Consider the following 56735-nt stretch of genomic DNA (forward strand, 5'->3'; position numbering starts at 1 on the left):
TTACGATCGGGCGCGCCATCGGTTGCGAAGATCGCCACTCCGACCGAGAACACCAAAGCCGATATCGCGACGCTTCCGATGAAGATCCCCCGGCGGCTGAATAGACCTTCCCTATGACGGCGAAAGGGTTGCTCGACGAAGCGCCATGTCAAGGCTGACAGCACAAAGGCCAGCACGACAAGGCTGGCGATGGTCAGCGGTGTTGGCGCCGGAACACTCCGGATCTTGGCAAAGACCAACAACGGGTAGTGCCACAGGTAAAGGCTGTAGCTGATCAGGCCGATCCAGACCATGATCCGCGACGACAACAGCGCCCCTATCGGGTCTCGTTGGCTGGCGAAAAGAATGACCAGAACGGTTCCCAAAACGGGCACGACCGTCAGGAATGACGGGTGCGGCGTGTACCGGTCGAACATCACGTAGGACACCAGCAGCCCGACCATGCCCAGCAGCGGCAGCACCGTCGAGAACCGCCCCTTGTCCTGCCGCGGAACGAAGGCGCATATCGCGCCGGCCAAAAGCTCCCACGCGCGGGTATAGATCAGGTAGAACCCTGCCCTGGGTTCGTTTTCCGATGTCCACTGCGCCAGCAACAGACTGGCCAAAAGCATCACCGACAGGCCAATGATGCAGGTCCGGGTCCCTCTTCGAAACAGAAACAGCAGCAGCAGCGGAAACAGCAGGTAGAACTGCTCTTCCACCGCAAGGCTCCAGGTGTGGAGGAGCGGATGCATGTCGAATTCATCCGCGAAATAGTCCTTGTTCCGGAAGAAGAAGACGTTCGACAGGAATACCGGGACGGATGACAGGCTTCGCGAATAGACCCTGAGATCGGCCGGCAGCATCCAGATCCACGCCAGGCAGGTTGTCACGGCCAGAACCACGAAAAGGGCCGGAAGAATCCGCCTGGCTCGCCTTTCGTAGAAATCGACGATGGACAACCGTCCGCGTTGAATATCCCCGATCAGAAGCGAGGTGATCAAGTAGCCGCTGATGACGAAAAAGACATCAACACCCAGAAACCCGCCGGACAGCCATGACAATCCGGCGTGGTAGAAGACCACTGGCAACACAGCTATTGCCCGAAGGCCGTCAATTTCCCTTCTGTAGGCGATGCTCAAAACGGCCAACCTCAAGATGCTGGCTGAAATGCTAGCGCCCGTCCCGGTTGCCATCAACGATGTTTGTCAGTCAGCCCGCTCTGAATGAAAATGTGTGGTTTTGCGAACAGGGATTTGCCTGTTCGCTCCGCACATCGTGCATGGGTCCACGCCATGACTCCCGAGGTTAGGCTCGCATCGGATCCCAAGCGCGCCGGGTCAAAAACGCTCGGCCCGCAGAACCTGGCAGTCGGTGACGCTTACAACCCCGATATGGCGATCAAGCACGGGAAGGATCGCGCTCAGCAGCCCGTCCAAGCGATCGGGGCGAATGATGCAGATGACCTGAACCATCCCGCTGGCGCGGCTGACCTGGCCAGAACGGCTCCATTCACCCGATCGTCCCGATCCGCCGAGCACCGGCAGGATCGTGAACCCGGTCACACCTTGATCGACCAGAGCATCCGTCAGACGGGATTTCACGATGGCTTCGATGGTGATCTCGACCCGTTTGGCCTCATGTGTCTGCATCGTCTTATCCTCCGGTAACGGCCCGGGCGACCGAGACGTAGATCGGCAGGCCCAGCGCCAGGTTGAATGGGAATGTGACGCCCAAAGACAGGGTCAGATAGATGGACGGGTTCGCCTCGGGCACGGCCACGCGCATCGCCGCAGGAACCGCGATGTACGAGGCGGAGGCGCCCAACACCATCAGCAACACCGCTCCACCGGTGGACAGACCCAACAGGAGCGCGGCCACCAACCCGGCACCAGCCCCGATCAGCGGCATCAGCACGCCGAAGCCAAGCAGACCCATCGTGATCAGCCCGCGCCCGGCACGCAACCCGCGCCCCGCGACGATACCCATGTCCAGCAGGAACAGGCACAGGACCCCCTTGAACGGTGCGACCACGAAGCTGCTGATTTCGGCCAGACCGTCCTCGCCCGTGATCCAGCCGATTGCAAACGACCCGACAAGCAGAACGATCGAACCATTGAGAGCGATCTCGCGCCAGAGGTCCGTGTCCATCCGGCGGGCTCCGCCGCCGCGGGAGATCAGCCACAGAGCGGACAGGATCGCCGGAGCTTCCATCGCGGCCGCAACAGCCACCATATAGCCCTCGTACATCAGGCCCTGACTTTCCAGCACCGACGTACCGGCCACAAATGTGACGATCGAGATTGAGCCGTAATGCGCTGCGACCGCTCCGGCGTTGACATGGTCCAGGTTTGTCAGCACCCGCAACAGGCCAAACGCCACCAGCGGCAGCAGTGCGGACAGAATGACACCTACAATAAGGGACAAGCCAAGCGTGGCGTCGATCCCGTGTGCGGCAACACTGACGCCACCCTTGAAGCCGATCGCAAACAGCAGATAGATCGACATCGCCTTGGCGATGGCCTCGGGAATGGTCAGGTCAGATCGGGCCAATGCCGCTGACAGACCAAGCACAAAACTGAGAATGATCGGCGAGACCAGATTGTCGGCCGCCAGAGACAACAGGTTTTCCATACAGTCACCGCACCCTAATTGAACTAGCGTTCAATTAGGGTGCGTTTCTCCGATTTAAAGACTAAACCGGCAGGAATTTTTTTCCTGACGGATCATAATACTCCAGACCACCTTCGCCGATATCGGTCCACAAGCCGTGCAGCGATATCGAGCCGTTCTGTACGGCCTCGGCCACGAACGGGAAGGTCATCAGGTTTTCGAGCGACGCGACAACCGCCTGACGCTCGAACTGGCGCGCCTGTTCCGCGGGATCTTCGACATCGGAGACCAGATCGAATTTCGGTTTGAGGATGTCCATCCAGCGTCCGACAAAGCTCTCTTTGGCTTCCAGTTGCGGCGCATCGCCCTTGCACATGTCGATACAGCCCTGCACCCCGCCGCATTGCGAATGTCCCAGCACGATCAGATGCGCCACTTTCAATGCCGTCACCGCATATTCGATGGTTGCGCTGGTACCGTGGCGCTCGCCATCCGGTTCGTAGGGCGGCACCAGGTTGGCAATATTGCGGTGGATAAAAAACTCGCCCTGGTCGGCCCCGAAAATCGAGGTGACATGGACCCGGCTGTCACAGCAGGAAATCACCATCGCACGCGGACGCTGCCCCTCGGTCGCCAGCCGGCGGTACCAGGCCTGGTTCTCGGAATAGGACGTGGCTTTCCAACCGTGGTACCGTTTGACCAGATAGCTCGGCAGAGGTTTGGCGTGGTGCATCGCGTTTTCCCAAATTTGCGGTTCGACCGCCGATCTAACGCAAGTTCGAACAAAATTCGAGACATTATCCCGATTGGCCGAAAGGAATTGCAAAGGCCTTTTGTGACAGGTTCGCAGATGCCGTGGGGGCAGAAAGATTGGGGTGAATGAGGTGGACAAGATCGTCTCGCTTGAACAGAAGGAGTCCGTGCGCCTGGATCCGGACCGGTTGAACGGGCTGTATCGGCAATTGGGTGACACGAACGCGGTCGACGTTCTGTGCCGAACGGTCGAGGAGCTGGCAGTACGCCTGTCGAATTGTGAACGGCTCTGGCGTCAACGTGACTGGGCGGGGCTTCGCAAATGCGCCAAGTCTCTGGTCGCAATATCCGAACAGGTCGGCATGACGGCGCTGGCCCGGGTCGCCGGCGACGTGGCCCGGACGGTAGATGCCGGCGATGCAGTGGCGACCGGAGCCACGCTCAGCCGACTGATCCGGGTGGGCGAGCGGTCGCTGACCGCCGTTTGGGATCAACAGGATCTTTCGATATGACGGGTTGCGGGCGAACAACAGGCGGCTAGTGTAGGCGGCACCAGAACAGTCCGAGGCGCCCATGTCCCTGTCTTTTGCACCTTCCGATGCCCCTGCCATTGATCTGCATGTTCTTGCGCAGGACGGGCTCGAGCCTTGGCTGAAGTCTCAGCCCGATGAGACACAGGCCTGGGTAGCCGCGAGCGGATTCACCGGCGCAATCGGGCAGGTTCTGCTGGTTCCCGGACCGACGGGCGCGCCGCAATTCGCGCTGGCAGGCTATGGAACCGACACCCGGCGCGCTCGGGTACGCTTTCCGCTTGCCGCCGCCGCCGAGGTTCTGCCCGAAGGCACTTACCGGATTGCGTCCGGTTTGCCGGCAGACAAAGCCGAAACCGAAGCCCTGGGCTGGTTGCTGACCGGGTACAGTTTCGACCGATATGCCGAACAGTCCGGCGCAAAGGCCCGATTGGTCGCGCCGGACGTTGTGAATGCTCCGCGGATTGAGATCATGGCCAATGCCGAAGCGCTCACCCGTGACCTGGTCAACACTCCAACGGCCGACATGGGACCTCAGGCCCTGCAAGACGCCGTTGAAACGCTGGCGCAGGAGTACGGGGCTCGTTGTGCCGTCACCATTGGCGACAGCTTGCTGGAACAGAACTTTCCCATGATCCACGCGGTGGGTCGGGCCGCTGAACAGGCTCCGCGCCTGATTGAGATGACCTGGGGCACAAGCGGTCCGAAGCTGACGTTGGTCGGCAAGGGCGTCTGCTTTGACACCGGCGGACTGAACCTGAAGCCGGGTGCCTCGATGGGGTTGATGAAAAAGGACATGGGCGGCGCGGCGAACGTTCTGGGGCTGGCGCGCATGATCATGGCGCTGGACCTGCCGCTGCAGTTGCGGGTGCTGATCCCGGCTGTGGAAAACGCGGTGGCCGGCAACGCGTTCCGGCCGGGTGACATCCTGACCTCGCGCAAGGGCCTGACGGTCGAGATCAACAACACCGATGCCGAAGGGCGGCTGGTGCTGGCCGACGCGCTGGCGCTGGCAGATGAGGGCGCGCCGGATCTGGTGATCTCAATGGCGACGCTGACCGGCGCGGCGCGGGTGGCGGTGGGGGCGGATCTGGCCCCGTTCTACACCGATGACGATGCCGCCGCGCAGGCCTTGGCGCAGGCCGCTGTTCAGGCGGCTGACCCGGTCTGGCGGATGCCGTTCCACACGCCCTATGAGCCGTTGATCGAGCCGGGCATCGCCGATCTCGACAACGCGCCGGCGGGCGGGTTCGCCGGGTCGATCACCGCGGCGTTGTTCCTACGGCGGTTCGTGGAAAATAGCCGGTACATGCATTTCGACATCTACTCCTGGCAAAAGGCCAAAGAGCCCGGCCGCAGCAAAGGCGGGTTGGGGCAAGGGCCGCGCGCCCTGCTGACCGCCCTGCCCGGGATGCTGGGCCTGTGAACCGCGCGTGCGTCATCCGCCCCGTCGTGGACCTGCTGCGCAGCCCCAAGGGCCCGCGCGACCGGCAGCTGCTGTATGGCGACGGCCTGGACGTCACCGAACAATCCGGCGGCTGGTGCCGAGTGGCTTCCGACAAGGATGGGTATCAAGGCTGGCTGCGCGCGGACCAGTTGGGCCCTGACGCCCCGGCCACGCATTGGATCTGGGCCCCGGCGACCCATGCCTATGCGCAACCCGACATCAAAAGCCCCGACCGGGTCAGCCTGAGCTTTGGCAGCCGGGTCGTGGTGCTGTCGCAGCAGGACCGCTTTGTCGAGACCGAGCTTGGGTTCATCCCCGCAGTGCATGTCAAACCGGTCGGAACCCTACTGAACGACCCGGTGGCCGTGGCCGAACTGTTTCTGGGCACCCCCTATCTTTGGGGCGGCAACAGCCGGTGGGGGCTGGATTGTTCAGGCCTGATTCAGGCGGGGCTGCTGGCCTGTGGCGTGGCCTGCCCCGGCGACAGCAGCGATCAGGAGCGGGAGCTGGGCACCGCATTGCCCCAAGGCACCCCGGCGCAGCGTGGCGATCTGTTGTTCTGGAAAGGCCATGTGGCTTGGGTGTCCGGCGACAACATGCTGCTGCATGCCAATGCCCATCACATGGCCGTGGTATTTGAACCGATGGATCAGGCCATTGCCCGGATCGAAGCCCAGGGCGACGGGCCGGTCACGGCGCACAAGCGGCTCTAATCCGGGTCGACCGAGCGGATCAGCTTGCGTTCCAGTACCCGCAGGACGGCGCGCAGGTCGTGCCCGCGTTTCAGGATGCGCCCGTCCATGCCCACCACCGAATACATCCCCTGCTTTGAACGCAGCCGGGGGTGTTTTTCAACACGATAAATCGGGTGCTCGGCCGTACGTCGGAAGATCGAGAATATGGCAACGTCGCGCAGATTTGATATTCCGTAGTCACGCCATTCTCCGGCGGCGACCATCCGTCCATAGACGGAAAGAATCTGTGACATCTCTTGCCGGTTGAAGGCCACCGGCATCTGGACCGGGCTTGCAGGGTTCCGGCTGGGAGGCTGCATGTTCATGACTTCAGCCTTGCCGGAAAATGCGATCAGATCAAGCCTGTCACGACATGGTGTGGTATTTTTGAACCGCCCGTCAGTGCCGGCGCCCGACCTGGCGGCAGATCAGGATCACCGGCAGCAGGCCCACGGCCAAGATCACCAGCGACGGAACGGCAGCGCCCTCCAACCGTTCGTCCGAGGCCAGCCGGTAGGCCTGAACCGCCAGCGTGTCAAAGTTGAAGGGCCGCATGATCAGCGTGGCCGGCAGTTCCTTCATCACGTCCACGAATACGATCAGCAGCGCCGTCAGCAGCGAGGGCGTGAGGATCGGCAGATGCACCCGACGCAACGTGCCCAATGGCGTCTGCCCCAGCGAGCGGGCAGCGGCATCCATATTTGCATGAACGGTGCTCTGACCGCTTTCATAAGCGCTGAGCGCGGCCGCGAGGAAGCGCACCATGTAGGCCGCCACCAACAACCAGATCGAGCCGGTGACCAGCAACCCGGTCGACACGCCGAAGGTCTGCCGCATCCAGGCGTCCAGCGCATTGTCGAACCCGGCAAAAGGCACGATCAGCCCCACCGCGATCACGCCGCCTGGCACGGCATAGCCCAACCGCGCCGCATAAGCCGCCATGGCCGAACCGCGCCCGGGTCTCAGCCGTTGGAAGAAACCGACGCAGACCGCCGCGCAGACGGTGATCACCGCCGCCGTTCCTGCCAGAGTCAGAGAGTTCCGAATGAACCCGAGATAGCGGGCCGAAAGCAGGTTCTGCTCGGACTCCAATCCCATCTGAGTCAGCACGATCACCGGAAGTAGAAAGCCGAACAAAACCGGAATGGCGCATAAAACCCATGCCGCCACAGCCTGCCAGCCGCTCAGCTGTGCAGCGGGCAATGCCGCGTGGCGTTTGCCGGGTTGGTAGTATTTGGCCTTGCCGCGCTGGGTGCGCTCGGTCACGGCCATCACCAGCGCAAAGGCCAGAAGGCACAGCGCCAGCTGCGCCGCCGCCGCGCGGTCGGCCATCGAAAACCAGCTGGTGTAGATGCCGGTGGCAAAGGTCTGAACCCCGAAATAGGCGACCGTACCGAAATCAGCGATGGTCTCCATCACCGCCAGTAGAACACCGCCGGCAATCGCGGGCCGCGCCATCGGCAGCGATACCCGCCAAAAGGCCGACCACGGGCTGCTGCCCAGCGCCCGCGCCGCCAGAAAAGCGGTGGCACTTTGCTGCAGAAAGGCCGCGCGCGCCAACAGATAGACATAGGGGTACAGCACCAGGATCAGCATCACCGCCGCGCCCTCGGTCGAGCGGATCTCGGGGAACCAATAGTCGCGCGGGCCCCAGCCGGTCACCTGGCGCAGCGTGGTCTGAACGATGCCGGGATGATCGAGGATGAAGGTATAGGCATAGGCCAGCACATAGGCCGGAAAGGCCAGCGGCAGCACCAATGCCACCTCGAACAGGCGGACGCCGGGAAAACGGGTCATGGTGACCAGCCACGCGGCCCCGACCCCGATGGCGAAAGTCCCCACCGAAACCAATGAGACCAGGATCAGCGTGGTGGCCGCATAGCCGGGCAGGACCGTGTCCAGCAGATGCCGGATCGTGTCAGTGCCCCCGGTGACGGCCGCCAGCACCACGGCGACCATCGGCAACAGGCAGGCTGCTGCAACCAGATAGGCCAGGGCCCCGACGAACCGGGTGCCCAAGGCCCCACGGTTGCGCGATCCATGTTCTGAGAATTCGATCTGGGCCATGGCCTCGGGTCGGCAAAGGTTGCGGTTCCCCTTTAATCGACCAAAAAACTCGGAAACGCCAGTGGGCAGGCACAGGATTCTGCGGCGCATTTGGCCGCAGAACCCCGGGCCGGATCAGTCGTAGACGCGCTGATCCTCGATCACCAGCCCGTCCTTGGGCAGCGTGCCGGGTGGCACCACCTGAACGGTGCCCTTCAGCTTGAGAACCTCGACCACCGACTTGGCATAGGTGCCGTCATCGCCGCCGGGGCTTTCGATCTGCACGGTCATCGTGTCCATCTCGCCCTGCCGGGCAGCGATGACGCGGGCCTTGACGATCTCGTCATGCTTGGCGACCAGCGCGGCCACCTGTTCGGGGCGCACGAACATGCCCTTGATCTTGGTGGTCTGATCGGCGCGCCCCATCCAGCCCTTGATGCGGAGGTTGGTGCGGCCACAGGGCGACTGCCCGGGCAGCACCGCCGACAGATCACCGGTGGCAAAGCGGATCAGCGGATAGTCGGGGTTGAGGGAGGTCACCACGACCTCGCCGACCTCGCCTTCCGCCACCGGTGTTCCGGTGCCGGGGGTCACGATTTCGACGATGACATGCTCGTCGATGATCATGCCCTCCATCGCGGCGCTTTCATAGGCGATGTTACCCAGATCGGCCGTGGCATAGCATTGCAGGCAGGAAATACCGCGATCGGCATAGGCCTGGCGCAGGCTGGGGAACAGTGCCCCGCCGCCCACGACCGCCTTCGAGAAGTTCAGAGCGACGCCCATCTCGTCGGCCTTGTCCAGGATCACCTTCAGGTAATCGGGCGTGCCGGCATAGGCGGTGCAGCCCACGTCGCGCGCGGCGGTGACCTGAAGTTCGGTCTGGCCGGTGCCCGCGGGCAGCACGGCGGCGCCCACGGCACGCGCGCCGTTTTCAAAGATCATGCCCGCGGGTGTCAGGTGATAGCCAAAACAGTTCTGCACGATATCGCCCAGGCCCACGCCCGCCGCATGCAGGAACCGGCCCATGCGCCACCAGTCGTGATCGACCCCGCCGGGTTCATAGATCGGCCCCGGCGACTGGAACACATGGGCAAAGCCATGCGCAGGTTTGACGATAAAGCCACCAAAGGGCGGGTGCTGACCCTGCGCCTTGGTCAGGTCGGACTTGCGCAGAACCGGCAGCCCGGGCAGATCGGCGATGGTCTGGACCGCATCCAGATCGACATCGGCGAAATGGGCCGCGAATCCGGGCGCGGATTTCGCCCGCGCCAGCTGTTCGCGCAGACCGGCCGATTGCTCGGCGGCGCGCTGATCGGCCGAACGGGTTTCCAGAGCATCGTAGAATGTCATCGCCAGATCCTCCATCTGCTCACAGCCACCTTTTGCGGCGACGATAGGACCGCACATCGCGGAAACTCTTGCGGCCTTCGTCGGACATGCCGAGGTAGAATTCCTTGACGTCCGGGTTCTCGCGCAGTTCGGCGGCGGGGCCGTCCATCACCACGCGCCCAGATTCCAGGATGTATCCGTAATGGGCAAAGCGCAGCGCCACGTTGGTGTTCTGTTCGGCCAGCAGGAAGGACACGCCTTCCTGTTCGTTCAGGTCCTTCACGATGGTGAAGATCTCCTCGACCAGCTGCGGTGCGAGGCCCATCGAGGGCTCGTCCAGCAGGATCGTCTCGGGGCGGCTCATCAGCGCGCGGCCCATGGCGACCATCTGCTGTTCCCCACCCGAGGTATAGCCTGCCTGTGACCGACGCCGCTCTTTCAGGCGGGGGAAATAGTTGTAGACCAGTTCAAGATCCTGCTGGATGGCGGCCTTGCCGTCCTTGCGGGTATAGGCCCCGGTCAGCAGGTTTTCCTCGACGGTCAAATGTTCGAAACAGTGGCGGCCTTCCATCACCTGGATGACGCCCTTCTGCACCAGGTCGGCCGGGTCGCGCTCGTGCACGTTCTGGCCGCGATACTTGATCGAGCCCTTGGTGACCTCGCCGCGTTCGGAATGCAGCAGGTTCGACACCGCCTTGAGCGTCGTCGTCTTGCCGGCCCCGTTGCCGCCCAGCAGCGCGGTGATCCCGCCCTTGGGCACGGTCAGGCTGACGCCTTTCAGCACGAGGATCACATGGTTGTAGATCACCTCGATATTGTTGACCTCAAGCAGGGTTTCCGCCTGCACGTCAGTGGTTTGTGCCGCATCCAGCATCAGCGCGTGTCCTCATGCCTGCCCCATTTCGGGGCTTGTCCGGTTCGGGACGGCGGTCAGCCGCCGTCCCGATGTTCGTGCCGCTTAGTTGCAGCCCGGTTCGATGTTGTTTTCAGCCGCGTATGCGCTCGAGTCTTCCTCGATCAGCGGGCCGATCACGTCCGTATCGGTAGCCTTGAACTCCGAGATCAGAGTCCAGGTCTTGCTGTCTGCATCCCACTGGGTCACGCCCACAAGGGCATCCCCGCCGTGGTTATCACAGCTGACCGAGAAGGTCGGACCAAAGTTCGGCAGGCCCAGTTCGGCCATCTTCGCTTCGGTCATCTCAAGCGCTTCCATACCGTCGCGCATGTCGCCCGAGGTGATGTCAGCCTTGCCCGAGATTTCCTGTGCCTTCTTGGCGGCCTCAGCGGCCAGCATCGCAGCATAGAGACCGCGGTTGTACAGGACCGTACCGACCTGATCGCCAGCACCGGCGGCCTTGCCAGCGTCGATGACGTATTTCTGCAGGTCGTCATACAGCGGATAGTCCGAGCCGACGTTGTGGAAGGTCAGCGCCTTGTAACCATCCGCGGCCGCACCGGCGGGCATCACGTCATGCTCAGCGCCCGACCACCAGATGCCGATGAAGTTTTCCATCGGGAACCGGATGTTCGCGGCTTCCTGGATGGCCACCTGGTTCATCACGCCCCAGCCCCACATCAGGACATAGTCGGGACGATCGCGGCGGATCTGCAGCCACTGCGATTTCTGCTCCTGGCCCGGGTGATCGACCGGCAGGGCCACCAGTTCGTAGCCGTGCTTCTTGGACAGCTCTTCCAGCGTACGGATCGGCTCCTTGCCGTAGGCCGAGTTGTGGTAGACCAGCGCGATCTTCTTGCCGCTCAGATCACCGCCATTTTCCTCGAGCAGATAGTTGATCGCACCCGACGCACCGTCCCAGTAGTTGGCCGGATAGTTGAACGTGTGGCTGAACACCTTGCCGTTCTTGGCCGAGGTGCGGCCATATCCCATCGTGTGCATCGGGATGTCGTCAGCGGTGGTTTTCGGGATCAGCTGATAGGTGATGCCGGTCGACAGCGGCTGATACACCAGTGCACCTTCGCCCTTGGTCGATTCATAACATTCGACACCCTTCTCGGTGTTGTAACCGGTTTCGCACTCGATGACGTTGGCCGGAACACCACCGATGCCGCCGTCCCGCTCATTGAGCAGAGTGAAATAGTCCGCGTAGCCATCCGCGAAGGGGATGCCGCCCGCGGCGTAAGGCCCGGTGCGGTAGCTGAGCGACGGGAACACGAGGTCGGCCATTGCCGGACCCGCGGCCATCAGCGCACCCAGCGCCATGGTTGCCAGTTTCTTGTTCATCGGGTGTCTCCTCCCTTGGTTTGTCCGATGTTGGTTCGGGCTTTGCGCCCCCTTCTTGATTGGGCCGGTCCCTAGTGCGGGAAAGGCCAGAGTCTCAGTTTCTCCTTGGCGACGCGCCACAGCTGCGCCAGACCGTGCGGTTCTAGGATCAGGAACAGGATGATCAGCCCGCCCACGATCACCAGCTGCAGATGCGCCACGATGTCGGTGGGCCAGCCCAGCATGTCCGCGCCCACGACCTTGAGCACCACCGGCAGCAGGACCAGGAAGGCCGCGCCGGCAAAGGATCCGAAGATCGAGCCCAGCCCGCCGATGATGACCATGAACAGCACCAGGAAGGATTTCTGGATGCCGAAGACCTCGCCCACCTCGACCGCGCCCAGGTAGATGGCGAAGAATAGCGCGCCTGACACGCCCACGAAGAACGAGCTGACGGCAAAGGCGCTGAGCTTGGCGCGCAGCGGGTTCACACCGATGATTTCCGCGGCGATGTCCATGTCGCGGATTGCCATCCAGGTGCGCCCGGTGGTGCCGCGGGTCAGGTTGCGGGCGATGATCGCACAGGCGGTCAGGAAGATCAGGCAGAACAGGTAGGTCGCCCAGGCCGGCGCGTTGGGGCCGGTGATGATGATGCCAAATACGTCACGCTCGGGCGCGTTGATCTGCCCCGAGGCCGAATAGTTGTAGAACCACGGCACCCGGTTGAAGAGCCACACCAGGAAGAACTGCGCCGCCAGCGTCGCCACCGCCAGGTAGAACCCCTTGATCCGCAGGCTGGGCAGGCCGAACAGCACGCCCACGATGGCGGTGATGCCGCCGGCCAGGATCACATGGATGAACATCGACACGTCGGGAAAGGCGGTCATCAGCTTGTAGCAGGCGTAGGCCCCAACGGCCATGAAACCGCCGGTGCCAAGGCTGACCTGCCCGCAATAACCCACAAGGATGTTCAGCCCGATCGCCGCGATCGCGTAGATCAGGAAGGGCAGCAGCAGCGCGTTGGCCCAATAGTCGTTGATGATGAACGGGATGATCCCGAACGCCACCGCCAGCACCACATAGTAGCGATACCGGTCGAACTTGATCGGGAAAGTCTGGTTGTCGTCCCTGTAGGAGGTCTTGAAGTCTCCGGCCTCACGATAGAACATGTCTTACTTTCCCCATTGTTCCTGCGCCCGGTTGCGGGCTTCGGCGTCCAGTTGGCTGGACCGTTTGGCATATCCGCTCGCCTCCGAGGCGCGCACCAGTTTCATGTAGGCCAGAACGCCCATCACCAGCCCGGCAAAGGCCAAAAGCGCGGCCACGGTCAGCTGATTGGCGGTCAGATCGTTTGAGGTAAGGGCGATGTACCCAAAGGCCCAGAACCCCGCCCACGCAATCACGTTGATGATGGCGATCAGCTTGGTCATGGCCTACACCCTCTCGATGATCTTCTCGCCGAACAAGCCCTGCGGCCGGAACACAAGGAAGATCAGCGCCAGCACATAGGCAAACCAGTTCTCGGTCGCGCCGCCCACCAGCGGACCCACAGCGAACTCGAACAGCTTTTCGCCCACACCGATGATCAGCCCGCCGACGATGGCGCCGGGGATCGAGGTGAACCCGCCCAGCATCAGAACCGGCAACGCCTTGAGCGCGATCAGCGACAGCGAGAACTGCACGCCCGACTTGGTGCCCCACATGATGCCCGCAACCAGCGCCACGAATCCGGCCACCGACCAGACCATGATCCAGATGAAGTTCAGCGAGATACCGACCGACAGCGCGGCCTGGTGGTCGTCGGCCACAGCCCGCATGGCGCGGCCCTGCTTGGTGTACTGGCTGAAGGCCACCAGCGCAGCCACCAGAAGCGCCGCGATGACCGTCGCCACGATGTCGAGATTGTCGATGAAGAAACCGTAGCCAAAGATGTTGTAGGTGGTCTCGTCGATCCACAGGTTGATGCCCTGCGGCAGACCCACGTCCAGCGTCTTGATCTCGGATCCCCACATCAGGTCGGCCACGCCTTCCAGGAAATAGGCCAGACCGATGGTGGCCATGAACAGGATGATGGGCTCCTGCCCCACAAGGTGGCGCATGACAAAGCGCTGCACCGCCCAGGCCAGCAGGACCATCACACCCATCGTCAGAATGATCGCCAGCAGGGCCGGAACGTTCCAACCGAAATAGTGAATATGCGTGCCGAAGGTGGCGTTGATCAGATGGGCAAACGGCACCTGCCCGTTCATGATCCCCACCAGCGTCATCGCCGCGAACAGGGCCATAACCCCCTGGGCGTAATTGAAAATCCCCGACGCCTTGTAGATCAGCACAAAGCCCAGCGCGACCAACGCATAAAGCACCCCGGCCATGAGGCCGTTCAGAAAGACCTCCATCGCGAAAATCAACTGATCAGGCATCTGCGCCTCCCCTCAATTCTGTACGGTGCTCAGTCATGGCTGACCCCCAGATAGGCGTCGATGACTTCCTGGTTGTTGCGCACCTCGTCGGGCGTGCCGTCCCCGATCTTCTTGCCGTAATCCATCACGACCACACGGTCGCTCAGGTCCATCACCACGCCCATGTCATGCTCGATCAGGGCGATGGTCGTGCCGAATTCGTCGTTCACGTCCAGGATAAAGCGGCTCATGTCCTCTTTTTCCTCGACGTTCATGCCGGCCATCGGCTCGTCCAGCAGCAGCAGCTTGGGTTCGGCGGCCAACGCACGGGCCAGTTCGACGCGTTTCTTCAGGCCATAGGGCAGGCGCGCCACCGGCGTCTTGCGGATGTGCTGGATTTCCAGAAAGTCGATGATCTTCTCGACCGCCTCGCGGTTTTCCACCTCTTCCGCCTCGGCCTTGCCGCGCCAGATCGCCTGCTGCAGGATGTTGGTCTTCATGAAATTCAGGCGGCCGGTCATCACGTTGTCCAGAACGCTCATGCCCTCGAACAGGGCGATGTTCTGAAAGGTCCGGGCGATGCCCTGGCGGGCCACTTCATAGGGTTTCATCTGCGGGCGTTTCGCCCCGTGGAACCAGACCTCGCCTTCCTGCGGAATGTAGAAGCCGGAAATCACGTTCAGCATCGAGGACTTGCCCGCGCCGTTGGGCCCGATGATCGCGCGGATCTCGCCCTGGCGGATGTCGAACGAGATATCCTTAATCGCCACCACGCCGCCGAATCGCAGGGTGATGTTCTTCATCTCCATCACCACGCCGCCGATCTTGCGGCCATCCTCGGTGACATATCCGTCGTCGGATGCATCCAGCATCGTCTACTCCTCAAACTGCGGGTGAACGGGACGGCGGGCGGGGCGATGGCCGCAGGCCGAGCGGCGCACGACCGGCCTCATTCCGCGGCCACCTTCTGATGCGACACCGGCACGACGGGCACGTCGACGATCTGCAGCGTGGCGCTGATCGATCCCTTGCGCCCGTCCTCATAGGTCACCTCGGTCGTGGTCGATACCGCCTCGGACCCGTCATAGAGCGCGGCGATGATGTCGGCGTATTTGTCCTCGACGAACTTGCGGCGCACTTTTCGGGTGCGGGTGATCTCACCATCATCGGGGTCCAGTTCCTTGTGCAGCACTACGAACCGGTGCACCTGGCAACCCGAAAGCATCTCGTCGGCGGCAACCGACTTGTTGACCTCTTCCACATGGCTGCGGATCGTCTCCAGTACCCGCGGATGGCCCGCCAGTTCCTGGTACGACGCGTAGGCGATGTTGTTGCGCTCGGCCCAGTTGCCCACCGCCGTCAGATCGATGTTGATGAAGGCCACGCAGCGATCGCGTCCATTGCCGAACAGCACCGCTTCGAGGATGTCGGGATAGAACTTAAGCTTGTTCTCGACATATTTCGGCGCGAACATCGAGCCGTCGGCCATCTTGCCCACGTCCTTGGCGCGGTCGATGATCCGCAGATGGCCGCTGCTTTCCTCGATGAACCCCGCGTCGCCCGTGGCCACCCAGCCCTCGGGGTCCTTGGTCGAGGCGGTGGATTCGGGGTTCTTGAAGTATTCAACGAACACGCCGGGCGAGCGATAGAAGATCTCGCCATTCTCCGCGATCTTCAGCTCGACATCGGGCGCAGGCACACCGACGGTGTCGGCGCGCACCTCGCCATCGGGCTGGACGGTGATGAACACCGTCGCCTCGGTCTGACCATAAAGCTGCTTCAGGTTGATCCCCAGAGAACGGTAGAAATCGAAAATCTCAGGCCCGATCGCCTCGCCCGCGGTATACCCGACACGGAACCGGCCATAGCCCAGCGTGTCTTTGAGCGGTCCGTAAACCAGGACATTTCCGATCGCGTATTTCAGGCGATCCATGAAGCCGACGGAGTGGCCGTCCAGGATGCGCCCGCCGACCTTCTTGGCGTGATCCATGAAATAGCGGAACATCCGCTGCTTTATCGGGCTGGCATCCTCCATCCGGATCATCACGTTGGTCAGCTGGGTCTCAAACACGCGCGGCGGGGCGAAGAAATAGGTCGGACCGATCTCACGCAGGTCGGTCATCATCGTGTCAGCGCTTTCGGGGCAGTTCACGCAGAACCCGCACCAATAGGCCTGACCGATCGAGAAGATGAAATCGCCCACCCAGGCCATCGGCAGATAGGACAGGATGTCCTCGTTCCGGGTCAGGTGGTCGAACTCGGCCGAGTTCTTCGCGCTTTCGATCACGTTGCGGTTCGACAGAACCACGCCCTTGGGCTTGCCCGTGGTGCCCGAGGTATAGAGCATCACGCAGGTGTCGTCATAGGTGATTTCGGCGATGCGGCGGTCCAACTCGGCGTCGAGCCGGTGATGCCCGGCGCGCCCCTCGGCCATGATGTCGCTCAGCGCGTTCATCTGGCTGTGGTCGTATTTCCGCATGCCGCGCTTGTCGGTATACAGGATGTGCTTGATCTGGTTCAGGTTGCCCTGGATCTCGATGACCTTGTCGACCTGCTCCTGATCGCCGCAGACCACGTATTTCGCGCCGCAATGGTCCAGCACATAGGCCATCTCTTCAGCGACCGAGTCCTGGTACAGCGGCACCGGCACCGCGCCCACCATCTGGGCCGCGACCATCGACCAGTAATGCGCCGGGCGGTTGCGCCCGATCACGGCGATATGGTCGCCCTTTTCAACGCCAATTTCCAGAAATCCCAGCGCCAACGCGCGGATCTCGGCGGCCGTTTCCGCCCAGGTCCAGCATTGCCAGATCCCGAATTCCTTTTCGCGGTAGGCCGGGGCATCCCCGAACTGCGTCGCATTGCGGTTTAGCAGCGCCGGAAGGGAGTGCATCCCCTCGGCGCCCGACTGCGTCTGAGCCAATTCTATCTCTCCTCCCCATCCGGCCCCGGTTTGGGCCGGAACGACGTCGCCGGGTCAGACCCGCGCGCCGCTGCCCCGATTAAGGACAAGGAGGACGATCAGCGTCAACTTTTTCGTGAAGTTTTCCGGAATCTTACGAATTGTTACAACCAATCCCGCAAGATCGGGATCAGCGGAACATCTGCCGCCGGCATCGGGTAGTTCCGCAAGTCATTCGCGCGCACCCATTTCAGCGCCTGACCCTCTTTAGACTGCGGGATGCCCTCCCATTTGCGGCAGGCGAACAGTGGCATAAGCAGGTGGAAATCGTCATAGCTGTGGCTGGCAAAGGTCAGCGGCGCCAGGCACGAGGCCCAAGTGTCGATGCCCAGTTCCTCGTGCAATTCGCGGATCAGGGCGGCCTCGGGGGTTTCGCCCGGCTCGATCTTGCCGCCGGGAAATTCCCACAGCCCAGCCATGGCCTTGCCTTCCGGGCGCTGCGCCAGCAGAACCCGCCCATCCACGTCGATCAAGGCGACGGCAGAGACGAGAACCGTTTTCATGGTCGCAATCCCGGACGCAAAACCGGGCTCCACTTCTGCTGGAATAGCTCTGATTTCACGACCGGTAATCCGCGTTGATCTCGATGTACCCGTGGGTCAGATCGCAGGTCCAGACGGTGGCCTTGCCCTCGCCCAGCCCCAGATCGACCGCGATCACCAGTTCCTGGCCTTTCATGTAGGCGGCGGCGTCTTCCTCGCGATAACTGGGGCTGACCCAACCTTTTTCGGCCACAAGAATATCGCCGAAAGAAATGCTGAGTGTGTCGCGATCGGCCGCCGCGCCGGATTTGCCGATCGCCATGACGACACGGCCCCAATTCGGGTCCTCGCCCGCGATGGCGGTCTTGACCAGCGGTGAATTGGCGATGGCCAGCCCGTGGACCTTGGCATCCGCGTCCGAGGCCGCGCCGGTCACGCGGATCTCGACGAACTTCGTGGCGCCCTCGCCGTCCTTCACCACCTGATGCGCCAGATCCAGCATCACCGATTCCAGCGCCCGCGCGAAATCGGCATTGCCGGTGGCCTCCACGCCCGAAGCGCCGGTCGCGCACAGCAGCAGGCTGTCCGAGGTCGAGGTGTCGCTGTCCACGGTGATGCAGTTGAAAGTCCGGTCGGTCTGCTCGGACAGCATCCGTTGCAGCGCAGGTTGGTCGATCTTCGCATCGGTGAAGATATAGACCAGCATCGTCGCCATGTCGGGCGCGATCATGCCCGACCCTTTGGCAATCCCCGCAATAGAGACTGTTTTGCCGTCAACCTCGACCTGCGCACTGGCGCCTTTGGGGAAGGTGTCGGTGGTCATGATCGCCCGCGCGGCCTCTTCCAACGCGTCGGCGCGCAGGCCGTCGGTCAGTTCGTCCAGCCGGGCCACGATCCGGTCATGCGGCAGCGGCTCGCCGATCACCCCGGTGGACGAGGTGAACACGCGGTTCTGCGCCACACCGGTCGCCTGCGCCACGGCTTCGGTGATCTGCTCGACCGAGGCCCGCCCGTACTGCCCGGTAAAGGCGTTGGCATTGCCCGAGTTCACCAGGATCGCCGCCGGCCCGTCGCTGGGCCCGCCGATCTTGTCCTGGCAATCCAGCACCGGCGCCGCACGGGTGGCCGAGCGGGTGAACACCCCCGCCATCGCGGTGCCCGGATCGAGCACCGCCAGCATCACGTCGGTGCGGCCCTGATACCGCACCCCGGCGGCGACGGTGGCGAACCGCACACCGTCGATGACCGGCAGATCAGGGAAGGCCGCGGGGGCCAGCGGAGACACCTTGGTGATCTTGGCCACGCCGGGTTACTCCTGAACCAGGTCCAGCTTGCGGACCACGTCCGGGGTCAGGCCCTCGACCTCGGGGCGCTCGACGCTTCCCGCCTGCGTCAGCTCGTCGATCTTGGCCTGAATGGCCTCTTGCCGGACGGATTGAGCCAGTTCATCCCGCACCGCCGCAAACTCGGGCGCTTCGGATTTGCGTTTGTCGTTCAGGATCACCACATGCCATCCGAACTGGGTCTGCACCGGGTCCGAGACCTGACCTTTTTCCAGCCCGATCACGGCCTGTTCGAACTCGGGTACCATCTGGCCCTTGCCGAACCAGCCCAGCGCGCCGCCATTGGGGCCGGACGGACCGGTGGATTTCTCTTTGGCCAGCTCGGCAAAATCGGCGCCGTCGTCCAGTTGCGCCTTGATCTCTTTGGCCTCGTCCTCGGTCGCGACAAGGATGTGGCTAGCGTTGAACTCGTCCTCGCCTTGGAACTCGGCGAACTGCGCGTCATAGGCGGCCTGGATCGCGTCGTCCGTCACTTGAGTATCGGTGATCTGGTTCACCGTCTGCACCGCTTTCAGCGAGCGCTCTTCGTTGGTCAGCATCAGCGCGTTCAGGCGGGTCAGCTCGTCCTGCTCCTGGCTGAGCAATTGTTGCTGGATCAGCTGCTCGACGATGAACTGGTACAGGACCTCGTCTTCCAACTGCTGATATTGCGGCGGCAGGCCAGCCGCAGTGGCAATCACGTGACCCAAAGTGATCTCGTCGCCGTTGACGCGCGCCACAACCGTATCGGCAGAGGGTTCGGTTTCAGCGGCGACAGGCAGGGCCATCATGGCCGCAAGAGCCAGCGATGGCAGAAAAGTGAGACCTTTGGGCATGAATTCATCCTATATTCTGGCCGCGACAGGGCGTGGCGTTGACACTCTGGAACCTGCCGCTTACATCGCTTGCAGCCTTTGACAGGACCATCTTTTCCTCCCAGCTATCTATGGGTTGCGCGCAAGGTGGGCAAGCCTGTCGCAACCAAGACAAGAAAAGATCCGCTGGAGTGAACATGCTGGGACTCGGTACGCTTGCCAAAAAGGTGTTCGGAACACCGAACGACCGCAAGATCAAGGCAACCCGCCCGCTGGTCGAAAAGATCAACGCGCTGGAGCCGGAGTTCGAAAAACTCTCGGATGACGATCTGAAAACCAAGACCGAAGAGCTGCGCAAGCGGGCCAATGAGGGCGAGAGCCTGGACGACCTGCTGCCCGAGGCCTTCGCCAACGTTCGTGAAGGCGCCAAGCGCGCGCTGGGTCTGCGGGCCTTTGACGTGCAGCTCATGGGCGGCATCTTCCTGCATCAGGGCAATATCGCCGAGATGAAGACCGGCGAAGGCAAGACCCTGGTCGCCACCTTCCCCGCCTATCTGAACGCACTGACCGGAAAGGGCGTGCATATCGTCACGGTCAACGAATACCTGGCAAAGCGTGACGCCGAATGGATGAGCAACGTGTTCGGCGCGTTGGGTATGACCACCGGCGTGATCTGGTCGGGCCAGCCCGATGCCGAGAAAAAAGCGGCCTATGCCCGTGACATCACCTATGCCACCAACAACGAGCTGGGCTTCGACTATCTGCGCGACAACATGAAGGCGGATCTGAACGAGGTCTACCAAAAGCACCACAATTTCGCGATCGTGGACGAGGTCGACTCGATTCTGATCGACGAGGCACGGACCCCTCTGATCATCTCGGGTCCATCTCAGGACCGGTCCGATCTCTACACGGCCATCGACGGTCTGATCCCGTCCCTGCAGGACGATCACTATACGATCGACGAGAAGTCGCGCAGCGTGACCTTCACCGATGAAGGCAACGAGTTCCTCGAAGAGCAGCTGCACGCCAGTGGCCTGCTGCCCGAAGGCCAGTCCCTGTACGACCCCGAAAGCACCACGGTGGTGCACCACGTCAATCAGGGCCTGCGTGCGCACAAGCTGTTCCAGCGCGACAAGGACTACATCGTGCGCGACGGCAACGTCGTCCTGATCGACGAATTCACCGGGCGCATGATGCCGGGTCGCCGGCTGTCCGAAGGCCTGCACCAGGCGATCGAAGCCAAGGAAGGCGCGCCGATCCAGCCCGAAAACGTGACTTTGGCCAGCGTGACTTTCCAGAACTATTTCCGCCTCTATGACAAGCTGGCCGGCATGACCGGTACCGCCCTGACCGAGGCCGAGGAATTCGCCGAAATCTATGGCCTGGGCGTAGTCGAAGTGCCGACCAACAAGCCGATCGCCCGTGCCGACGAGGACGATCAGGTCTATCGCACCGCGGCCGAGAAATACGCGGCCATGATCGAAGAGATCAAGAAGGCCAACGCCAAAGGCCAGCCGGTTCTGGTGGGCACGACCTCGATCGAGAAGTCCGAGATGCTCAGCGAGATGCTGACCAAGGAAGGCATCAAGCACAATGTCCTGAACGCCCGCCAGCACGAGCAGGAAGCCCAGATCGTGGCCGAGGCCGGGCGTCTGGGCGCGGTGACCATCGCCACCAACATGGCCGGCCGCGGCACCGACATCCAGCTGGGCGGCAACGTGGAAATGAGCGTCATGCAGGCGCTGGCCGAGAACCCCGATACCGACCCGGCCGAACTGCGCGCCCGGGAGGAGGCGCGCCACGCCGAGGAAAAGCAGAAGGTTCTGGAGGCCGGCGGCCTGTTCGTTCTGGCTTCGGAACGGCATGAAAGCCGCCGCATCGACAACCAGCTGCGCGGCCGTTCGGGCCGTCAGGGCGACCCGGGCCGCACCGTGTTCTTCCTGAGCCTTGAAGACGACCTGATGCGCATCTTCGGCTCGGAACGGCTGGACAAGGTTCTGACCACTCTGGGCATGAAAGAAGGCGAAGCGATCGTCCATCCCTGGGTGAACAAATCGCTCGAACGCGCGCAGGCCAAGGTCGAAGGCCGCAACTTCGACATGCGCAAGAACGTTCTCAAGTTCGACGACGTGATGAACGATCAGCGCAAGGTGATCTTCAGCCAGCGCCGCGAAATCATGTCGACCGACGATCTGTCCGAAATCGTTTCGGACATGCGCGAACAGGTCATCGACGATCTGATCGACCAGTACATGCCGCCCAAAACCTACGCCGACCAGTGGGACACCGACGGGCTGCACGCGGCCCTCAAGGAAAAGCTGAACATTGATGTTCCGGTTCAGGAATGGGCGGCCGAGGATGGGGTCGACGACGACGTGGTTCGCGAGCGCCTGATCAAGGCCACCGACGAGATGATGGCCCAGAAGGCCGCCGCCTTCGGCCCCGAGAACATGCGCAACATCGAAAAGCAGGTGCTGCTGCAGACCATCGACAGCAAATGGCGCGAGCACTTGCTGACCTTGGAACATCTGCGCTCGGTCGTGGGCTTTCGCGGCTACGCCCAGCGCGATCCGCTGAACGAATACAAGACCGAAAGCTTCCAGCTGTTCGAGAACATGCTCGACAGTCTGCGCGAAACGGTCACCCAGCAACTGGCCCGCGTCCGCCCGCTGACCGAAGAAGAGCAGCGCGAGATGCTGGCACAGATGCAGGCGCAGCAGGCCCAGATCAAGAAAGCCGCCGAACAGGCCGAGGCGGTGGCCGAGGCTCAGGCCTCGGGCGATGCGCGGCCCGGCTTTGTCGAGGACGACCCGTCAACCTGGGGTAACCCGTCGCGCAACGATCCCTGCCCCTGCGGGTCCGGCAAGAAATTCAAGCACTGCCATGGTCGGCTTGCCTGATCCGGTCAGATTCCCGACATAATGAGTCCGCGTCGCGGCCACATATTAGCCGCGATTGTTAAGCACTCTCCGACTCGCTCCTTCAACTGGGGAGGGTGTCTTGTTTGTAATACGGAACTACGTGACCACAGGTGGCACGGTCGCATGCGCCTTGGCCATCGGCTACCTGATGCAGAACGGACCGGCCTCGCAGCCGGACGTGCAGGAAACACGCCAGGCGATGATCCAGCCGTCTGGTGAAGGCACCGTGATTGCCGGGCTGGAAGGAATCGTGCTGACCTCGGCAACGCCGACCGCGTCCACGGCCCCCGAACCCTCGGCCAAGGTTCCGCCTCGGGCAGAGCCTGCCGTTCCTCAGGCGCAGGTCAACTGCGATCTCCGGGCCCGCGCAATGGCAGCCCCCAACGCGACAGCACGTTTGACCTTGAAGGCCCCCTGCAACCCCGATGAAACCGTCGAGCTGCACCACAGCGGCATGACGTTCAGCGCCCGAACCGACAAGGACGGCCGTCTGGACCTGTCCATTCCCGCCCTGTCGGAATATGCCATTTTCCTGATCTCGTTCAGAAACCAGCGCGGCACTGTCGCCACCACTCACATTCCTGATTTTTCAGACTATGACCGCGTTGCGCTGCAATGGACGGGGGACACCGAATTGCAACTGCACGCGTTGGAGTTCGGTGCATCCTATGGCGAAGCCGGGCATGTCTGGTCAAACGCCAGCAGTTCCGGCACCGGGCACGTTGTCCATTTCGGCATGGCCGGCGCGCGCAGTGTCGAGATCTATTCGATCCCCCGCAACGCGGCCGACGCAAATGGCACCGTCGCCCTGAGCGTCGAGGCCGAAGTGACTCCTCGGAATTGTGGACAGGACCTGGATCTGCAAGTGCTCGAGTTGCTGGACGATCAGGGGCTCCGGTCGCGAGAGCTGTCGATCACCCTGCCGGCCTGCGACAGCGGACAGGACTTTCTGGTGTTGAATAATCTGTTCCAAGACCTGACAATCGCCGCAAAGTAACGGCAGGCAGGTCAACAGGTCTTTATGAAGTATCTTCGCGCGACGATGACGATGTTGTCGTTGATGGCTGGCGCTTCAGGCGCCCTCGCTCAGGACATCACGCTGACCTCGCATGACGGCAAGGTCGAGATCACAGGGAACCTGTTGGGGTTTGATGGTGAGTTCTACCGTGTGGACACCCAGTTCGGCGAACTGACGGTGGATGGATCCGGCGTTACCTGCGACGGTCCGGCTTGCCCCAACCTGATCGACTTTGTGGCCGAAGTGCACTTCTCTGGCGCATCGGTGATGGCCGAATCCCTACTTCCGGCGTTGATCGAAGGCTTTGCGCAACGAGAAAACCTGAACGTGCTAAGCGAAGGCACAGACCCTGCGCAGCTTGTCTTTGCCTTGACGCAGCCGGATCGGACCGCGCCTTTGGCGCGGTTTTTCCTGCGCGTTTCGGACACCGACCGCGGTTTTGCCGATCTGACCGCCGATCAGGCAGACATCGCTTTGGCGATGCGCGAAATCCGCCCGCAGGAGGCGGCGGCGGCGCAGGAAAACGGTCTGGGCGACCTGTCGCGACCGCGCCGGTCGCGGGTGGTGGCGCTTGGCGCGCTGGTGCCAGTGGTCTCATTGGACAATCCGATCCGGCAGATCTCGGTTTCGGACCTGGCGCGGGTCCTAAATGGCGAGGTCGCCAACTGGGCACAGCTCGGTGGCCCGGATGCCCCCATCGCCGTTCATCTGCCGGATGTGACAACCGGTGTTGGTCAGGCCGTGCAAGACCAGGTGATGCAGCCAGCCGGTGTGCAGGCGCATGAGGACGTGATCCGCCACACCCGCAGCGCGGAACTGGCAGCAGCGGTTGCGCGCGATCCGTTCGCACTCGGTATCGTCAGCCACGCTGACCCGCAAAACGTGCGCAGTCTGCCGCTGGCCGGCGGATGCGGTCACGCATTGCGCGCCACGCGCGCCGCCATCAAGACCGAGGACTATCCGCTGACCCTGCCGATGTTCCTGTATCTGCCGCAGCGGCGCCTGCCGAAGATCGCCCGTCAGTTTCTGGCCTATGTCCAAAGCCCTGAGGCACAGATGGTCATCCGGCAAGCCGGTTTAGTCGACCAGTCCCACGAACTGGTACGTCTTGGGCTTCAGGGCGACCGGTTGGCCAACGCCATCACCTCGGGCGGGTCCGAGGTGGGTCTGGAAGAACTGCAACGGATGATCGAAACTCTGCGCCCGCTGTCGCGCCTGTCGGTGTCTTTCCGGTTCGAGCCGGGATCGTCGCGGCCAGACGCGCAGTCGCGGTCGAACATCCTGCAAATGGCGCAGGCGCTTGAATCGGGCCAGTACGACGGGCGCAAACTTGTCTTCGTCGGTTTCAGTGACGGGGACGGTGCTGCGGAAACCAATGCCCGCATCGCCTTGCGGCGCGCACAGACCGTGCGAAACGCGATCCTTGCCGCGATCGAGACCGCAGTCCCAGAAACCGTCGAGATCGCCGTCGAAGGTTTCGGTGAAGCCATGCCCATGGCCTGCGACGACACGGAATGGGGCCGCAAGGCCAACCGTCGTGTCGAAGTCTGGGTGCGCTAGCGGTCAGAGATAACCTTCCGAGCGGAAGCTCAGCTCGGTCGATTTGCCGATGATCAGGTGGTCGTGCAAGGTCAGCCCCAGTGCAGCGCAGGCATCGTTGATGCGGTTGGTCATGTCGATATCCGATTGCGAGGGGGTCGGATCGCCCGACGGATGATTGTGCACCAGGATCAGCGCCGAGGCGTTCAGCTCCAACGCGCGTTTGGCGACCTCGCGCGGGTAGACGGGTACGTGATCGACGGTACCCTTGGCCTGCTCCTCATCCGCGATCAGCACGTTCTTGCGGTCCAGATAGAACACGCGGAACTGCTCGATCTCGCGATGCGCCATGGTGGTGTGGCAATAGTCCAGCAGCGCATCCCAGCTGGAGATCACATGCCGCTGCATCACCCGGGCGCGGGCCATGCGATGGGCGCAGGCCTCGAGGATCTTGAGATCGGTGATGACGGTATCGCCCACGCCCTTGATCTGGCGCAGGCGTTCCACAGGGGCGGTCAGCACCCGGTTGAAGTCGCCGAACGCGTCCAGCAGCCGCCGCGCCAGCGGTTTCATGTCCTGCCGGGGGATCGAGCGGAACAGGACCAGTTCCAGCAGCTCGTAATCCGGCATCGCCCCCGCGCCGCCCGACATGAACCGTTCGCGCAGGCGTTGGCGGTGGTCCTTGATGTACGAGGGCAGCCGACCCTCAGGCAGCGGTGTGACCTGCGCTTCGTCAGTTTCGAACAGTGATGGGGCTTCGGCAAAGGCGTCATCGGTCATAAACCCATGATTGCCCCAGAATCGGTTTCCGAATGGTTAACGCGCCTCACCGGCCATGCGGGCCGTGGCGCGGCGCACTGCCAGGTGCAGAAGGATCGAGAACACCCCCAGCGTCAGCATCGCGGCAAACATCAGGTCGGTCTTGGCGCGGCCATTGGCCAGCAGCATCAGGTATCCCAGCCCCTGCGACGAGCCGACCCATTCACCGATCACGGCCCCGATCGGAGCATAGACCGCCGCCAGCCGCATCCCCGAAGCCAGCGAGGGCAGCGCCGCCGGGATGCGGATATGCCACAGCACGCTGCGCGGGCTGGCCTGCATGGTGCGGGCCAGGTCCAGATAGCCGGGCGGCGTGCGCATCAGCCCGTCAAAAAACGACGAGGTGATGGGGAAATAGATGATCAGCACCGCCATCGCGACCTTGGACCACAGCCCATAGCCCAGCCACAGGGTGAGCAGCGGCGCCAGCGCAAAAACCGGCAGCGCCTGGGTGAACACCAGCATCGGCTGCACCAGCACCCGCGCGGCGCGGGAATTGGCCAGCTGTAGCGCGGTGATGACACCCAGCACAGTGCCGCAGGCCAGACCGATCAACACCTCGATGGCGGTGATCCAGGTGTGTTCGGCGATCAGCCAGCGGTTCTGCCACCAGGTCTCTGCCACCAATGCCGGGCCGGGCAGGATGAATTTCGGCAGGCCGGTCAGGGTGACGATCGCCTGCCAGATGGCCAGCGCAAACAGGGTCGCGGCAAGGACCGAGAGCGTCTTCATGCCACTTCCTCGCGCAGCAGTTTCAGCAGCGCGCCCTGCGTTTCCAGCGTCTCGAGATCGTCCACCTTCCGCGGGGCCGGTGCATGAGGCGGTTGGCATGGGGTCAGGCCGTGTCGCGTCATCACCATGATCGACTGCCCCAGACGCGCGGCCTCGGCAGGGTCATGGGTGACCAGCAGAACGGTCCGGCCCTGCAACGCCTCGGCGGCCAGATCCTGCATGTCGGCGCGGGTGCGCGCATCCAGCGCCGAGAACGGCTCGTCCAGCAGGATGATCGGCTTGTCCTCCATCAGGGTGCGGGCCAATGCCACGCGCTGACGCTGCCCGCCGGACAGTTCCGAGGGCTTCTTGGTCATGTGGTCCTGCAGCCGCATCCGCGCAATCAGCCGGGCGCGGCGGTCCTGATCGACCCGTTCGCCGCGCAGCCGCGCGCCCAGCGCCACGTTCTGCGCGACCGTGGCCCAGGGCAGCAGCAGATCGTCCTGCGCCATGTAGGCCACGCGCTCGGCCACCGGCAGCCCGTCGCTGGCGCGGATTTCGCCGGTGAATTCGGCCCCGGTCGCCAACCCGGCGATCAGACGCAAAACCGTGGTCTTGCCGACCCCCGATCCGCCCAGCAGACAGGTCCACTGCCCGGCCTTCAGCGACAGGGTCAGCGGCGCGAACAAGGGCGCGCCGTCGATACTGGCCTGTCCGCTGATGGTCAGATCGGGAGGCGGGGTCATGGGGTCAGGCCCATCTGCCAGAAATTCACCTCGAGCTCAGTCGCGGTGCGGAAGGTCTGGCACAGACGACCCCAACGCGGTGTGGTACGGAAATCCGCCCCAAGTCGCCGTATCAGAGCCGAATCCAGCAGTTCACCCACAGCCTGACAGGCTTCCTGATATTCACTGCTGGAATAGGCGTCGATCCAGTCGCGATAGGTGTCCGAGGTGGCCTCGGCTGCCAGCCGGGTACCGATTTCCCCGTATCCCATCACGCAGGGCGCCAGCGCCGCCAACAGGTCCAGCAGATCACCGCTAAAGCCCGCCTCGAGCACATAGCGGGTATAGGCCAGGTTCTCGGCGCGTTCGGGTGTGGCGAACAACTCGTCCTGGCTGATGCCCTCGGCCTCGCAAATGCCGATATGCAGCTGCATCTCTTCGCTGATCAGACCGTTCACCGTGCGGGACGCAGCCAGCATCTCGGCATGGGTTTCGGATTTCACCACCGCCAGCGCCCAAGCGCGCGAGAAATGGATCAGGAACACGTAATCCTGCCGCAGGTAATGCAGAAAGGCCGCACGCGGCAGGGTGCCGTCCTTCAGCCCTTCGACAAAGGCGTGGCGGGTATAGTCCCGCCACGGCCCCTGTGCCGCGTCGCGCATCAGCGCGAAGGCTTTGCCGTAGTCGCTCATTGCGCGGTCACGTCGATGGTGATGGCGCTGACCGGGTTGATGCTGTCAATCATGCCGGAGTCTTTCAGGAAGGCCTCGAACCGGGCATAGCGGCCGGCATCAAAGCCTGCTGGGCGCAGGGCGAAACGCGGCAGGGTATCGACCCAGGCGCGGGCGTTCAGCTCGTCCTGCAACTCGGGCGAGGTGGCGGCGAAGATCTCCCAGCTTTTTTCCGGATTGTTCACGATGAACTGCGTGGCCTTCTCGGTTGCGGCCAGGAAGCGGGCAATCATGTCCTTGTCCATCGTTTCGGGGTTGGCCACATAGATCAGCTCGTCATAGGGCGGCACGCCTTCTTCCTCGATGTAGAAGCAGCGGCCCGGAACGCCTTCGATATCCATCTGGTTCAGTTCGAAATTACGGAAGGCGCCGATCACGGCGTCCACTTGCCCCGTCATCAGCGACGGCGACAGCGAGAAGTTGACGTTGATCATCTCGATATCGTCCAGCGACACGCCATGCGCGTTCAGCATCGCGGTCAGGATCGCCTCTTCGACGCCGGCGACCGAAAAGCCGATCTTCTTGCCCTTGAGGTCGGCCAGCGTTTTGATCGGGCCATCCTCGAGCACCAGAAGGCAGTTCAGCGGCGTGGCGACCAGCGTGCCGACACGTTTCAGCGGCAGGCCCTCGTGGATCTGCAGATGCAGCTGCGGCTGGTAGGACACGGCCAGATCGGCCTGACCGGCGGCCACAAGGCGCGGCGGAGCCGACGGATCGGCAGGCGGGACAATTTCGACCTCAAGTCCCTGTTCGGCGAAATAGCCGTTTTCCTGCGCCACGATGATCGGCCCGTGGTCGGGGTTCACGAACCAGTCCAACAGGACGGTCATCTTGTCCTCGGCCCAGGCAGGCGCGGCGGCCAGCAGGGCAAGGGCGGTGATCAGTTTCTTCATGGTCTGCGTTTCCTTTTGCTTCACGACGTTGCAGCGGCGACCAGAACGATCCGGCCGGGCCAATGGGGGTGGAGTTCCTCGGCCGCGCGCCAGGCGCGCAGCCCGGTGGCACAGCAGAGGGCCAGCGTTTTTTCCTTGTTAGGGTCTGTTTTCAGCGCTTCGACCGTCAGTCGGCGGGCGTTGGGGTGGATCGCTTCGGGCGCCTCATCGACGCTGCGCAGATCGACAACCAGGTCGTTCGGGGTCAGTTGCGAGGGGGCAACAAAGGGGAAATGGCCGTCCGGTTCCGGCGCGGTGTCAAAGCGGAAGCCGCTGCTGGTGCAACTGCGCCCGTCCACCTGCACCATCTGGCCCAGCGGCGAGGGATCGAGGCCCAGGATCACGCCCAGCGCCATCTGCGCCTGCATCGCGCCGATCATGCCCACGACCGGGCCCAGAACGCCTGCGGTGGCGCAGCTGGCCCCGCTGTCGGGCGCATCGGGGAATACAGCGCGCAGAGACGGCGCGCCGCCGCAGAACCCGCCGACATAACCCGACAGACCCAGGACCGAGGCGCTGATCAGCGGTTTACCCTGCGCCAGGCAGGTATCCGACAGCGTATAGCTGGCCGCATAGCTGTCGGCGCAGTCCAGAACCAGGTCGACCTCGGCCACCAGATCAGCAGCATTTGCCGGTGTTAGAGCCTGTTTTCGCGCTTCAACGGTGATCTCACCATTCAGCGCCCGGCAGCGTTCGGCGGCAACTTCGGCCTTGAGGCGACCGCAATCACCCTGTGTGAACAGCGTCTGGCGATGCAGGTTCGACAGGTCCACCGTATCGGGATCGACGATGGTCAGATGCCCCGCCCCGGCCCCGGCCAGCAGCGGCAGCACGGGCGCGGCCAGCCCCCCGGCGCCCACAACAAGAACCCGCGCGCGGGCAAGGCGGTTCTGCCCCTCGGCCCCGACCTCGGGCAGGATCATCTGGCGGGCATAGCGGCTCATCGCGTGACCTCGATCCACTGGCGCACCCTGCCTTCGGGGTCGGGGTTCAGGGTAATGTCGGTGACGACGGAGACGATGTCGGCCCCGGCCTGAAACACGCCCGGCGCGCGCTCGACGCTCATGCCGCCGATGCCGACCAGGGGGATATCGCCCACGCGCCGTTTCCACTCGGTCACACGCGGCAGGCCCTGTTGGTGCCATTTCATCTTTTTCAGGATGGTCGGGTAGACCGGCCCCAAGGCCACATAGTCCGGGTCCATCGCCAACACGCGCTCAAGCTCGTCATCGTCATGGGTCGAAACGCCCAGTTTCAAGCCGGCCTTGCGGATGGCGGGCAGATCGGCGTCGTCCAGATCTTCCTGCCCCAGGTGGATCCAGTCGCAGCCCGCGTCGATGGCCACCTGCCAATAGTCGTTCACCACAAGCACAGCGCCATGGTCGCGGCACAGGGCTTGGGCGGTGGCGATCTCCGCGCGCAGCACGGCGTCGGGCTGGTCCTTGATGCGCAGTTGCACCAGCTTCACGCCCAACGGCAGCATCCGCCGCAACCAGTCAGCATGATCGAAGATCGGATAGAGGCGGTCGAGCGTCATGACAGAAAGGCCTTTCCGATCACCGGGGTCGAGGCTTCGGCCATGTCGCGCGGCTCGATCGGGTCGGCCTGATGCGCCAATTGCCCGGCCTGCACCGCCAGCGCCATGGCCTGCGCCATCGCCACCGGATCGCCCGCGCGGGCAACGGCGGTGTTCAGCAGCACCGCATCATAGCCCAGCTCCATCGCGTGGGCGGCGTGGCTGGGCAGGCCGATGCCCGCATCCACCACCAGCGGCACGTCCGGAAACTCGGCCCGCATCGCGCGCAGGGCGTATTCGTTGTTCAAACCCCGCCCCGACCCGATCGGCGCGCCCCAGGGCATCAGCACCTGGCACCCGGCCGCCAGCAGACGTTCGGCCACGATCAGGTCTTCGGTGGTGTAGGGAAACACCTGGAACCCTTCGTCGGTCAGAATGCGCGCGGCTTCGACCAGTTGGAACACGTCGGGTTGCAGGCTGTCGGTGTGGCCGATCAGTTCCAGCTTGATCCACGGTGTGTCGAACACCTCGCGCGCCATGTGGGCGGTGGTGACGGCCTCTTTGACCGTGTGACAACCGGCGGTGTTGGGCAGGATCAGCACGCCCAGATCGCGGATCATCGACCAGAACGCCTGACCCGCCCCGCCCGCGCCCTCGCGCCGCAATGACACCGTGGCCACGCCCGCGCCGCTGGCTCGGAAGGCCTGTTCCAGGATCGCCGGGCTGGGATATTGCGCGGTGCCCAACATCAGCGGGTTGGGCAGTTCGGTGCCGTAAAACGTTTTCATCCTCAGCCCCCCTGCATCGGTGCGACGACTTCAACCCGGTCGCCCTCGGCCAGTTTGTGCGCGATGCGCAGGCTGGAGGGCACGAATTCCTCGTTCACCGCGGTGGCGACGCGGCCGGAAAAGCCGCATTCGGCCAGCAGCTCGCCAAGGGTTTCGGCGCGCACTTCGCACGGCTCGCCATTAATCACGATCTTCATCGACCATCTCCGAATGTGTGTTGTTCAACGCCAGATCGGCCACGCCTTGGGCCAAGGCCGGGGCCAGCAGGTAGCCGTGACGATAGAGGCCGTTGGCATAGATCGTCCGACCCAGCCGGCGGATGCGCGGCAGGTTGTCGGGAAAGGCCGGGCGCAGATCGACGCCGATCTCCAGCACCTCGGCCTCGCCAAAGGCAGGGTTCAGCGCATAAGCCGCGCTGAGCAGTTCCAGCATCGAGCGCGCGGTGATCCGGCTGCTGTCCTCGGTTTCGATCATCGTGGCGCCCAGCATGTAGATGCCCTCGTCGCGCGGCACGACATAGAGCGGCATCCGGGGATGCAGAAGGCGTACGGGCCGGGTAAGCGTCACATCGGGGCAGCGGATCACCAGCATTTCCCCCTTCACGCCGCGCAGGTCGAGCAGGATGTCGCGCGCATGCAGGCCCCGGCAGTCGATGGCGTTGTCCAGCCGCGACGGGGCCAGCGTGCGGTGGAATTCGACCCCCTTGTCATGCAAACCGCGATAGAGGTCCTGCAGCGCGCGGCGAGGGTCCAGATGGGCCTCGTCGGTGAAGAACAGGCCTTGGGAAAACCCGTGGAGATCAGGCTCTAATTCAACGATTTTCGCTTGATCGACCTGCGTGAACCCCTCGGTCCGCCGGGCAAAGCGGCGCAGGTCGGGCAGGTCGCGCGTGTTGGCCACGACCAGCGTTCCCTGCCGCGCGACCGGGGTGCGGGCCGCCCACCAGTCGATCGCCTGCTGCCCCAACCTCAGCACCGGTTCCTCGGCATTTTCATACTCGCACCACGGCGCCAGCATGCCGCCCGCCCACCAGGAACAGCCATGCGGACCGGGAGGCCCGCCCGGATCGAACACCTGTACCTGCGCGCCCCGCGCGACCAGCTCCGAGGCCACGGCCAGACCGGCCACCCCGGCACCTATGACCGACCAGACCGTCACGCCGGCCATACCCGGTGGAAATGATGCACCGGACCGTGGCCCGAGCCGACCTGCAACTCATCCGCTCGGGTGATCGCGCCTTGCAGATAGTCATGCGCCTGCGCCACCGCATCGACCAGCGGCAAGCCCTTGGCCAGACCCGCCGCGACGGCCGAGGACAGGGTGCATCCGGTGCCGTGGGTGTTGCGCGTGTCCTGACGGGGCGCGGTGAATTCACCGATGATGCCGTTCTGGTCGATCAGCAGATCATGGCAAGTATCGCCTTTGCCGTGTCCGCCTTTCATCAGGACGGCCCCAGCCCCCAGGGTGCACAGATCATGGCCCTGCGCCACCATTTCCTCGGGCGTTTCTGCGACCAGTCGGTCCAGCAGACAGGCGGCCTCGGGCAGGTTCGGGGTCAGGACGGTGGCGCGGGGCAGCAGCGCCTTGCGCAGGGTCTGCACTGCCTCGCGCGCCAGCAGGGCATCGCCCGATTTGGCGATCATCACCGGGTCCAGCACGATGGGCCCGGTGAAGCCAGACAGACCGTCGGCGACGGTCTGGATGATCTCGGGCGTGGCCAGCATGCCGATCTTGACCGCGCGCACGTCCAGATCGGACAGAACCGCGTCGATCTGCGCGGCAATCACGTCCAGCGGGATACCATGCACGGCGGTGACCGCCTGCGTGTTCTGGGCGGTGACCGCGGTGATGACACTGGCACCGAACACACCCAGCGCCGACATCGCCTTGAGATCGGCCTGAATACCGGCCCCTCCGCCGCTGTCGGATCCTGCAATTGTCAAAGCGATAGCTGCCATGCCGCCCCCATTTGTCATCTGGGGCAATTCCGGCATGGAAAACGTCTGAGTGTTTTAGACCGTTCCCTCCGCCGGTATTGCCCGGATCAGGTTCGATGGGTTGGCTCGCGCCTCTCAGCCCCGGCTCCGGGGCACCCCAACGGTTGGCGCGAACATTCTCAAGGCTGAGGCCGAGAATCAAGGGCCAATTCCGCGCAGTTTCCGGCCAAACTGGACTTAGAAAACAAAAAAGCCGACGATGATACGTCGGCCTTTCGTTGTCTGGAACGCTGGGATCAGCTTTGCATTCTCTCCCAGAAGGATTTGACGGATGAGAAAAAGCTTTTGGATTCCGGGTGGTTGTCCTCTCCCAGATCGTCGAACTCCTGCAGCAGCTCTTTTTGCCGCGCGGTCAGGTTGACCGGTGTCTCGACCGCAAGCTCGATGAACATGTCACCGATGCCGCCGCCCCGCAGCGCAGGCATGCCCTTGGCACGCAGACGCATCTGCCGCCCCGACTGGCTGCCGGCCGGAATCTGCACCCGGCCGCGGCCACCGTCGATGGTAGGCACCTCGATCGATCCGCCCAGCGCAGCCTTGGCCATGCTGACTGGGACCCGGCAATACAGGTTCGGGCCGTCCCGCTCGAACAGCTTGTGCGGCGTCACCTCGACAAAGATGTAGAGATCGCCCGGAGGGCCGCCGCGCATCCCGGCCTCGCCCTCGCCCGCCAGTCGGATACGGGTGCCGGTTTCGACGCCTGCCGGAATGTTGACCGACAGCGCGCGTTCCTTCTCGACCCGTCCCGAGCCGTGGCAGGATTTGCAGGGGTTCTTGATAATTTGCCCAAGTCCAGCACAGGTCGGGCAGCTGCGCTCGACGGTGAAAAAGCCCTGTTGCGCGCGGACCTTGCCCATGCCCGAACAGGTCGGGCAGGTGGTGGGTTCGACCCCGCCTTCGGCGCCGGTGCCTTCGCAGGACGAGCAAGCCACGGCTGTCGGCACGTTGATGGTTTTCTGCAGGCCGGAATAGGCCTCTTCCAGCGAAACCCTCAGGTTGTAGCGCAGGTCCGAACCGCGAGCAGCACGGCGTCCGCCGCCGCCACGCTGTCCACCCATGAAATCGCCGAACAGATCGTCGAACACGTCGGAAAAGGCGCTGGAAAAATCACCCGAGCCGTAACCGCCACCCGGACGCGCGCCGCCGGTGCCGTTTTCAAAGGCCGCGTGACCGAACCGGTCATAGGCGGCTTTCTTGTCAGCGTCGCGCAGAACGTCATAGGCCTCGTTGGCCTCTTTGAACAGGGCCTCGGCGTCCGGGTTGTCCTTGTTGCGATCGGGGTGCAGCTCTTTCGCCTTCCGGCGAAAAGCCTTCTTGATCTCATCCGCCGAAGCACCCTTGGACACGCCGAGCACTTCGTAATAGTCGCGTTTTGACATCGGTATTTCCTTCTGCCTCAACGTAAACGGGCCGGCCCGGCATCCGGACCGGCCCGAATTGGCCCGGTTACCCGTTAGTTGCGCTTGTCATCGTCCAGGTCTTCGAACTCGGCATCGACGATGTCGTCATCGCCGGGCCCCGCATCGGCGGCGGCCGGTTCTTCACTGGCCTCTTCAGACTGCGCCTTGTAGATCGCCTCGCCCAGCTTCATGGACGCTTCGGTCACGTTCTGGATGCCCGACTTGATCTTGTCGGCATTGTCCGATTCCAATTCGTCCTTGAGCGCGGCCACGGCCAGTTCGATCGCCTCGACGGTCGCCGGATCGACCTTGTCGCCATGCTCCTCGAGCGATTTCTCGGTCGCGTGGATCAGGCTTTCGGCCTGGTTCTTGGCTTCAACCAGTTCCTTGCGCTTGCGGTCGGCTTCGGCGTTCTCTTCGGCGTCCTTGACCATCTTTTCGATGTCTTCCTCCGACAGTCCGCCCGAGGCCTGGATCGTGATCTTCTGTTCCTTGCCGGTGCCCTTGTCCTTGGCCGAAACCGAGACAATGCCGTTGGCGTCGATGTCGAAGGTCACCTCGATCTGAGGCATGCCGCGCGGGGCCGGCGGGATGTCTTCAAGGTTGAACTGGCCCAGGATCTTGTTGTCCGCAGCCATTTCACGCTCACCCTGGAACACCCGGATGGTCACGGCGTTCTGGTTGTCCTCGGCGGTCGAGAAGACCTGGGACTTCTTGGTCGGGATCGTGGTGTTGCGATCGATCAGGCGGGTAAACACGCCGCCCAGGGTTTCGATGCCCAACGACAGCGGGGTTACGTCCAGCAGAACCACGTCCTTGACGTCGCCTTGCAGAACACCGGCCTGGATCGCAGCACCCATGGCCACGACTTCGTCCGGGTTCACGCCCTTGTGCGGCTCTTTGCCGAAGAACTTGGTCACCTCTTCGATGACTTTCGGCATCCGGGTCATACCACCGACCAGAACAACCTCATCCACATCGCTGGCCGAGATGCCGGCGTCTTTCAGAGCGGCCTGGCAGGGCTTCAGCGACTTCTTGATCAGGTCGCCGACCAGCGATTCCAGCTTGGCACGGGTCAGCTTCATGACCATGTGCAGCGGCTGGCCGTTCGCGCCCATCGAGATGAACGGCTGGTTGATCTCGGTCTGGGTGGTCGAGCTGAGCTCGATCTTAGCCTTCTCTGCGGCTTCTTTCAGACGCTGCAGCGCCATCTTGTCCTGGCTCAGGTCGACGCCGTGTTCTTTTTTGAACTCGTCCGCCAGGTAGTTGACGATGCGCATGTCAAAGTCTTCACCACCCAGGAAGGTATCACCGTTGGTCGATTTGACCTCGAACAGGCCGTCGTCGATTTCCAGGATGGTCACGTCGAAGGTACCACCGCCAAGGTCATAGACCGCAATGGTCTGGCTGTCCTGCTTGTCCAGGCCATAGGCCAGCGCGGCGGCAGTCGGTTCGTTGATGATCCGCAGCACTTCCAGACCGGCGATCTTGCCGGCGTCCTTGGTGGCCTGACGCTGGGCGTCGTTGAAATAGGCCGGAACGGTGATCACGGCCTGCGTGACTTCTTCACCCAGATAGCTTTCAGCGGTTTCTTTCATCTTGCCGAGGATGAAGGCCGAGATCTGGCTTGGGGAGTATTTCTGCCCGCGGGCCTCGACCCAAGCGTCGCCGTTGCCGCCATCGACGATGGCGTAGGGCACCATTTTCTTGTCCTTCTGGACTTCTGCGTCATCCACACGACGCCCGATCAAGCGCTTGACGCCAAAAATCGTGTTGTCGGGGTTGGTGACCGCCTGGCGTTTCGCCGGCTGCCCGACCAGTCGCTCGTCTTCGGTGAAGGCGACGATCGAGGGCGTGGTCCGCGCCCCTTCCGCGTTTTCGATGACCTTCGGCTGCGCGCCGTCCATGATGGCTACGCACGAGTTGGTGGTCCCGAGGTCAATCCCGATTACTTTTCCCATTTTTCGATCCCTTTCTTTTCAAGGCGATGTCCCGAGGCCGGAACCCGTTACGGCATCCCTGCCCCGATCTGCTGGGCGCGACAGGTCTACACCATCGCGCGTCCCGGCGTATATAAGGGCGAGGCCTGAGGCCTGCAAGCGTTGTGAAATGCAGGTTTTCGGGAATCTTGGGCCTTTTTTGGCAAGGATTTCGAAAGGAATGAGGTTTCTGTCATGACGCGCCTGAATTTACGGGGGTTCGACATCCGAAAAGGCCATCTGGACGGCGCTGCTCAGCGGCAGATCATCGAACTTCTGCGGCCGATTCTGAAAGCCGCTCCGCTGTTTCATCCCAGCACCGCTTCGGGACGCAAGATGTCGGTTCGCATGACGTCTGCGGGAACGCTGGGCTGGGTGTCGGACGGGGCTGGATACCGGTACCAGGACGCGCACCCCAAGGGCATGGCGTGGCCTGCCATTCCGGATCCGATCCTGTCGATATGGCGCGACCTTGCCGGAACCGCTCGAGATCCCGATTGCTGTCTGATCAACTATTACGGCGAAGGCGCAAAGATGGGGATGCACCAGGACAAGGACGAGGCCGATTTCTCGTGGCCGGTCCTGTCGGTTTCGTTGGGCGATGACGCCTTGTTCCGGATCGGCAACACGACCCGCGGCGGCAAGACCGAGTCCGTCTGGCTGAATTCCGGCGACGTGGTCGTCATGGGCGGTCCCGCCCGGTTGGCCTATCACGGCGTCGACCGGATCCGGTTCGGCTCTTCGCGCCTGCTGCCCAAAGGGGGCCGGATCAACCTGACTCTGCGCGTGGCAACCTAACGGCGCGCATCCCAGCTTTTCGAGATGTGCTTGCGGGTAAAGAACTCTCCCAGCAACCCGATCATCATCAGGGCGATACCGACCCACAGCGCATATTCCCAGCTGGAGTTGCGCGGAAAGTAGTTGCGAAACACGAAACCGCGGCACTGATCAATCACGTGAAACAACGGATTCCAGGCGAACATGGCCAGCATCCAGCCGCCCAGCGCGTTGCCCACGAACATCTTGCCCGAGAAGATCATGTTCATCCGGCGATAGACATTGCTGAGAATGGTGGAGGTCTGCGGCATCCACGGCTTGAGCGCCATGAAGACCAGACCGACCGCGCAGCCGGTGTACCACGCAAGGATCAGCATCGCGAACGCGCCGCCCGGGTCCTGCATCTCGATCGGATTGACCGCGACGCTGTAGACGAACAGGATCACCAGGATTGAAACGACCTGCGTGTACAAGGTCCCGAAGGCGGCGGCCAAAAGCAGAACCATCATGTTCATCGGCGAATGCAGCATCATGGGGTTGTTGGTGCCTCCAAGCCCCGCAATCGCACCGACGGACTTGATATGCGTCATGAAAAGAAAGATGCCGGACAGGATGTACAGGATGAACTCACCCCGGATCTTGGCCACCCGTCCGCCCAGAAACGACATGATGAAATAGAACACGGTCGCCATCAGAACGACCTGGACGATGTTCATCATGATGGCGATTACGGCGTTGGAATGCTGCGAGCGGATGTTGCGGACCACGGCGTGAAACACCAGTTCCGCAAGGTTGAATGCCCCACCCACAAGGCTGCTGCTTCGCTTGTAATAGAACACTCGAACGCTCTTTCCCGGTTTTGTTCCGCCAGCGTGGCACGAATTCCTTGCCGTTCCGTATCCGGCACAGCATAAGTTCGTCAGGTTTTCGGATCAACAAACCATGGAAACGGAGCATTTTTGTGACCTATGACGACCTCATCCCCGTGATCAGACGCCTGGCCCTGGAAGCGGGCGACAAGATCATGGAGATCTACGATGCCGATGATTTTGACGTGAAGGTCAAATCCGATTCCAGCCCCGTGACCGAAGCCGACGAAGCCGCCGATGCGCTGATCTCGGCCGGGCTGCGCGCCGCCTTCCCCGACATCCTGCTGGTGACCGAGGAGCAGGCCGCGTCGCACAGCAAGCAGGGCGATACTTTCCTGATCGTCGATCCGCTGGACGGCACCAAGGAATTCATCAACCGACGTGGCGATTTCACCGTGAACATCGCGCTGGTCGAAAACGGCGTGCCCACCCGCGGCGTGGTCTATGCCCCGGCCCGCGGGCGCATGTTCTATACTCTGGCCGATGGCCGATCGGTCGAAGAAATCGGCGCTCTGGACAAGGACAAACCGGGCGAGGTCACGCCGATATCAGTCTCTGATCCGGACAATTCGGCGCTTTTGGTGGTAGCCTCGAAATCGCATCGCGACCAGGCCACGGATGACTACATCAACAAATACCAGGTCAAAGACAGCAAGTCGGCGGGCTCGTCGCTGAAATTCTGCCTTGTGGCCACGGGCGAGGCCGACCTCTACCCGCGCGTCGGCCGCACGATGGAGTGGGACACCGCCGCTGGCCACGCGGTGCTGGCCGGTGCCGGGGGCCATGTGGTGCGTTTCGAAGACCACGCACCGCTGACCTACGGCAAGGAAGGCTATGCCAACCCGTTCTTCATCGCCTATGCCCCCGGCGTCGAACTCAAGGAGGCCTGATGTCGGTTCTGATCGCGATCCCCGCCCGCTATGCCTCGACCCGCTATCCGGGCAAACCGCTGGTGCCGCTGACCGGCGCAACGGGAAAGTCCATGACCCTGATCGAGCGGTCGTGGCGCGCGGCCATGTCGGTTTCGGGCGTCGACCGTGTGGTGGTGGCCACCGATGACGATCGCATCCGCGCTGCAGCCGAGGGCTTTGGTGCCGAGGTGGTGATGACCTCGGAAAGCTGCGCCAACGGCACCGAGCGCTGCGCCGAGGCGCATGACAGGCTGGGCGGCGGGTACGAGATCGTGGTCAACCTGCAGGGCGACGCCCCCCTGACCCCGCATTGGTTCATCGAGGATCTGGTCAATGGCCTGCGCGCCGCGCCCGAGGCCGGCGTAGCCACGCCGGTGCTGCGGTGCGACGGCGAGGCACTGAACGGGCTGCTGAACGACCGCAGGAACGGCCGGGTCGGTGGCACCACCGCCGTCTTCGCGACCGATCACAGCGCGCTTTATTTCTCGAAGGAAGTGATCCCCTTCACGGCCGAAACCTATGCCGGGTCGGACCCGACGCCGGTGTTCCACCACGTGGGCGTCTACGCCTACCGCCCCGACGCGCTGGCCGCCTATCCGGGCTGGCCGGTCGGACCGCTGGAGCAGCTCGAGGGGCTGGAACAGCTGCGGTTCATGGAAAACGGGCGCAAGGTTCTGTGTGTCGAGGTCGAGGCAAAAGGCCGCCAGTTCTGGGAGTTGAACAATCCGCAGGACGTGACCAAGATCGAAAGCATGATGTCCGCGATGGGGTTGGAATAGTCGCAAATTCCCCGTTCCCCGCGGGCAGCCTGGCAGCTAACCCATGACCGGCAAACATTCGGCAGGACCACGGATGACCAATATACTTGTGACCGGCGGCGCCGGATATATCGGATCTCATGCCTGCAAGGCGCTGGCGCAAGCGGGCTATGTGCCCGTGACCTATGACAACCTTGTCACCGGCTGGCAGGATGCGGTGAAATTCGGCCCGTTCGAACAGGGCGATCTGCTGGACCGCGCGCGGCTGGATCAGGTCTTTGCCAAATACCAACCGGCGTCGGTGATGCATTTCGCCGCGCTCAGCCAGGTCGGCGAAGCCATGAGCGAGCCGGGCCGGTACTGGCGCAACAACGTCACCGGATCGTTGAACCTGATCGAGGCGGCCGTGACCGCCGGTTGCCTGGATTTCGTGTTCTCGTCCACCTGCGCAACCTATGGCGACCACGACAACGTGGTGCTGGACGAAACCACGCCGCAGCACCCGCTGAACGCCTACGGCGCCTCGAAACGCGCGATCGAGGACATCCTGCGCGATTTCGAACAGGCGCACGGGCTGAACCACGTGATCTTTCGCTATTTCAACGTGGCCGGTGCCGACCCCGACGGCGACGTGGGCGAGTTCCACCGCCCCGAGACGCATCTGGTTCCGCTGCTTTTGGACGCGATCGACGGCAAGCGCGACGCGCTGACCGTCTATGGCACCGATTATGACACGCCCGACGGCACCTGCATCCGCGACTATGTCCATGTCTGCGACCTGGTGGATGCGCATGTGCTGGGCCTGCGCTGGCTGGAACAGGGCAAGGGCAGCCGGGTGTTCAACCTGGGCACCGGCACCGGGTTTTCGGTGAAAGAGGTGATCGCGCAGTCGCACAGCGTGACCAACCGCGAGGTGCCCTTCAATGTCGGTCCGCGCCGGCCGGGCGACTGCACCAAGCTGGTGTCAGGCTCGACCCGGGCCGAGGCCGAACTGGGCTGGCGGCCCAAACGGTCGCGGCTGGAGGTGATGATCGCCGATGCCTGGCGCTGGCATCAAAATGGCCATTACGAAAAGTGATCGTACCATGGGCGCAGCTTCGACAACCGACGGAAACGCACCGGGCTGGGTTCGCAGATACCGCCTGCGCCTGAAGCGCAAGCGCCTGTTGTGGCGGTCCTTCCGCAGCCGCCACGCGTTGACGCCGGTTTCGGACAAGACCCGTCTGATCGCGCCCACCGACATTCTGGCCTTTACCACACTGCGCAACGAGATCGAGCGCCTGCCCTGGTTCCTGCGCCACTATCGCCGGCTGGGGGTCGATCATTTCCTGATGGTCGACAACGGCAGCGATGACGGCTCGGTCACCTATCTGCTCAACCAACCGGACGTGTCGCTGTGGCAAACGCAGGCCAGCTATCGCGAGGCGCGGTTCGGGCTGGACTGGCTGACCTGGTTGCAGATGCGGCATGGCCATGGTCATTGGACACTGATGGTGGATGCGGACGAACTGCTGATCTATGCCCATCACGACAGCCGTAACCTGCGCGATCTGACGGGATGGCTGGACCAAACCGGACAGCCGGCCTTTGGCGCGCTGATGCTTGATCTATACCCGAAAGGCCCGTTGGGCACGGCGCCCTATGACCCCGAGACCGACCCGACCGAAACTTTGAACTGGTTCGATCCCGGCCCTTACAGGGCGCGCCGGCAAGAGCCGTTGGGAAACCTTTGGGTGCAAGGTGGCGTTCGCGAACGCGCCTTCTTTGCCGATTGCCCGGACCGGTCTCCAACCCTGAACAAGATTCCGCTGGTGAAGTGGGACCGTCGCTATGCCTTCGTGAACTCCTGTCATTCAGCCCTGCCCCGACACCTGAATTTTGCCTATGACGGGCCTTCGGGACAGACCCCCTCGGGTGTCCTGTTGCACACGAAATTCCTGCCGCAAGTCGTCGAGAAGTCGCGTATCGAAAAACAAAGGCGCCAGCATTTTCATGATCCCGACCAATTCGGGCCATACTATGACGGCATCATTGCCGGACCTGACCTTTGGACTCCACAATCAAAACGGTATTCAGGTTGGGCGCATCTGCAGAGCCTTGGGCTGCTGTCAGCGGGCGGGTGGACGTGAACGGGGAATGCTGTGCCCCAAAAACCCATGCTTGGCTAACGGCTTTTAAATACATTGCTTCGCAAGGTGCGAAAATGTCATAAAACGTTAGAGTCCGGCTCCCGTCTGACCAAATGCGGACCCCGGGCATGCTCGCGTATTACAAGAAGGTTGGGCAGCGCGTGAGCCTTTTGGATTCTTACCGGATGAGACTGCGGCGCAAGCGCCGTCTTGTGCGCTGCATCCGCCGAAGCCGCGATCTGCGCACAGTCCGCAACAACACCCGACAGATCCGGTCCGGTGATGTTCTGCTGATGAGCGTCGTGCGCAACGAAAAGATCCGCCTGCCCTATTTTCTGGACTATTACCGTAAGCTGGGCGTCCGGCATTTCCTGTTCGTCGACAATGACAGCACGGATGGCACGCTGGACTATCTCAAGGCACAGCCCGATGTGTCGGTCTGGTATACGAATGCCAGCTATCGCCGTTCGACATTCGGGATCGACTGGTCCAACTACTTGCTGCGGAAATACGCCCATGGGCACTGGGTCCTGACCGTAGATCCGGACGAGTTCCTGATCTATCCGTTCTGCGACACACGTCCCATCGACGCGCTGACCGACTGGCTGGACGGCACCGGGGTGCGCAGTTTCGGGACGATGCTGCTGGACATGTACCCCGAGGGGCCGATTCAGGACGCCACCTATCACGAGGGGCAGGACCCGTTCGAGATTGCCGCATGGTTCGACTCGGGCAACTACATGATCACCAAGAACCCGGCCTATGGAAACTTGTGGATCCAGGGCGGGCCACGGGCAAGGGTTTTCTTTCAGGACAAGCCCGCGAAAGCGCCCGCGCTGAACAAGATCCCTTTGGTCAAATGGGATCGGCGCTATGTCTATGTCAGCTCGACCCATGCACTGCTGCCGCGCGGCCTGAACCAGGTCTACGACGAGTGGGGCGGCGAGAAAACCAGCGGCGCATTGCTGCATGCCAAGCTGATCAACACGCTGGGTGACAAAGCCCGCGAAGAACTGCAGCGCGGCGAACACTACCGCGCGTCTGGCGAATACAGGGCCTATGTCGATCAGTTGGAGAGCAAACCGGTTTTCTGGTGCAAATGGTCCGAGAAATACATCAATTGGCGCCAACTTGAGATTCTGGGTCTGATGTCCAAAGGGAACTGGGCATGAGCGGGACCCTGGGCATCGTGATGCTGGTCCATACTGCGCTGGACCGGGCTGAGCAGGTTGCCCGGCACTGGACCGCGGCAGGTTGTCCGGTGGTCATCCACGTCGACCGCAAAGTCGACCCGGCCGTGTTCGAAGATTTTGTCGCGGCCTTTGGTGATGATCCGCTGATCCTGTTCTGCGACCGCCAGGCCTGCGAGTGGGGCGGCTGGGGTATCGTTGCGGCTTCGCAATCTGCCGCGACGCTGATGCTGGAGCGCTTTCCCGACGTACGCCATGTCTTTCTGTCATCGGGCTCTTGCCTGCCATTGCGCCCGGTTCAGGACCTGATCGATTACCTGAGCGACCGGCCCCGCGTGGATTTCATTGAAAGCGCCACCACCGCCGATGTCAGTTGGACCGTGGGCGGGCTGGATCTTGAACGCTTTACCCTTCGGTTTCCCTTCTCGTGGCGCAAACACCGCAAGCTGTTTGACCGCTTCGTCAAGCTTCAGCGCGCGGTCGGATATCGGCGGACAATCCCCAACGGACTGATCCCGCATATGGGCAGCCAGTGGTGGTGCCTGACTCGGCGGACCCTGACCGCGATCCTGCAAGACCCCAAGAGAGAGGTCTATGATCGATACTTCCGGCATGTCTGGATCCCCGACGAAAGCTATTTCCAGACGCTGGCGCGGCTCTATTCCACCCAGATCGAAAGCCGATCGCTGACCCTGTCGAAATTCGACTATCAGGGCCGCCCGCACATCTTCTATGACGATCACCTGCAGTTGCTGCGCCGATCCGATTGTTTTGTCGCCCGCAAGATCTGGCCGCGCGCCGACCGGCTGTATCAGGCGTTTCTGAACGATCAGTATCTCGCCGGAAAACCCGCCGAGCCCAATCCCGGCAAGATCGACCGCGTTTTTTCCAAAGCAGTCGAGCGTCGTACCCGCGGCCGCGACGGCCTGTACATGCAAAGTCGTTTTCCCCGCCATGGCAGCGAAAACGGCCTGACCGCGTTTCCTTACTCCGTGTTTCAGGGTTTTTCCGAGTTGTTTGAGGGCTTTGAAAGCTGGCTGGGCAATGCGTCAGGCGCCCGCGTCCATGGGCATCTGTTCAACCCCACGCGTGCCGAGTTTGCCGAAGGCGAGACCATCCTGAACGGGTCCCTCAGCGACAACGCCGTTTTACGCGACTACAATCCGACGGCTTTTCTTTCGAACCTGATCTGGAACACCCGGGGCGAACGCCAGTGTTTTCAATTCGGCCCCGCTGACACCCAGAAGATCAATTGGTTTCTGGCGAGAGACAAGAACGCACAGGTCTGCGTGGTCACCGGTGCCTGGGCTGTTCCGCTGTTTCGGTCGAACATGAATTTCGCCGACATCCGCGCCGAAGCGGCCCGCCTGCAAAAGATCGAGACCGAACAGCTTGAGGTGCTGGATTCCGTGTGGACCAAAGCGCGCGTGCATGTTTGGTCAATGGCCGAATTCGTTGAGTCTCCGATGGAACATCTGCAAACCGTTCTTGAAGAGATGGGCGCGACGCAGCCCAGCCATCTGATCGAGGCGCCGACGATGGTTGATCTGGCCGGGTTTGGAAAGTTCCTGCAAAACCTCAAGAACCAGGGAATGCACCCTCACCTGATGGGCGACTTTCCTGCCGACGATGTATTCGGCAATCAGACCCGCCCGTATCGCAAGCCCTACCTGGTGCAATGACCCCGCATGCCGACCGACTTTGACTATTTCATCATTCTTGCCGAAATGCGCACCGGGTCGAACCTGCTGGAGGCAAACCTGAATGCGTTGGACGGCGTGCAGTGTCATGGCGAGGCGTTCAATCCGCACTTCATCGGATACCCGAAAGCAACCGAAGTGCTGGGTTTCTCACTGGAAGACAGGGATGCTGCGCCGGATCGCCTGATTGAAGCGATGCGTTCAGCGCCGGAGGGTCTGCACGGGTTCCGGTTTTTTCACTCGCACGACGCGCGGGCCCTGACGATGGCGCTGAACGATCCGCGCTGCGCAAAGATCATTCTCAACCGCAACCCGTTGGACAGCTACATCTCACTCAAGATTGCGCGGGAGACTCAGCAGTGGATGCTGACCAACGTGAAACGAAGGCGCGTCACCAAGGTTGCGTTTGATGCGGACGAGTTTCGAGACTACGTGGATGAGCAGCAGGCGTTTCAGCTGAGTTTGGTCAATCAGCTGCAAAAATCGGGACAGACCGCATTTTTTATCGGTTACGAGGATCTGACCCAACTGGATGTTCTGAACGGACTGGCGGCATGGCTGGGGGTTGAGGCGCGTCTGGATCAACTGGCCGCGGATCTCAAACCTCAGAACCCGGAACCGGCCCTGTCCAAAGTGACCAATCCCGAAGCCATGGATGAGGCCCTTGCGGCGCTGGACCGGTTCAACCTGCACCGAACGCCGAACTTCGAACCACGACGGGGCCCGGCCGTTTCGCGTCATATCGCGGCCGCGGAAACGCCGTTGATGTATCTGCCGATCCGTGGTGGACCGGAACAGATCGTGGCCCAATGGATGTCCGATCTGGATGGCGGCGAGCTGATCACCGACCGAAACCAGAAACAGGTGCGCCGCTGGATGAAGGCGCATCCGGGTCACCGGAAATTCACGGTCCTGCGGCACCCGTTGGCGCGGGCGCATTCGGTGTTTTGCGAACGGATCCTCGGCACCGGGCCCGGCGCATATGCCGGAATCCGCAACCGGCTGCGCAACGGGTTCAAGTTGCCTATCCCGGGCCAGGTGCGCGACGGAAACTATTCGCTCGAGCAGCACTATCAGGCGTTTTCGGCGTTTCTTGAGTTTCTGCAGCTGAATCTTTCTGGCCAGACCCCGATCCGGGTCGACGGGTTGTGGTGTTCACAAGCCCGCATGTTGGAAGGGATCGCGGGCTTTGCCCTGCCCGACCTCATACTGCGCGAGGAAGAGATGGCCGCCGCGCTACCGGATCTGGCCCGCGGCCTAGGGCACAATGCCCCGCCGAAGCCCGGCGTGCCCGCGCCGGACCAGCCCTATTCGTTGGATCAGATCTACGATGACAAGCTCGAGGCGCTGGCCGAGGAAGCCTATCAGCGCGACTATCTGCAGTTCGGATTCGGAAAATGGCGGCCTATCAGGGCCGCACGGTGATCAACGTCCCTTCGTTCACCATCGCATAGATCTCTTCGATCTCTTCGTTCTTGACGGCGATGCAGCCAGCGGTCCAATCCGGTGTCTTCTTCGCGCGCTTGAATTCCTTGCGCAGGTTCGGTTGGCCGTGAATGAAAATGTCTCCACCCGGGTCGAAGCCCATCGCCTTTGCCTTGGCGATATCCTGGCTGTTGGGATAGGAAATCCCCAGCGACAGGTGATATCGGCTGCGAGGGTTGCGGCGGTCGATCAGGTAACTGCCTTCGGGTGTGCGACCGTCTCCGCGCTTGACCTTTGTGCCGCTTGGAGCGAACCCAAGCTCGACATCATATTCGCGCAAGATCTGCTCGTGATGCAGCAGGTACATCTTGCGTGCGCCCTTGTTCACCACGATGGATGTCACCTCGGGTCCGTTGTAGGTCAGAAACCGGGGGCCCGCACTTCCACAAGCCGAAAGGCTCAGTGTTGCCAGTGCACCCAATCCAAATGCTCGACGATCCATGATTTCACTGCCTGCTCGTTTTTTCGCATAATGCCAAAATCCGGCAGAAACGGAAATCACTTTTTGCTGTTCATATGCTCGGTCAGGCGGCGTTCGATCGATTCAAGACGGTCCAGCACCTCGTCCCGATAGGCATCTGTCTTGACTTCATCCTCGGCGTGGTGGGCATCCTGCATCGAATTCACGATCAGACCGACCAGCAGGTTCACGACCGCGAAGGTCGTGACCATGATGAAGGGCACGAAGAACAGCCAGGCGTAGGGATAGACCTCCATCACCGGGCGCACGATGCCCATCGACCAGCTTTCCAACGTCATGATCTGGAACAGGGTATAGGCCGACAGACCCAGATCACCGAACCACTCCGGAAAGCTGTCCGAGAACAGTTTGGTCGAGATCACCGCGCCGATATAGAACAGGATCGCCATCAGCAGGAACACGCTGCCCATGCCCGGCAACGCCTGGATGAACCCCTCGACCACCCGGCGCAGGCGTGGCGCAACCGAGATCACCCGCAGCACCCGCAGGATCCGCAACGCACGCAACACCGAAAGACCCGCACCGCCGGGCACCAACGCGATGCCGACGATCACGAAATCGAAAATGTTCCAGCCATTGAGAAAGAACCGGCGCCCGTTGGCCACCAGTTTCATCGCGATCTCGGCCACGAAGATGGTCAGGCAGATGGTGTCGAGCAGCACGATCACCGGCCCGAATTTCGCCATCAGGCCGTCCGAGGTTTCCATGCCCAGCAGAACTGCGTTCACCAGGATGACGCCGGTGATGAGTTGCGAAAACCGCGGGTTTTCGACAAAGTCCTGCAGGCGCTGCCGGATCGTCATGCGAAGGGTCTCCTGTCGGGTCATGGATTCTCTGCCAGTTTGAAGCTGCCCACCAGTTCGCTGTGGGATGACCATCGAAATTGGTCAACCACTTGGACCCATTCAAGGGCATAGCCCGCCTGAACCAGAATTTTTGCATCCCGCGCGAAGGTCACAGGGTTGCAGGACACATAGGCGATGACCGGACGGCGGGCCTGAGCCAGCTCGGCCACCTGGGCCTCGGCCCCGGCGCGCGGCGGGTCCAGAACCACGGCGTCGAAGCGGCGCAGTTCGTCCGGCATCAAGGGGCGGCGGAACAGGTCGCGCGCCTCGGTCGTGACCTGTTTCAATCCCGTGGACTTGCGCCAGCCCTGATCCAGCGCGCGGGTCATGTCGGCCGCGCCTTCAACTGCATGAACCTCGGCCCGTTGCGCCAGCGGCAACGAGAACGTGCCGCAGCCCGCGAACAGATCAACCACCCGTTTGGCCGGGCCGACAATCTCCAAAACTGCCTGTGTTAGAGACTGTTCCCCGTCTTTCGTGGCCTGCAGGAAGGCCCCCGGCGGCGGGACCACCGTGGCCGGACCGAAACGCTGTGCGGGTGGGTTGCGCATGGCGATCACCTCTCCATCCCAAGCCAGCCGCGCCAGCCCGTGCTGCTCGGTCGCCTGCGCAAGCGCCAGTTCCAGCGGGCCGTCCAACGGCTTGCCGCCCTGCACCGCCAAGTCCAACCCGGCCTCGGACAGGGTCAGGGTAACAGACAACACACCCTTGCGGCTGCCGCCCAGCTCGGCCAGCGCAATGGCCACGGGGATGGCGGCGGTCAGCGCCGGGTCCAGCAGCTGGCAATCCGGAATCTCGGTGATCACGTCCGAGGCGCGCCCGTGGAACCCCGCCAGCGCGCCCTTCTTGGTGCGGCGCACCGCGATGGTGGCGCGGCGACGCGACTGCGGCGGCGACGTCAGGATCGGGCGCATCTCGGCCTGCAGCCCCTGAGCAGCCAAGGCGGTACGCACCACCTCGACCTTCCAATCGGCCACGAAGGCGTCCGAGGCGTGCTGCAACTGGCAGCCGCCGCAGCTTTTGTAGTGGCGGCAGGGCGGCTTGACCCGATCATCCGACGGTACCAGCACCTTGATATCGGTCAGCACCGAGCCGTCCAACGCGCCGCTGACCCGCTCTCCGGGCAGCGTTCGGGGGGCATAGACCGGGCCCTCGGCGATGCCGTCGCCCTGATGCCCGAGGCGGAGAATGGTGTATTCCTGCGTCATGGCCTGCCTGATAGCCGGGCTGATGCGCCAACAAAACCCTTATTCGGCGGCCTCGGTCTGGATGAACCCGCCCGACTGACGGTGCCAGAACCGCGCATACAACCCGCCCTGCGCCAGCAGAGTGTCATGCGGCCCGCTTTCCACGATGCGCCCGTGATCCAGAACGATGATCCGGTCCATCTCGCTGAGCGTGGACAGGCGGTGGGCAATGGCCAGAACGGTCTTGCCCTCCATCACCCGGTGCAGCGCGGTCTGGATCGCGGCTTCGACCTCAGAATCCAGCGCCGAGGTCGCCTCGTCCAGCACGAGGATCGGCGCGTCCTTCAGGATTGCGCGGGCCAGCGCGATGCGCTGGCGCTGGCCGCCGCTCAGTTTGACGCCGCGCTCGCCCAGATGGGCGTCATAGCCCTTGCGCCCCTGCCCGTCCTGCAGATCGAGGATGAAATCATGCGCCTCGGCCTTTTTTGCGGCGGCGATCATCTGGTCTTCGGTGGCATCGGGCCGGCCGTACAGGATGTTGTCGCGGGCCGAGCGGTTGAACATCGCGGTTTCCTGCGTGACCATGCCGATCTGGCGGCGCAGGCTGTCCTGCGTCACCCGGGCGATGTCCTGGCCGTCGATCAGAATTTTCCCGTTTTCCCTGTCATAGAGCCTGAGTAGCAGCGAAACCAAGGTGGACTTCCCCGCCCCCGACGCGCCGACGATTCCCAGTTTCTCCCCCGGCTGCACCGTCAGTGTCAGGTCCGAGACCCCGCCCACGTCGCGACCATAGGCAAAGCTGACATCGCGAAACTCGATCCGGCCCTCGGGCACCGTCAGCTCGGTGGCGTCCGGCGCATCCTCGACCCGGTTGGGCCGCGCCAGGGTTTTCATGCCGTTCTCGATCTCGCCCACATGGGCGTAGATCCCCATCAGGGTAAAGCTGACCCAGCCCGTCATCTGCGCGATGCGGATCGAAATGGCACCCGCCGCCACGATATCCCCGGTGGTCGCCGACCCCGCCTGCCACAGCCACAGCGTCGCGCCCAACAGCAGAACCGGCAGAAGCCCCGCCAGTGTCATCAAAATAAACCGGAAACTGGCCGACAGTTTGCCAAAGGCCAGCGACTTGTCACGCAGCGCAACCATCGAGTTGCGCGCGGCTCGATCCTCGAACTCGGAATGGGCAAACAGTTTGACCGTCTTGATGTTGGTGATCGTGTCCACCACCTGCCCCGACACCATCGCCCGCGCCCCGGCCCGCGCGGCCGAGCGTGTGCGGATCCGTGGCAGGTACCAGCGCACCAGCAGGAAATACACCGCCAGCCAAGCCACGAAGGGCAGCATGACCAGGGGGTGAATAGACCCTAACAAAAGCAAAGAGCCCACAAGCGAGGCGAGGGCAAAGACGATGGCGCTGATGGTTTCGGACACGACTGAGGTCAGCGCATTGGCCGTCTGCATTTGTTTCTGGGCGATGCGACCGGCAAAGTCGTCGTCGAAATAGGTGACCGACTGGCCCAGCGTCCAGCGGTTCAGCTTGGCCAGCACCAGCGGCGGGATATTGGGCATGACGATATAGTTGTTCGACACCGAGGACAGCCCGAACAGCAGCGGCCGGATCAGCATGAAGAACGCCACAGCGCCCAGGATCATCCACAGGTTTCGCGGTGTCAGAAAGTTCTCGGGTCCGCTGGCGGTCGCCATGTCGATCACCCAGCCCAGTATCCAGGCGGTTCCGGCCTCCATTGCACCTGCCAGCGCGGAAAACAGCGCGGCGGCGAACAACATGGGCCAGGCCCCTGTCAGGCACCAGCGAATGAACGCCCCCAGCCTTTGCGGCGGGGGCGTTTGGGTGGGTTCAAATGGTTTGATCAGGTCTGCGACCGTCATTCTGCTGCCTCTTCCGCAGGCTCGGGGTTCATGAAGCCGCCAGATTGGCGCGCCCAGAACTGGGCGTAAAGGCCGCCCTGCTCCAAAAGATCGGCATGGGTGCCTTCCTCGACGATCCGGCCTCCGTCCATCACAAGGATCCGGTCCATCTGGGCGATGGTGCTGAGCCGGTGCGCGATGGCGATCACGGTCTTGCCCTGCATCATGCCGTACAGCGTCTCCTGGATTGCGGCTTCGACCTCGGAATCTAGGGCGGATGTGGCCTCGTCCAACAACAAGATCGGCGCGTCCTTCAGGATCACCCGCGCCAGCGTCACCCGCTGCCGCTGTCCACCGCTCAGCTTGACGCCGCGCTCGCCCACATGGGCATCATAGCCGGTGCGGCCCTGCGGGTCCTGCAGGTCGAGGATGAAGTCATGCGCCTCGGCCTGTTTGGCGGCGGCGATCATCTGGTCTTCGGTGGCATCGGGCCGGCCATACAGAATGTTGTCGCGCACCGAGCGGTGCAGCAGCGCGCTGTCCTGCTGAACCATGCCGATATTGCGGCGCAGGCTGTCCTGAGTGACGGTGCGGATGTCCTGCCCGTCGATCAGGATCGCGCCGCTTTCCACGTCGTAGAACCGCAGTAACAGCTTGACCAAGGTCGACTTCCCGGCCCCCGACCGCCCGATCAACCCAACCTTTTCGCCCGGCTGGATGGTCAGATTGACGTGATCCAGCCCGCCGGTCTCGCGGCCATAATGGTGCGACAGGTCGCGGATCTCGATCCGGCCATCGGTCAGTTGCAGCGGCTTGGCGCCCGGTGCATCCAGCAGGTCGACGGGCTGGGCGATGGTCTCCATCCCCTCGGCCACGACGCCCAGCTGGCGGAAGAAGCTAGTCAGCGCCCACATGATCCAGCCGGTCATGGCATTCAGCCGCAGCGTCAGCGCAGTGGCCGCCGCCACCACCCCGACCGTGGCACTGCCCTGCATCCACAGGTAAATTGCCCAGCCGACCACACCGATGATCAGCACGCCGTTCAGCGCGACCAGAACGGCATCCATGATGGTGAAGATACGCATTTCGGTCTGGAAGGTGCGCCGGGTCTCTTCGATCGCTTCGCGCGCATAATCGAGTTCCTGCCGGGCATGGGCGAACATCTTCACCGAATGGATGTTGGTATAGCTGTCCACCACCCGGCCCGTCACCGTAGACCGCGCATCGGACGCGGCCTGCGACGCCGGCCCCACCCGCTGCACCGTCCAGCGCACCAGCAGCGCATAAAGCGCGAACCAGATCAGCAGCGGCAGCAGCAGGCGCGGATCAGCAGCCACCAGCAGGATCGCCGCACCGATCAGATAGGCCAGCGAGAACGAAATCGCATCGAACACCTGAAACACCACCTCGCCCGCGGCGGGCGGGGTCTGCATGATGCGGTTTGCGATGCGCCCGGCAAAATCATTCTCGAACCAACCGACCGACTGGCGAAGAACGTGCTTGTGCGCCCGCCAGCGGATCAGCGTGCCGAAATTGGGCAGGATCGCATTGTTCAGCAGCAACACGTCCAGCACATGCAGGATGGGTCGCAGGAACAGGATGAACAGCGCGACCAGGACCAGCTCGGTCCCGTGGGCCTGCCAGACCTCGGACGGTGATCCGCCCAGCAGGTCGACGACCCGGCCCATGTAGTAGATCAGCCCAACCTCGACCGCGGCCACGATGATCGACATCAGCGCGGCCCAGAAGAAGACGCGCCGAAAAGGGCGGGAATAATCCAGCATGAAGGGCCACAGCCGCGTCGGCGGCGTGTCCACCTCTTCATATGCAACAAAAGGGTCTACGAGGTTTTCGAAATAGCGAAACATGGAGGTGCTCCGATTGAGCAGGAAAATTGAAAATGCGAAAGCAGATGGCGCCAAAACACCACCCGTACGGGTCAGGTGTTCTGGCTTTAGCCGAACCAGATCCCGTAATACATTCGCAGTCCTCCATCCATGTGACAGGCGCAACCTAGCCGAACACCTGCGGGCTTGTCATCCCCTTTTGAGACTTCCCGTCAATATTGCAGCAGCGCGTCCCGGTCCAGCGTGAATTCCGAGGCGATCCAGCGGCTTTCCAGTTCGGCCAGTTTCGCGCCCAGCGCAGGGCCGGAGTAGCGCCCGAGCAGATCGGCGGCCCTGACCGGGAATGTCTCTGCGGCCCCTTTTTCAACGGCCGCGCCCGTCTCAGCCGTCCAAGGCTGTTCCAGAAAGGCGCAGCGCAGCAGGGCCGCGTCCTGCCCGTCTTGCAGACCCAGCCGATACCCCAATTCGGCCGCCCCGGAACCGCCCTGCGCGCCGTCCCGGATCCGGGTCAGGCGGGCCAGTTGCGCCTTGCTGAGGCGCAGAGTCCCGGCAACCTCGGGCCCCGCGATGGCTGCCAGACGGCGCAGCGCGTCGGGGGCAAGTCCGGCCTGCGATTCAAGATGGATCAGGATCGGCAGCGCCCGATCGTCGGCGCCGGCCAGCAGATGGGCCAGAACGCCGATGCTGCGCATGGCGGCCACCGATGGGGCCGGGTCGGGCGCGGCCAGCAGTTTCAGCATCTCGGCCCCGACCCGTTCGCGCGACAGCCGGTCGAGCCCGTCCAGATCGGCCGCAATCGCCGCCAGCGCATCCGGGTCCATCCCGGCCTGCGCATCGCCATACCAGGCGTGGAACCGGAAATACCGCAACGAGCGCAGATAGTCCTCGCGGATGCGATCTTGGGCCGTACCGATGAACCGCACGCGCCGCGTCTGCAGGTCAGGCAGGCCACCCAGCGGGTCCAGAATGGCGCCGTCGGGGCGGGCATAAAGCGCGTTCATCGTAAAATCGCGGCGGGCGGCGTCCTCTTCCACTTGGTCGGAAAAGGCCACGACCGCGCGTCGCCCATCGGTTTCGACGTCGCGGCGAAATGTCGTGATTTCATGCGGTATGCCGTCGCTGACCACGGTCACGGTGCCATGATCAATCCCCGTCGGAATTGCCTTCAGCCCGGCCCGTTCGGCCAGGTCCATCACCTGTTGCGGGCGGGCGTCGGTGGCGATGTCGAGATCCGAGACCGATGCCCCCAGCAGCGCATTGCGTACGCAGCCCCCCACGAACAGCGCCTGCACACCGCCCTCGGTCAGCGCCGCACACACGTTCTGCGTAGCCGGGTTCGTGATCCAGTCTTCGGTGATCCGCATCATTCGTTCATCCGTGCCGCCAACCCGCGCAACATGCGGGCCGTGGCGCCCCAGATGTAGTAGGGGCCATAGGGCACCGCGAAGTAATACCGCCGTGTTCCGCGCCAGATGCGCGATTCAACCACATAATTCGCAGGGTTCAGCACATGCGCAAGCGGAACCGAAAACACCTCGTCCACCTCGCCCGGTTCGGCCACCGGGTCAAAGCCGCGCTCCAGAACCGCGACCACCGGTGTCACGGCGAATGACGTGACCGTTTCATGCACCGGCAACGTACCCAGAATGGTTGGCAGGTCCGGCGGCAGGCCGATCTCTTCCTGCGCCTCGCGCAAGGCGGTGGCGGTCACATCCGCATCGGTGTCGTCCTGCTTGCCGCCCGGAAAGGCGATCTGCCCCGGATGGTGTTTCAGGGCCGAGGACCGCTTGGTCAGGATCAGGCGCGGATCGCTGCGGGCCAGGTCCACGGCGACCAGAACACCCGCAGGGCGCAGTTTGCGCCCCGCAGGCAGAACCGTGCCGGGATTGAGGTCGAAGTCGCTGGACCCGTCACCCGGACGGGCCAACGCCGCGCTCAGACGCGGGATCAGGTCAGCCGGCATCCGGATCTTCGGCCTCGAACCCGACCGATTTCGGATCCAGCACGTAATGCGCGCCGCAGAACTGGCAGTCGGCGGTGACGGTGCCTTGATCCGTGGTCATCTTCTCGATGTCCTGGGCCGAGTAGATCGACAGGCTTTGACGCACGCGGTCCTCGGAGCAGGTGCAGCCGAACTGCACCGACTGGGCCTCGTACACGCGGGGCTGTTCCTCGTGGAACAGGCGCACCAGCAGATCGGTCGGTGCCACGGACGGACCGATCATTTCAAGATCCTCGACCGTGTCCAGCAGGATGTTGACCCGGCCCCAGTTCTCTTCTTCTTGGCCATCGACCAGATCGGCGGCTGTCAGAACTTCGCCTGTGCCCTCGCCGCTGGCGACAAACGGAGACGCCTTTGGCATGTGCTGCAGCATGATGCCGCCGGCGCGCCAGCGTTCGCCCACACCCGGCTCGGTCGACCGGCCAAAGCTGAGCGAGAAGCGGGTCGGAAGCTGTTCGGACTGCGCGAAATATGCCTCGGCACAGGCGCTGAGCGATCCTCCGGCCAGCGGCGTGATCCCCTGATAGGGTTGCGTCCCCTTGCCCTGGTCGATCAGGATCGCGAAGTACCCCTCGCCCACCTGATCAAAAGGAGCACCTTCCGTCAGGCGGTCGCGGTCAAAGCTGGCATAGGCCCTGATCTGCGCGGGCTGGCCCTCTTCGCGCGGGGCGTAGTAGTCGGTGGCAATCATCCGCACGGGCCCCTTGGACTGAACCTGCAGCGACAGCTTCCAGCGCAGCGCGACGGTCTGGCCGATCAGCGCGGTCAACAAGGCCATCTCGGCCACCAGCGCTTCAACCTGCGCGGGGTAGTTGTGCTGCTTCAGGATGCCGTCCAGCACCCCGTCCAGCCGGGCCACGCGGCCACGCATATCCGATACATCAAGTTGAAAGGGCAGGACGGTATCGTCCCACGCGATTTTCGTTCCAAGAGACATGGGGTTTCCTTAAGCGCCGCAAGTTGGCATATCGCCACCATATAGGTCGTACATTCGGGGTTGGAAGGGTCCTTAACATGATCAGACGGTTCGGCGAAACCCCGGAACCGGGGCGGAAATACACGCGCCGGGTCGGCGTCTATGCGCTGCTGCCGCGCGGGGCCAGCCTGCTGCTGACCTGCCAGACCGAACCCGGACCCGACTTGCAGCTGCCCGGTGGCGGGATCGACGCCGGCGAGTCGCCGATTGTCGCCCTGCATCGCGAGGTGTTCGAAGAAACCGGTTGGTCGATCGCGGACCCGCGGCGGGTTGGCGCGTTCCGGCGATTCACCTACATGCCCGAATATGATTTGTGGGCCGAGAAGGTCTGCCTCATCTACCGAGCCCGCCCGGTTCAACGCAAAGGACCACCGACCGAGCCCTTTCACGAGGCGGTTTGGATGAATACCGGCGATGCGGTTCACATGTTGGGCAATGCAGGCGACCGGCACTTCGCGCGGCTGCATCTATCCGGGCTTTAGTTTCCGTTGTACTCGAAAAACACGGCTGAAACGTCATCCTCCATCCCGGTGCCCGGCGGCATGCCTTGAGTCAATCGCCAGAACATGTCGTCCAGAAACTCAGGCCCGCTGTTTGCTCCAAGACATTCCAGCGCCATCCGTTGCAGCCCATCCTCATCCAGCAGATCACCGTTTTTGACACGGCATTCGGTGAAGCCGTCCGAGTACAACAGCAGCTTGTCACCGCGCTGCAGATAGGTTTCGGTCTGCTGGAACGCCACATCGGGCAGCAATCCGATGGGCAGGCCGCCATCCCCAAGGAACTCTGCCCGGCCGGTCCGGCGCAACAGCAGTGGATGGGGGTGCCCAGCCTGAACCATTCTCAGGTGGCCGTTCCGCAGATCCACGATGGCGTAGACCATGGTGAAATATTCCTCGATCCCCGTGTCGGCCATCAGGCGGGCATTCAGGATGGCGGCCACCTGCTCGGGTGGCAGCAAGGCGTAGAACTTGTTGAACCGCTTCTCCATT

The 56735-nt window shown here is 62.9% G+C and carries 55 protein-coding genes and 1 riboswitch (2 of these 56 cut by a window edge); of the genes, 15 read left to right on the top strand and 40 right to left on the bottom strand.

Translation table 11 applies throughout. From position 1 onward, the window contains the following. The 4 genes from AC2FNL_RS18460 to AC2FNL_RS18475 form a co-directional block, all read right to left on the bottom strand. Positions 1–1175 carry the 5' portion of an acyltransferase family protein gene (locus AC2FNL_RS18460; protein WP_496834627.1) on the bottom strand. 919 nt of this gene lie to the left of the window's left edge, so 1175 of the gene's 2094 nt are visible here — the first part of the coding sequence; it begins with the start codon at positions 1173–1175; its stop codon lies beyond the left edge, outside the window. 144 nt (positions 1176–1319) lie between these two features. Beyond that, positions 1320–1631, bottom strand: a complete 312-nt coding sequence (locus AC2FNL_RS18465) for a P-II family nitrogen regulator (RefSeq protein ID WP_170340785.1) — start codon at positions 1629–1631, stop codon at positions 1320–1322. A gap of 4 nt (positions 1632–1635) precedes the next feature. Beyond that, positions 1636–2613 carry a sodium-dependent bicarbonate transport family permease gene (locus AC2FNL_RS18470; RefSeq protein ID WP_496834628.1) on the bottom strand — a complete coding sequence of 326 codons (978 nt, stop codon included), beginning with the start codon at positions 2611–2613 and terminating at the stop codon, positions 1636–1638. Between the two features lie 61 nt (positions 2614–2674). Continuing rightward, on the bottom strand, positions 2675–3325 hold the full coding sequence (locus tag AC2FNL_RS18475; protein ID WP_170364007.1) for a carbonic anhydrase: 651 nt from the start codon (positions 3323–3325) through the stop codon (positions 2675–2677). Positions 3326–3467: 142 nt separating this feature from the next. On the opposite strand from AC2FNL_RS18475, the gene AC2FNL_RS18480 reads away from it, so the two are divergent. From AC2FNL_RS18480 to AC2FNL_RS18490, 3 genes are all read left to right on the top strand, one after another. Then, positions 3468–3857: a hypothetical protein gene (locus AC2FNL_RS18480; RefSeq protein ID WP_496834629.1), complete on the top strand. Its 390-nt coding sequence runs from the start codon at positions 3468–3470 to the stop codon at positions 3855–3857. A gap of 61 nt (positions 3858–3918) precedes the next feature. After that, the gene (locus tag AC2FNL_RS18485; protein WP_496834630.1) at positions 3919–5301 is read left to right on the top strand and encodes a leucyl aminopeptidase family protein; all 1383 of its coding nucleotides are present in this window, start codon (positions 3919–3921) and stop codon (positions 5299–5301) included. After that, positions 5298–6035: a C40 family peptidase gene (locus AC2FNL_RS18490; RefSeq protein WP_170440060.1), complete on the top strand. Its 738-nt coding sequence runs from the start codon at positions 5298–5300 to the stop codon at positions 6033–6035. Before AC2FNL_RS18485 ends, AC2FNL_RS18490 begins: the two co-directional genes overlap by 4 nt. Here AC2FNL_RS18490 and AC2FNL_RS18495 read toward each other — a convergent pair. The 13 genes from AC2FNL_RS18495 to AC2FNL_RS18555 form a co-directional block, all read right to left on the bottom strand. Then, positions 6032–6382: a DUF2794 domain-containing protein gene (locus tag AC2FNL_RS18495; RefSeq protein ID WP_093963950.1), complete on the bottom strand. Its 351-nt coding sequence runs from the start codon at positions 6380–6382 to the stop codon at positions 6032–6034. The two genes, AC2FNL_RS18490 and AC2FNL_RS18495, sit on opposite strands and share 4 nt — an antisense overlap. A gap of 73 nt (positions 6383–6455) precedes the next feature. Continuing rightward, the gene (locus tag AC2FNL_RS18500) at positions 6456–8123 is read right to left on the bottom strand and encodes an ABC transporter permease (protein ID WP_093963949.1); all 1668 of its coding nucleotides are present in this window, start codon (positions 8121–8123) and stop codon (positions 6456–6458) included. A gap of 114 nt (positions 8124–8237) precedes the next feature. After that, the gene (locus tag AC2FNL_RS18505; protein ID WP_496834631.1) at positions 8238–9455 is read right to left on the bottom strand and encodes a phenylacetate--CoA ligase family protein; all 1218 of its coding nucleotides are present in this window, start codon (positions 9453–9455) and stop codon (positions 8238–8240) included. A gap of 19 nt (positions 9456–9474) precedes the next feature. Continuing rightward, a complete protein-coding gene (locus AC2FNL_RS18510; protein WP_093963948.1) occupies positions 9475–10308 on the bottom strand; it encodes an ABC transporter ATP-binding protein in 834 nt (277 codons plus the stop codon). Positions 10309–10392: 84 nt separating this feature from the next. Further along, complete coding sequence (locus AC2FNL_RS18515) at positions 10393–11676, bottom strand: ABC transporter substrate-binding protein (protein WP_496834632.1); 1284 nt, start codon at positions 11674–11676, stop codon at positions 10393–10395. A gap of 71 nt (positions 11677–11747) precedes the next feature. Then, positions 11748–12824 (bottom strand): branched-chain amino acid ABC transporter permease, encoded by a 1077-nt coding sequence (locus AC2FNL_RS18520; RefSeq protein ID WP_093963946.1) that lies wholly within the window; start codon positions 12822–12824, stop codon positions 11748–11750. A gap of 3 nt (positions 12825–12827) precedes the next feature. Continuing rightward, positions 12828–13085, bottom strand: a complete 258-nt coding sequence (locus AC2FNL_RS18525; protein WP_093963945.1) for a hypothetical protein — start codon at positions 13083–13085, stop codon at positions 12828–12830. A 3-nt stretch (positions 13086–13088) separates the two neighbouring features. Continuing rightward, positions 13089–14075 (bottom strand): branched-chain amino acid ABC transporter permease, encoded by a 987-nt coding sequence (locus AC2FNL_RS18530; protein ID WP_093963944.1) that lies wholly within the window; start codon positions 14073–14075, stop codon positions 13089–13091. A 29-nt stretch (positions 14076–14104) separates the two neighbouring features. Further along, on the bottom strand, positions 14105–14926 hold the full coding sequence (locus tag AC2FNL_RS18535) for an ABC transporter ATP-binding protein (RefSeq protein WP_093963943.1): 822 nt from the start codon (positions 14924–14926) through the stop codon (positions 14105–14107). A 77-nt stretch (positions 14927–15003) separates the two neighbouring features. Further along, positions 15004–16947: an AMP-binding protein gene (locus AC2FNL_RS18540; RefSeq protein ID WP_496834691.1), complete on the bottom strand. Its 1944-nt coding sequence runs from the start codon at positions 16945–16947 to the stop codon at positions 15004–15006. Positions 16948–17120: 173 nt separating this feature from the next. Then, on the bottom strand, positions 17121–17519 hold the full coding sequence (mutT, locus tag AC2FNL_RS18545) for an 8-oxo-dGTP diphosphatase MutT (protein ID WP_093964374.1): 399 nt from the start codon (positions 17517–17519) through the stop codon (positions 17121–17123). Positions 17520–17574: 55 nt separating this feature from the next. Then, positions 17575–18801 carry a bifunctional glutamate N-acetyltransferase/amino-acid acetyltransferase ArgJ gene (gene argJ, locus AC2FNL_RS18550; RefSeq protein WP_496834633.1) on the bottom strand — a complete coding sequence of 409 codons (1227 nt, stop codon included), beginning with the start codon at positions 18799–18801 and terminating at the stop codon, positions 17575–17577. Positions 18802–18807: 6 nt separating this feature from the next. Further along, on the bottom strand, positions 18808–19656 hold the full coding sequence (locus tag AC2FNL_RS18555) for a peptidylprolyl isomerase (protein ID WP_496834634.1): 849 nt from the start codon (positions 19654–19656) through the stop codon (positions 18808–18810). Between the two features lie 176 nt (positions 19657–19832). Between AC2FNL_RS18555 and secA the strand changes: the two genes are divergently transcribed. The 3 genes from secA to AC2FNL_RS18570 all read left to right on the top strand — a co-directional run bounded on the left by secA (position 19833) and on the right by AC2FNL_RS18570 (position 25137). Then, a complete protein-coding gene (secA, locus tag AC2FNL_RS18560) occupies positions 19833–22538 on the top strand; it encodes a preprotein translocase subunit SecA (RefSeq protein ID WP_496834635.1) in 2706 nt (901 codons plus the stop codon). Positions 22539–22638: 100 nt separating this feature from the next. Next, entirely contained in the window at positions 22639–23556 is a 918-nt protein-coding gene (locus AC2FNL_RS18565) for a hypothetical protein (protein ID WP_496834636.1), read from the top strand. 24 nt (positions 23557–23580) lie between these two features. Beyond that, a complete protein-coding gene (locus AC2FNL_RS18570) occupies positions 23581–25137 on the top strand; it encodes a phosphate ABC transporter substrate-binding/OmpA family protein (protein ID WP_496834637.1) in 1557 nt (518 codons plus the stop codon). A gap of 3 nt (positions 25138–25140) precedes the next feature. Here the strand turns inward: AC2FNL_RS18570 and radC are convergent, their stop codons facing one another. The 13 genes from radC to dnaK form a co-directional block, all read right to left on the bottom strand. Continuing rightward, positions 25141–25896, bottom strand: a complete 756-nt coding sequence (gene radC / locus AC2FNL_RS18575; RefSeq protein WP_496834638.1) for a RadC family protein — start codon at positions 25894–25896, stop codon at positions 25141–25143. A 36-nt stretch (positions 25897–25932) separates the two neighbouring features. Continuing rightward, positions 25933–26667, bottom strand: a complete 735-nt coding sequence (locus tag AC2FNL_RS18580; RefSeq protein ID WP_170588182.1) for an ABC transporter permease — start codon at positions 26665–26667, stop codon at positions 25933–25935. Beyond that, positions 26664–27392, bottom strand: coding sequence for an ABC transporter ATP-binding protein (locus tag AC2FNL_RS18585; RefSeq protein WP_093963934.1), 729 nt, complete (start codon positions 27390–27392; stop codon positions 26664–26666). Before AC2FNL_RS18585 ends, AC2FNL_RS18580 begins: the two co-directional genes overlap by 4 nt. Continuing rightward, complete coding sequence (tenA, locus tag AC2FNL_RS18590; protein ID WP_496834639.1) at positions 27389–28063, bottom strand: thiaminase II; 675 nt, start codon at positions 28061–28063, stop codon at positions 27389–27391. Before tenA ends, AC2FNL_RS18585 begins: the two co-directional genes overlap by 4 nt. Continuing rightward, entirely contained in the window at positions 28060–28995 is a 936-nt protein-coding gene (locus AC2FNL_RS18595; protein WP_496834640.1) for an ABC transporter substrate-binding protein, read from the bottom strand. The genes tenA and AC2FNL_RS18595 overlap by 4 nt, the downstream gene beginning before the upstream one ends. A 20-nt stretch (positions 28996–29015) precedes the next feature. Continuing rightward, positions 29016–29978, bottom strand: a complete 963-nt coding sequence (locus AC2FNL_RS18600) for a ThiF family adenylyltransferase (protein ID WP_496834641.1) — start codon at positions 29976–29978, stop codon at positions 29016–29018. Next, positions 29975–30571 carry a thiamine phosphate synthase gene (locus tag AC2FNL_RS18605; protein WP_496834642.1) on the bottom strand — a complete coding sequence of 199 codons (597 nt, stop codon included), beginning with the start codon at positions 30569–30571 and terminating at the stop codon, positions 29975–29977. Before AC2FNL_RS18605 ends, AC2FNL_RS18600 begins: the two co-directional genes overlap by 4 nt. After that, on the bottom strand, positions 30568–31338 hold the full coding sequence (locus AC2FNL_RS18610) for a thiazole synthase (protein WP_170340740.1): 771 nt from the start codon (positions 31336–31338) through the stop codon (positions 30568–30570). The genes AC2FNL_RS18605 and AC2FNL_RS18610 overlap by 4 nt, the downstream gene beginning before the upstream one ends. A 2-nt stretch (positions 31339–31340) precedes the next feature. Further along, positions 31341–31535, bottom strand: a complete 195-nt coding sequence (thiS, locus tag AC2FNL_RS18615; protein WP_496834643.1) for a sulfur carrier protein ThiS — start codon at positions 31533–31535, stop codon at positions 31341–31343. Next, entirely contained in the window at positions 31519–32496 is a 978-nt protein-coding gene (locus tag AC2FNL_RS18620; protein WP_496834692.1) for an FAD-dependent oxidoreductase, read from the bottom strand. The genes thiS and AC2FNL_RS18620 overlap by 17 nt, the downstream gene beginning before the upstream one ends. Further along, on the bottom strand, positions 32493–33296 hold the full coding sequence (gene thiD, locus AC2FNL_RS18625; protein WP_093964370.1) for a bifunctional hydroxymethylpyrimidine kinase/phosphomethylpyrimidine kinase: 804 nt from the start codon (positions 33294–33296) through the stop codon (positions 32493–32495). Before thiD ends, AC2FNL_RS18620 begins: the two co-directional genes overlap by 4 nt. 46 nt (positions 33297–33342) lie before the next feature. Then, positions 33343–33445: riboswitch (TPP riboswitch) on the bottom strand. A 126-nt stretch (positions 33446–33571) separates the two neighbouring features. Beyond that, positions 33572–34714, bottom strand: coding sequence for a molecular chaperone DnaJ (gene dnaJ / locus AC2FNL_RS18630; protein ID WP_093963929.1), 1143 nt, complete (start codon positions 34712–34714; stop codon positions 33572–33574). Positions 34715–34788: 74 nt separating this feature from the next. Continuing rightward, the gene (dnaK, locus tag AC2FNL_RS18635) at positions 34789–36696 is read right to left on the bottom strand and encodes a molecular chaperone DnaK (protein WP_170364401.1); all 1908 of its coding nucleotides are present in this window, start codon (positions 36694–36696) and stop codon (positions 34789–34791) included. A gap of 213 nt (positions 36697–36909) precedes the next feature. Between dnaK and AC2FNL_RS18640 the strand changes: the two genes are divergently transcribed. Next, positions 36910–37512, top strand: a complete 603-nt coding sequence (locus tag AC2FNL_RS18640; protein ID WP_170596676.1) for an alpha-ketoglutarate-dependent dioxygenase AlkB family protein — start codon at positions 36910–36912, stop codon at positions 37510–37512. On the opposite strand, the gene AC2FNL_RS18645 is transcribed toward AC2FNL_RS18640, so the two are convergent. Next, positions 37509–38330, bottom strand: coding sequence for an ABC transporter permease (locus AC2FNL_RS18645; RefSeq protein WP_093963926.1), 822 nt, complete (start codon positions 38328–38330; stop codon positions 37509–37511). The genes AC2FNL_RS18640 and AC2FNL_RS18645 overlap by 4 nt on opposite strands. A 122-nt stretch (positions 38331–38452) precedes the next feature. On the opposite strand from AC2FNL_RS18645, the gene cysQ reads away from it, so the two are divergent. The 7 genes from cysQ (at position 38453) to AC2FNL_RS18680 (ending at position 46473) form a co-directional block, all read left to right on the top strand. After that, positions 38453–39250 (top strand): 3'(2'),5'-bisphosphate nucleotidase CysQ, encoded by a 798-nt coding sequence (gene cysQ / locus AC2FNL_RS18650; protein ID WP_170340727.1) that lies wholly within the window; start codon positions 38453–38455, stop codon positions 39248–39250. Next, positions 39250–40050, top strand: coding sequence for a 3-deoxy-manno-octulosonate cytidylyltransferase (locus AC2FNL_RS18655; RefSeq protein WP_496834644.1), 801 nt, complete (start codon positions 39250–39252; stop codon positions 40048–40050). Before cysQ ends, AC2FNL_RS18655 begins: the two co-directional genes overlap by 1 nt. 73 nt (positions 40051–40123) lie before the next feature. Further along, positions 40124–41107: a UDP-glucose 4-epimerase GalE gene (gene galE, locus AC2FNL_RS18660; RefSeq protein ID WP_496834645.1), complete on the top strand. Its 984-nt coding sequence runs from the start codon at positions 40124–40126 to the stop codon at positions 41105–41107. 7 nt (positions 41108–41114) lie between these two features. Next, the gene (locus tag AC2FNL_RS18665; protein WP_496834646.1) at positions 41115–42158 is read left to right on the top strand and encodes a glycosyltransferase family 2 protein; all 1044 of its coding nucleotides are present in this window, start codon (positions 41115–41117) and stop codon (positions 42156–42158) included. 185 nt (positions 42159–42343) lie between these two features. After that, on the top strand, positions 42344–43330 hold the full coding sequence (locus AC2FNL_RS18670; protein WP_496834647.1) for a glycosyltransferase family 2 protein: 987 nt from the start codon (positions 42344–42346) through the stop codon (positions 43328–43330). After that, positions 43327–45030 (top strand): DUF5927 domain-containing protein, encoded by a 1704-nt coding sequence (locus AC2FNL_RS18675; protein ID WP_496834648.1) that lies wholly within the window; start codon positions 43327–43329, stop codon positions 45028–45030. The genes AC2FNL_RS18670 and AC2FNL_RS18675 overlap by 4 nt, the downstream gene beginning before the upstream one ends. A 6-nt stretch (positions 45031–45036) precedes the next feature. Beyond that, on the top strand, positions 45037–46473 hold the full coding sequence (locus tag AC2FNL_RS18680; protein ID WP_496834649.1) for a nodulation protein NodH: 1437 nt from the start codon (positions 45037–45039) through the stop codon (positions 46471–46473). Here the strand turns inward: AC2FNL_RS18680 and AC2FNL_RS18685 are convergent. The 8 genes from AC2FNL_RS18685 to hslO all read right to left on the bottom strand — a co-directional run bounded on the left by AC2FNL_RS18685 (position 46457) and on the right by hslO (position 55704). After that, positions 46457–46975, bottom strand: coding sequence for a L,D-transpeptidase family protein (locus AC2FNL_RS18685; protein ID WP_170340715.1), 519 nt, complete (start codon positions 46973–46975; stop codon positions 46457–46459). The genes AC2FNL_RS18680 and AC2FNL_RS18685 overlap by 17 nt on opposite strands. A gap of 56 nt (positions 46976–47031) precedes the next feature. After that, the gene (locus AC2FNL_RS18690; protein ID WP_496834650.1) at positions 47032–47817 is read right to left on the bottom strand and encodes an ion transporter; all 786 of its coding nucleotides are present in this window, start codon (positions 47815–47817) and stop codon (positions 47032–47034) included. Between the two features lie 20 nt (positions 47818–47837). After that, positions 47838–49067 (bottom strand): class I SAM-dependent RNA methyltransferase, encoded by a 1230-nt coding sequence (locus AC2FNL_RS18695; RefSeq protein WP_496834651.1) that lies wholly within the window; start codon positions 49065–49067, stop codon positions 47838–47840. A gap of 39 nt (positions 49068–49106) precedes the next feature. After that, positions 49107–50939 (bottom strand): ABC transporter ATP-binding protein, encoded by a 1833-nt coding sequence (locus AC2FNL_RS18700; RefSeq protein ID WP_496834652.1) that lies wholly within the window; start codon positions 50937–50939, stop codon positions 49107–49109. Continuing rightward, positions 50936–52786 (bottom strand): ABC transporter ATP-binding protein, encoded by a 1851-nt coding sequence (locus AC2FNL_RS18705; RefSeq protein WP_496834653.1) that lies wholly within the window; start codon positions 52784–52786, stop codon positions 50936–50938. Before AC2FNL_RS18705 ends, AC2FNL_RS18700 begins: the two co-directional genes overlap by 4 nt. 191 nt (positions 52787–52977) lie before the next feature. Next, the gene (locus AC2FNL_RS18710) at positions 52978–54129 is read right to left on the bottom strand and encodes a CCA tRNA nucleotidyltransferase (RefSeq protein ID WP_496834693.1); all 1152 of its coding nucleotides are present in this window, start codon (positions 54127–54129) and stop codon (positions 52978–52980) included. Beyond that, positions 54129–54728, bottom strand: coding sequence for a CoA pyrophosphatase (locus AC2FNL_RS18715; protein ID WP_480633835.1), 600 nt, complete (start codon positions 54726–54728; stop codon positions 54129–54131). The genes AC2FNL_RS18710 and AC2FNL_RS18715 overlap by 1 nt, the downstream gene beginning before the upstream one ends. Beyond that, positions 54718–55704 carry an Hsp33 family molecular chaperone HslO gene (hslO, locus tag AC2FNL_RS18720; protein ID WP_496834654.1) on the bottom strand — a complete coding sequence of 329 codons (987 nt, stop codon included), beginning with the start codon at positions 55702–55704 and terminating at the stop codon, positions 54718–54720. The genes AC2FNL_RS18715 and hslO overlap by 11 nt, the downstream gene beginning before the upstream one ends. 77 nt (positions 55705–55781) lie before the next feature. Between hslO and AC2FNL_RS18725 the strand changes: the two genes are divergently transcribed. Beyond that, on the top strand, positions 55782–56225 hold the full coding sequence (locus AC2FNL_RS18725; protein ID WP_170363967.1) for an NUDIX hydrolase: 444 nt from the start codon (positions 55782–55784) through the stop codon (positions 56223–56225). Here the strand turns inward: AC2FNL_RS18725 and AC2FNL_RS18730 are convergent. After that, positions 56222–56735: the final stretch of a PP2C family protein-serine/threonine phosphatase gene (locus AC2FNL_RS18730; protein WP_496834655.1), read on the bottom strand. It continues 752 nt past the right edge of the window; the window shows 514 of its 1266 coding nt (coding positions 753–1266); its start codon lies off the right edge, out of view; its stop codon occupies positions 56222–56224. The genes AC2FNL_RS18725 and AC2FNL_RS18730 overlap by 4 nt on opposite strands.

The sequence above is a fragment of the Ruegeria sp. CRTD044 genome, assembly GCF_059613485.1.

What these genes read in the sequence shown, in the direction of transcription:
- dnaK (WP_170364401.1), bottom strand. Translation starts at nt 36,696, where the DNA reads ATGGGAAAAGTAATCGGGATTGACCTCGGGACCACCAACTCGTGCGTA.
- AC2FNL_RS18725 (WP_170363967.1), top strand. Translation starts at nt 55,782, where the DNA reads ATGATCAGACGGTTCGGCGAAACCCCGGAACCGGGGCGGAAATACACG.
- AC2FNL_RS18485 (WP_496834630.1), top strand. Translation starts at nt 3,919, where the DNA reads ATGTCCCTGTCTTTTGCACCTTCCGATGCCCCTGCCATTGATCTGCAT.
- AC2FNL_RS18505 (WP_496834631.1), bottom strand. Translation starts at nt 9,455, where the DNA reads ATGACATTCTACGATGCTCTGGAAACCCGTTCGGCCGATCAGCGCGCC.
- secA (WP_496834635.1), top strand. Translation starts at nt 19,833, where the DNA reads ATGCTGGGACTCGGTACGCTTGCCAAAAAGGTGTTCGGAACACCGAAC.
- AC2FNL_RS18675 (WP_496834648.1), top strand. Translation starts at nt 43,327, where the DNA reads ATGAGCGGGACCCTGGGCATCGTGATGCTGGTCCATACTGCGCTGGAC.
- AC2FNL_RS18510 (WP_093963948.1), bottom strand. Translation starts at nt 10,308, where the DNA reads ATGCTGGATGCGGCACAAACCACTGACGTGCAGGCGGAAACCCTGCTT.
- AC2FNL_RS18710 (WP_496834693.1), bottom strand. Translation starts at nt 54,129, where the DNA reads ATGCGGATCACCGAAGACTGGATCACGAACCCGGCTACGCAGAACGTG.
- AC2FNL_RS18670 (WP_496834647.1), top strand. Translation starts at nt 42,344, where the DNA reads ATGAGACTGCGGCGCAAGCGCCGTCTTGTGCGCTGCATCCGCCGAAGC.
- AC2FNL_RS18715 (WP_480633835.1), bottom strand. Translation starts at nt 54,728, where the DNA reads ATGCCGGCTGACCTGATCCCGCGTCTGAGCGCGGCGTTGGCCCGTCCG.
- AC2FNL_RS18555 (WP_496834634.1), bottom strand. Translation starts at nt 19,656, where the DNA reads ATGCCCAAAGGTCTCACTTTTCTGCCATCGCTGGCTCTTGCGGCCATG.
- AC2FNL_RS18655 (WP_496834644.1), top strand. Translation starts at nt 39,250, where the DNA reads ATGTCGGTTCTGATCGCGATCCCCGCCCGCTATGCCTCGACCCGCTAT.
- AC2FNL_RS18605 (WP_496834642.1), bottom strand. Translation starts at nt 30,571, where the DNA reads ATGACGCTCGACCGCCTCTATCCGATCTTCGATCATGCTGACTGGTTG.
- thiD (WP_093964370.1), bottom strand. Translation starts at nt 33,296, where the DNA reads ATGGCAGCTATCGCTTTGACAATTGCAGGATCCGACAGCGGCGGAGGG.
- AC2FNL_RS18540 (WP_496834691.1), bottom strand. Translation starts at nt 16,947, where the DNA reads ATGCACTCCCTTCCGGCGCTGCTAAACCGCAATGCGACGCAGTTCGGG.
- AC2FNL_RS18570 (WP_496834637.1), top strand. Translation starts at nt 23,581, where the DNA reads ATGAAGTATCTTCGCGCGACGATGACGATGTTGTCGTTGATGGCTGGC.
- AC2FNL_RS18520 (WP_093963946.1), bottom strand. Translation starts at nt 12,824, where the DNA reads ATGTTCTATCGTGAGGCCGGAGACTTCAAGACCTCCTACAGGGACGAC.
- AC2FNL_RS18705 (WP_496834653.1), bottom strand. Translation starts at nt 52,786, where the DNA reads ATGTTTCGCTATTTCGAAAACCTCGTAGACCCTTTTGTTGCATATGAA.
- AC2FNL_RS18595 (WP_496834640.1), bottom strand. Translation starts at nt 28,995, where the DNA reads ATGAAGAAACTGATCACCGCCCTTGCCCTGCTGGCCGCCGCGCCTGCC.
- thiS (WP_496834643.1), bottom strand. Translation starts at nt 31,535, where the DNA reads ATGAAGATCGTGATTAATGGCGAGCCGTGCGAAGTGCGCGCCGAAACC.
- AC2FNL_RS18665 (WP_496834646.1), top strand. Translation starts at nt 41,115, where the DNA reads ATGGGCGCAGCTTCGACAACCGACGGAAACGCACCGGGCTGGGTTCGC.
- AC2FNL_RS18690 (WP_496834650.1), bottom strand. Translation starts at nt 47,817, where the DNA reads ATGACGATCCGGCAGCGCCTGCAGGACTTTGTCGAAAACCCGCGGTTT.
- radC (WP_496834638.1), bottom strand. Translation starts at nt 25,896, where the DNA reads ATGACCGATGACGCCTTTGCCGAAGCCCCATCACTGTTCGAAACTGAC.
- AC2FNL_RS18695 (WP_496834651.1), bottom strand. Translation starts at nt 49,067, where the DNA reads ATGACGCAGGAATACACCATTCTCCGCCTCGGGCATCAGGGCGACGGC.
- AC2FNL_RS18610 (WP_170340740.1), bottom strand. Translation starts at nt 31,338, where the DNA reads ATGAAAACGTTTTACGGCACCGAACTGCCCAACCCGCTGATGTTGGGC.
- dnaJ (WP_093963929.1), bottom strand. Translation starts at nt 34,714, where the DNA reads ATGTCAAAACGCGACTATTACGAAGTGCTCGGCGTGTCCAAGGGTGCT.
- AC2FNL_RS18580 (WP_170588182.1), bottom strand. Translation starts at nt 26,667, where the DNA reads ATGAAGACGCTCTCGGTCCTTGCCGCGACCCTGTTTGCGCTGGCCATC.
- AC2FNL_RS18700 (WP_496834652.1), bottom strand. Translation starts at nt 50,939, where the DNA reads ATGACGGTCGCAGACCTGATCAAACCATTTGAACCCACCCAAACGCCC.
- AC2FNL_RS18685 (WP_170340715.1), bottom strand. Translation starts at nt 46,975, where the DNA reads ATGGATCGTCGAGCATTTGGATTGGGTGCACTGGCAACACTGAGCCTT.
- AC2FNL_RS18515 (WP_496834632.1), bottom strand. Translation starts at nt 11,676, where the DNA reads ATGAACAAGAAACTGGCAACCATGGCGCTGGGTGCGCTGATGGCCGCG.
- AC2FNL_RS18475 (WP_170364007.1), bottom strand. Translation starts at nt 3,325, where the DNA reads ATGCACCACGCCAAACCTCTGCCGAGCTATCTGGTCAAACGGTACCAC.
- tenA (WP_496834639.1), bottom strand. Translation starts at nt 28,063, where the DNA reads ATGAGCGACTACGGCAAAGCCTTCGCGCTGATGCGCGACGCGGCACAG.
- AC2FNL_RS18640 (WP_170596676.1), top strand. Translation starts at nt 36,910, where the DNA reads ATGACGCGCCTGAATTTACGGGGGTTCGACATCCGAAAAGGCCATCTG.
- AC2FNL_RS18535 (WP_093963943.1), bottom strand. Translation starts at nt 14,926, where the DNA reads ATGCTGGATGCATCCGACGACGGATATGTCACCGAGGATGGCCGCAAG.
- AC2FNL_RS18680 (WP_496834649.1), top strand. Translation starts at nt 45,037, where the DNA reads ATGCCGACCGACTTTGACTATTTCATCATTCTTGCCGAAATGCGCACC.
- AC2FNL_RS18600 (WP_496834641.1), bottom strand. Translation starts at nt 29,978, where the DNA reads ATGAGCCGCTATGCCCGCCAGATGATCCTGCCCGAGGTCGGGGCCGAG.
- AC2FNL_RS18495 (WP_093963950.1), bottom strand. Translation starts at nt 6,382, where the DNA reads ATGAACATGCAGCCTCCCAGCCGGAACCCTGCAAGCCCGGTCCAGATG.
- AC2FNL_RS18525 (WP_093963945.1), bottom strand. Translation starts at nt 13,085, where the DNA reads ATGACCAAGCTGATCGCCATCATCAACGTGATTGCGTGGGCGGGGTTC.
- mutT (WP_093964374.1), bottom strand. Translation starts at nt 17,519, where the DNA reads ATGAAAACGGTTCTCGTCTCTGCCGTCGCCTTGATCGACGTGGATGGG.
- AC2FNL_RS18530 (WP_093963944.1), bottom strand. Translation starts at nt 14,075, where the DNA reads ATGCCTGATCAGTTGATTTTCGCGATGGAGGTCTTTCTGAACGGCCTC.
- AC2FNL_RS18470 (WP_496834628.1), bottom strand. Translation starts at nt 2,613, where the DNA reads ATGGAAAACCTGTTGTCTCTGGCGGCCGACAATCTGGTCTCGCCGATC.
- AC2FNL_RS18585 (WP_093963934.1), bottom strand. Translation starts at nt 27,392, where the DNA reads ATGACCCCGCCTCCCGATCTGACCATCAGCGGACAGGCCAGTATCGAC.
- AC2FNL_RS18465 (WP_170340785.1), bottom strand. Translation starts at nt 1,631, where the DNA reads ATGCAGACACATGAGGCCAAACGGGTCGAGATCACCATCGAAGCCATC.
- hslO (WP_496834654.1), bottom strand. Translation starts at nt 55,704, where the DNA reads ATGTCTCTTGGAACGAAAATCGCGTGGGACGATACCGTCCTGCCCTTT.
- AC2FNL_RS18500 (WP_093963949.1), bottom strand. Translation starts at nt 8,123, where the DNA reads ATGGCCCAGATCGAATTCTCAGAACATGGATCGCGCAACCGTGGGGCC.
- galE (WP_496834645.1), top strand. Translation starts at nt 40,124, where the DNA reads ATGACCAATATACTTGTGACCGGCGGCGCCGGATATATCGGATCTCAT.